The following is a 57671-nucleotide window of genomic DNA, read 5'->3' as shown; positions in this document are numbered from 1 at the left end:
ATGTTGCCTGCAAAGTCTCTCAATCTGTTCGCGCCTCGGATTGCTTCCGCCGACAACCACATCCACAGCCACAGACGAAAGCTGGAGCTGAACAAGCGCACGAATCGCTTTTTCCGTTTCCTGCGTTCGATCACTGCCGCCATAGAACACAAGGATGCGGCGCAAACTTCCATCCCGCGGCACAAGTCTTGCCTTCACTTCATAGAATTCCTGCCGCAAAAGCGCGTAGCGTGGACCAAGCAAAAGTTTACATTTCTCGGGGACAAGATCGTCGTAGCGATGCTGCAAGTCGCGATAGAAATTCTGATCGAGCAAGAAATCGCAATCGTGCCTGCGGTTTGCCAAATCGTCAATCACGAAGATCTCACTTGCCAAAGGGCGCATCTTCTGCTCCCATGAAGCATCCAAAGCATAGCTGTCCACCACAAGACGCGACACGGGCCGGATGGCACGGAGGACTTCCGCCGTTTCTTCGGCATCCAGTTCCGGCACCACCGTAAGCCATGCCTCATATCCCATAAGGCTTCGTTCAGGTGTATGGTGAGGCAGGATATGTAATGCAAAGCCCCTCTCCTCAACAAGATGATTGAGATTTCCTGCCAGATCGCGACAAATAAAATGAACATCCGCTCCATCAAAGCACATTCTCTCCGCCAGAGTCAGACAACGCATCAAGTGACCGCTCCCGATCAGCTCCGACGAATCCACTCGAACAGCGACTGTGCAGCCCATTCCTTCCTCACCTGCCAATATACACGTCGAAAAATTATCCTAAAACGATCTTCAGGGGCTGCCCTTCCATATACCTCTCCGGATGACCGCTCTTCAATGCCTCACGATAGACCTTCATCGCATCTTCAAAGACATTCAGAGTGAAATCCAGATCTTCCTGCGTATGTGAGTAGCACGGGAAGATATGCCACCCCAGAAGCACGCCGCGCTTCACGCTTTCCTGCATGAAGATCGAATTGTATAGCCAATCCTTCCTGCCTTCATAATCCGTGTACTCAAGATTCAATCGGCAAGGATAGCCTGAAAGATCAATGGGGACGTCAAGCTCCTTTGCAAGACGTCGGAAGTTATCTTGGAGATACTTCCCCTTCTCCCAAATTGCCTTCGTCACTTCTCCTGATTCCAAAGCCTTCATTACGGCAATACCCGCCGCAAGGGAGAGGCACTCTCCGCCAAACGTCGTCGAGATAAAAATGCTCTTATCCACTTCTTCCATGATGTCTTTGCGTCCTGCAACGATGGAGAGCGGCATACCGTTTGCCGCCGCCTTGCCAAACGTCGAAAGATCCGGCGTTACCCCGAAGTACGCTTGCGCTCCACCAATAGAGAAACGGAAACCATTGACCACCTCATCGAAAATAAGGAGTGCGCCGTTTCTATGGCACAATTCCTTCAGTCGCTTAAGGAACCCTTCTTTCGGAGGCTCTATCTCAACGGCTTCCGTGATGACCGCTGCAATCTCCCCCTTATACGTTTCAAAATATTCTTCCACTTTCGCTAAATCGTTATAGTCGAATTTATGAACGAACTGACGAACCTCCGGCAAGATTCCGCCCTGGCGAACACTTTCTGCCGCCGTCGTCCATTCATGCCAGCCGTGATATTCGCCGCGAACGATATGTTTTCTCCCCGTATAACAGCGTGCAATCCGCACAGCAGCCTCAGTCGCAGAAGATCCAGTCTTGAGGAAGCGTACCTTCCCCGCGCTCGGGATATGTTTCACGCAAAGTTTTGCATATTCGACTTCCTCCGGCGCGACAAGCGAATACCCCATGCCTCTCTGAAGCTGAGCGCGCACCGCATCATCGACAGCTTTATACTGATATCCGAGAATGATTGGCCCCAAGCCCATATCGTAATCAATATACTCATTGCCATCCAGATCCCAGACATGCGCCCCCTTGCCATGATCGATATAGATAGGGGACACTCCTTTGATGTGCGTTTCCGGCCCTTTACTGTAAAGCTGGCATCCGGAAAGAATTGTATCCTGTGCGGTCTGCCACAGTTCTTCCGACTTTTCCAAGCTTCTCTTGTTGATTTCCATCGAAATATTCCTCCCCACACTCCAAACCACTCATCACATTATATCATATACACAATTATTCCGATTGCGCGGCTTCCTCCGCCAATGATTTTTGCAGTCCTTCATTGCGAGTAATGCCGCGATTTATCTCAAGAAGATCTTTATGCTCCTTCAAGAGGGATATCATATCTTCCATGGTAAAATCATTTTTCAGCGGAAAAAGATGTTCATAGACAGCTTCAATAAATGTAAAGTCACGCATTTCATCCACTGTCCAGCGCAAATCCCCATAATCCGCTTGAGAATCCACTGTGCCTATACGGAAAATCTCCAGGTGCTTTCTGAAGTAAAGCGTCACGTGCTCACGCTCCGACAAAAGCGTCGCCTCGCGCTGTGCCCGTTCTAATGCGGCAAAAGTCATCACCTCGGTATCCAAACCATCGGGAAAGCGCTCTGTCATATGGGTATAATCGTTTTGTTCCGCAATATGGCGTGCGATCACGGTATCCACAAGCCGCCAATCAATCACGGGGCAATCCCCCGTAATCCGCACGACATGATCCGCACCGTATTTTCTCGCGCAACGATAATAGCGATCCAACACATCAGTCAAATCGCCGCGATAAACTTCCACGCCTCCCGTCGTGACGACCGTGCAAAGCTCGTCGTCACTTGCATCCGTACTCGTCGCAAGAACGATCTTATCAATCTTTTGGCTACGGGAAAGACGCTGTATTTCCTGCACGATCATCGGCTTCCCCGCAAGCGGCAAAAGCACCTTCCCCGGCAAACGAGTGGATGATGTACGCGCTTGAATGATAGAAAGAATCATCTATTTATCCTTTCTTGCTGTGACAGACACAAAAAGCAACACGCTTATACAAAGAAAATAACTCATTCATTCACGAAGTTCATACTATATGCAAACAATATTATAGGAATCCTTCTGCAATATATCAGATTGCAAGTCCCCCTCACCATAAGCTTGGAACTACGACTTCGCGCGGAACATTCTCAAAACTTCTTCTAAACTGCTTGCGGCAGCTTGAAAACTCTTCTCCCCGTTTCAATATTTTCACATTTTCCCGCAGCTGCTCGACTGTATCTACGCCAAAAATGACACCGTCGATCTGCGGATGCGAAAGCACATAGAGCATCGCCGCTTCCGTATTCATATAGCCTTCTTTTCGTGCAATATCTTGAAACTTTGAAACAAAAACGCCGCTCCCGCTCACAGAAGCCTCCGCCTCTTGCGGAGACATGAGCAGGAGACCTTGCAAGAACGCACTGCGTGCATAAACGCGCTTGCCGTTCTTTGCCGCCTGCAAAAAAAATCCACAAGCGTCCAATCGCTGATCCAATACATTATAGGGAATTTGAATCACATCGACCAAAGGATGCAGCGCTGCCTCCATCGCCTCTTCCGGTTCATAGATACTCACGCCGATGGTTTTCGTCAATCCCAGCGCTTTTGCCTTGCTCAAACCGGCCATAATACCGCTCTTTTGAAGATCGCCCGCACGATGCAGCATATAGCAGAATATTTTTTTCGCACGCAGCGATTGCAAGGATTCATGCAGCTCCGAAAGAACCGCCTCCTCACGATTAGCCGTATTGGGATGGAGTTTGGAAACAATGTGCGCACCTTTTTCAGCCAATCCGAAGCGCCCCAGCAGCTCCTCTGCCGTACCGTAAGCTCGTGCCGTATCGAAAGCCGTAATTCCCGCCGCAAGCGCCGCATCCAAGACGGAAAAGGCCTCCTCATCCGTCGGTTGGCGGCCAAGCTCATTTTTTACACCATATTTCATCCCAAGCTGCACTGTACCAAGACAGAGTTTTGCCGTCAAATCCTGCATCAAGAATCGCCTTTCCTCTCAGAGCTTATGGATTATCGCAAAATTTCCTGCAGGCAGTTGACAATATGCTCCTGCTCGGCATCCGTCAAGCTGCAATAGAGCGGGAGTGTGAACGCTTCCTCATAGTACTTTTCACTGTGAGGAAAATCGCCTTGTCGAAACCCCAATTTTTCATAATAAGGCTGCCTATGCACGGGAATGTAGTGGAGATTCAATGCGATTCCCCGCTCTTTCATCTCAACAAATATTTGCTGTTTTAATTTTTTTATCTGCCTGCAATTCATGCGAACAATGTAAATATGCCATGAGGGATTCGTCCCGTCCATGACATACGGCGTCACGAACGGCAATCCCTTCAGCAACGCATCATATTGTTGAGCCAGCGTCCGCCGGCGCTCAACAAAATCATCCAAACGCTCCATCTGGCTGCACCCGAGAGCCGCTTGGATATCCGTCATGCGATAATTATAGCCGAGAAAGATTTGCTGATAATACCATGCCCCATCCGCTGCATGCGTCATCTTATCCGGATCACGCGTAATGCCGTGGCTTCGATAAAGCACGAGTTTCTCATAAAGCTCTTTGTTATTTGTCAGCACCATACCGCCTTCACCGGTCGTAATGATCTTTACAGGATGGAAACTGAACACCGTCATATCCGAAAATCTGCAACTGCCGACCTTCGCATCAAGATAATCCGCTCCCACGGCATGAGAAGCATCTTCCAACAGAATAAAGCCATATTCCTCAGCCAGTTGCCGCATGGCTCGCATATCACAAGACTGTCCTGCCAAATGCACCGGAACGACAATCTTCGGCAGTCGCCCTTTTTGCTTTGCCTGCTGCAGTTTTTCCTCCAGCGCTGGAACACTCATATTGTAAGTCTTTTCATCAATATCGACAAAGTCTACATCCGCACCGCAATAGCGCGCGCAATTTGCTGACGCAACAAAGGTGATCGGACTTGTCCACAGAAGGTCGCCCTCACCAAGACCTGCAGCAAGGCATGCGATATGAAGTGCCGACGTTGCATTCGTCACAGCTACGGCATATTTTGCCCCGCAATATGCCGCCACTTGATTTTCAAAACGCTCAATGGCAGGTCCCTGTGTCAAGAAATCTGAACGCAGAACATCTTCTACTGCCTGTATGTCTGATTCGTTCACATCTTGTTTTCCATAATATATCATGGGTTCATCTCCCGAAGTTCCTGTACGGTCAGGAAATGCGGATTATTGCCGGAATTATAGTCAAAACCATCCGGTACCAGACGACCAGTTTCTCCCAGTGCATTCGTCGTATAATCCACGGTTTGCTCCTGCGTTGACGGCATGATGACAAAATGATCCGCAAACTCCAACGTTTCATAATACAAATCAGATGGGCACATAACTTCATGAAGCTTCTCTCCCGGCCGGATCCCAATTACCTTCGTCGGAAGCCCCGGCGCAATCGCCTCGGCAAGATCCGTGATTCGCATCGACGGGATCTTCGGAATAAAGATTTCGCCGCCCTTCATGCGGGCAAAACTTTTGAGAACAAACTCTACGCCATCCTCCAAGCAAAGCCAGAAACGGGTCATCCTCGGATCAGTAATCGGCAGCTCCTTTGCCCCTTCATGCACAAGACGCTTGAAAAACGGCACGACGGAGCCTCGACTGCCAACAACGTTGCCATAACGAACCACAGAAAAGCGCGTTTCTTTTGCCCCAACAAAGTTATTTGCAGCCGTGAAGAGCTTGTCCGAGCAGAGTTTCGTTGCACCGTAGAGGTTGATCGGATTCGCCGCTTTATCCGTTGAGAGCGCAATGACCTTCTTGACCCCTGCATGGAGTGCCGCATCAATGACGTTCTGTGCGCCGTTCACATTCGTCTTGATGCACTCCATAGGATTGTATTCCGCCGCCGGCACCTGCTTCAATGCAGCCGCATGTACGACGAAATGAACACCTTCCATCGCATATTTCAATCGCTCTCCATCGCGTACATCACCGATGAAGTAACGCATGCAGGACGCATTAAAACTTTGCTGCATCTCAAACTGTTTGAGCTCATCGCGAGAGTACACAATAATTTTATTCGGTTGATATTGGGCAAGCAATATCTTAATAAATGTCTTCCCAAATGAGCCTGTACCGCCTGTAACAAGTATATTTTTCCCGTTGAACAAGCCAACTTCCTCCTTTGATTTCCCCATCCCTCTTTCCCAAGAGAAACATCATACTAGACACTTATGAATAGAATATCACAAGCACATTAAATCTACAACTCTTCTCCACATTTTCATGTAAGGATTACATACAACTCTTCGTAAGGCAAGCATTTTTCCGTATGGTTTATTACGAAATTTATGAAAGCTGGCCCATATCTTTCCAACAAATCGGACACATTCGCAGTTCTCGGTTCATTGTCACAATCGTATCAGCAGGAATAACGCAGTCGACAATACACCCTGCACCAACCACACTATTATCCCCTATATCCGCTCCTCCTAGCAAAGTAACATTATTGCCAATCCAACAATTTCTCCCAATCTTAATCGGACGATTTTTAAAACCTTGATCTCTTTTCAATATATTCGGATTGGATATACGATGATTATGGTCATATAATTTTACATTTTCCCCCATCATCGTATATGCTCCAATAAATATATATTCCCTTGCCACGATGGAACAATCATTATTAAAAAATACATATCTACCAATTTCCACCTTTCCCTGCTCAAGAATGAGCAAAGAAAATCCCCTCCGAAAGTGCACATGACTACCAAACGAAACTTTCCTTCCAAAGAGAATTTTATAGATGAGCCGCTTGCACAAAACTCGTATATGGCTATATATATTAAGAATCAACATGTCGGCCTCTCTTTCAAGTCCTGTAATATTCAGCCTTTATGCAAATCACAGTTACCTTTTCCAATAATGCGCTTTATATAATCAAAAGAAATCTTTTTCCTTTCTTTCAAACACGCTTCGACCGACACGTAATCAATGGGGGCATGAAACACATCCTCCAGCCCGCTCTTTTCTTGATAAATTCTCTTTTCAAGACCAAATTCCGTCAACAAATCTTTAAGTTTGTTCACCCTATACGGTTCAAGAATCGTACAAAACTCCTTTTTATATTTAATGGAAAACATCGTGCCATGAAACATGGTTGTAACAATCATATCGGCACACTTAAAAAAACCAGCCCACTCAAACGGATTCAATGTATTGAAATTCTTCTCACACCACGGCATATGATACCCAACGGCCACAAGAGTTTTATTATGCTGTCTGGCAAACGAAATAATCTCATTTCGCACGGATACGGGAATGGCATTGTCAGTAGTATAAATCAATATATAATTTTTTTCGACAGGCTCTACTTCTTCGCCATTGAAATCGTACAGCAACGTAGGATCCAACACCTTGATGCACTCTTTCTGCGGAAGATTTCTCTGAAGCAATCTCATTGAATTTTCATCGCGAACAGAAATATTCCGGAATGTTTCTAATCCGGATAAAAGTTTTTTTGGGATCTCATCATTTTCATCAACAGAGCCAAAACTCGCAGCATAAGCATACTTCTCCCGTGCAGGAACACCTACGCCAAAATAAATATCATCTCCATGCGCAACACTATAATTCCATATTTCATCACTGCCCACGATAACCTTATCATAATTCGGTAAACACGTTCTATGAAAAGTGAACGATGTTTGCTTCAATAGCTTTTGACACCTTTTAAAGGCAATCAACTTCTTTAGGTTGGCTGCAAGTCTAGCGGGGCGTTTTGTCCATATCAAGCAGCGATATTCCCACCGCCAGTGGAAAAAGCCTTTATAATTCAGAATCTCAGGTTCTGCTCCCAACTTCTGCAACGTGCGATAGAGTGAATATACTTGTAAATATGCGCCATAATTGATGCCATCATGGAAAGTCAATATGCCGATCTTCATCAGTACCCTCCTCCACAATCAAACGCTTGACAACAGCAGCAGGATTACCTACTGCAACGCTATATGCAGGTACATCTGACGTTACTACCGAACCAGCGCCAATGACCGCACCCTCTCCAATGGAAACACCCTTTAATACAATCACATTGAAACCTAGCCAGGCTTTATCGCCAATATGTATGGGCGCAGCACGAACATTCTTCCATGATTTTTTTAAAAGCAATGCCTCCATATTATTCGCATTCCCGTACTCTTTTTTTCTTCAATACGGTCATGCCAATCTATCGAATGGGAATCATGGTCATATACATAGCACCCCCACACAATCGTTACATCACTACCAATATTTATGCCTGCTCGTGAAATCAATTTTGTTCCTGCATTGATAAATGTTCGATCACCTATCGAAATATGCCCTTGGTCGGATTAAAATATAAAACTGCATCCGATCCTGCACCCATTACCAATCTTCACTGCAATATCCTTCCGTGGTAAAGCAAATTGGAAATTTGCGGTTTCCGTAAAAACCGTGTCACTTGCCCCCCCTGCAAATATGTATCTTATCTGGGTTAGCTCTTAAAAAAGCATTGAGCCGATATCGGTGATACCATGAGCGCCAAGCGCTAATCATAACATACCTCCTAGCCAAAGATTCTGTGTAAGACAAAACGTATTTTTCGAATCGTTATACGAAAGATATTCCAATGTGTATATTTTCTTGCAACATACAAGAATCCCTTCCTATGATAATCTCTCCAAAACGCTTCTCTAGCAATGGGACGTTCTGTCGGGGATTGCATACGAGGCTGTTGCCACTCCAAGGAGTTTGATATATCATGACACTCGATTGCTTGAAAAATTTCATCAAAGATTCTTTCTCCCTGCTTTGTATTCACTAGGCAGAGCGATACACCATAGGCATCTTCAAATGTCGGCAGAATCTTCTCCAGTCCCCAACAATCTCCGATTGTGATATCCGAAATACGTATCGGTTTTGTGTAGGGACATGCATAACAGGATGTGCGGATGATATTTCCAGACCAAAAGAGACGATCGAAAATCTCCGTTTTTTCTTTTGATACAGCCTTGTTATTTTCAAGCTCTAAAAATGATTTTCCTGTACGCCAAGACGCTTTCTTATTCCGAAAAGTATACCATCGTATATCGGTCTGATACTCTTTCTGAATAAACTGGATATAGTCTCGAAAAAGCAGCGGGCTAGGCGTTCCATAACACACAATGTCTACTAAGAACAGCTTATGATGTGCTTTCCCTATAAAATTGCGTAAGCCATCAACCTGGCAAGGAGTTCCCGTAAAAAGTACATAACGATTTTCTCTTAAATCGGATTCGATATGTGCAAAAACGTCACCAAGAACACTTTGTACATATTTGGAGCCTCGCATCCGATTTCGTTCAATCGCATTGTCTGCTACAATATGCGAAACCACAAATGCTTCATCGAAAGCAGCACCGTATATTACACCCCCTTGATCCAATATCCAATCTGACAATGCTGTGAACATTCCGCCAGAAGTACTCCGTTCCCGAACAGATTGCATCCTATGTTTAACGGCATAAACAGCCCGAGGCGCATAATAAGTCGGCACATGATTTTGTGGACATACCTGAACACATCGTCCACAATGTACGCACAGGCTTTCATTTACTTTCGGATATAAGAATCCCTCACTGTTCTCTCGCATCGTAATCGCGGAAACAGGACAAATATGCCTGCAAGCCGTACATCCAGTACAGGACTCAAGATCATGACAAATCTTCATAGATAGTCCCTACAGTTTCATCAAACACGATAATATCCTTAAGTATGCGTTCATAATATTCATCTTTGATAGACTTCCCCTCTCTCAATCTTTGATTAATATATGTATACTGATACTCTTCAGAACGCAACTGTGCTATCTCTGATCGAAAGCGATCTGCAGGAATAACCGACGGCGCATAAGGCGGCGTAATTTGCCCCATCAGATAAAGCAAAATTCTGGCACGTTCTTGCACCGTTTCCGGCAAACGTTCATATCTTTTGATATTTTGTAGTCGTTGTTCATATTCAGCCGTCGTAGTTGAATTTATATCTACACCGAATCCATAATAATATCCCTGCCCTGCGGTAAAAACGGGAATTCCAAAAGATGCCGCTTCCAAGCCAATAGTCCCTTTACAAGTCACAACATAGTCAAAATAACGGAAGATGCTATACGTATGAAAATCCTCCGGTAAGGTATAGATCTGTTTCCAACCATATTGCCTGACCAGATGTGAAATGCTGCCTTTTTCACCATACAGCAATGCAGATGGGTGCTCTTTCACAAATACTACGACGCCTTCCACCTTGTCAAGAAGCTTGAGGGTTTCAATCAGCCATTGGTAATAATCCCTGTAAACCATAATATCACCAGAATGTGGGCGATCCGAAAAAGCATGCGCTGCCACGACAACAAATTTACAGTCTGAATCAAAAGACAGTCCGGAAAATTTACAAAGATCCTCTTTAGAATACTCCTTTTTTCCAAAAAAAGCCTGTCGATCATAGTCAGCCTTTGCTTCGCCACGAAAGCGCTCTGTCAAATATTGATCAATTATTCGTCTTGGCACCATCGCCCGACATTCCTCATACATCTGGTGCGTAATCTGACTACTGTACTTTAATGTAAAATCCTTAATTATTTTATGAAAAAGGACTCTCCCTACACTTGTCTGATAAATCTCTGCACCATATTTCGCTGCAAACTTAACAAAAGGAGAGTTGATATAATCTCCGTCCGAAAATATGAACACACCATACCTTTGCGAATGAAATATCCTCTTCGCAATATGTATATTTTTATAAAAAAGATAGGCGTCATATATATGCTTTAATTCGATTTTATCAACCGTGTACTGTTCTCTATTATGTGACAAGATTGCATCATAGAGTTCCTCTCCAATGGGGATGCCATCATACGTCATGGCGAGTATGTCGTTTCCTTCGCGCCACATGCGCCAAGCCAATATGGCTTCATACAGTACTTTAGCCTTTTCAAGCCACCCCATTTCAGCATCAAGAACAGAACGAATATGAAACGACTGATATACACTGCGTACAGGTTTGTATAAGATGTCGCTTCCACCTAAGACATCGAGCGGCATTTCCCTTTCCTTCGATAACCGTTTTGCAAACAACATTGTTTCGACAACAGGGGTAATATAGTCGCCCGCAACATAAACTAAAATACGTTTCTCCACAGTCGATGCAATCTTTTCATCTTGCCAAAACGGCGCATTCAAAGAAGCAAACTCCATTTCTCCCACAGATACGGGCTTACAGAATCGTTTTTTCAAATTCCGTTTTATAAATCGTCCAATACGTTCAATCATGAGAAAACTCCCTCAAAACACATACGTATAATATCCAGCATCAAACAATTACACCATCAACTCTGCCCTGCCTTCAGAAAAATGAACACGCAGGTCGCAAGATTCCAAAGTGCTAGTTCTATGCGCGACGGCGATGATGGTTAAATGCCCCCTTAGATTCAGAATCGTATTTGTAATATTCTGCTCCGTCTCATGATCCAATGCGGAAGTTGCTTCATCCAAGACAAGAATCTGCGGATTCAGATACAAAGCTCGCGCAATGCCAATACGTTGTCTTTGCCCACCCGATAGCTTGACACCCCTTTCGCCCACCTCCGTTTCTACACCATCCGGCAGTTCTTTCACAAACGAGCTGAGTTCCGCCATTCTCAGCACACGCTCAATACGCTCATCATCAATCTGTTCTTCCGAGATACCCAAGGCGATATTTTCTCGTATGCTTCCATCAATCAGATATATGCTCTGCGGAACATAGGCCAATATTCTGCGCCACGCAGAAATATCTTGCCATATGTCTTGTCCATCCACCTCTATTTTTCCTTGCACAGGCTTCAACAAACCAAGCAGAATGTCAATAAAGGTCGTTTTTCCGGCACCTGATGCACCTGTAATACCAACAAAGGCGCCTTTGGGGAAAGATAGCGATACCCCATCTAAGATTTTTCGCTCAGTATCAGGATATTGAAAGCAAACATCCGATATGTGAATGGCATGCTTGAAAGATACGATTCTCTCTGTACTTTTGAAAAGAATGCTTCTTCCTTTGGATTGCCTATATTTTATTTCGATAAGTTCATCATATAATTCTTCAAAAAAAGGCATTTGAAATTTTATGCCATTCGATATCGCCACCATGCGATTCGCACTCGGCATGAGACGAAATGCAGCCAATGCCAAAACTCCTAAGAGCGGAACGATATCCATCGGCGCATTCCCCAAAAATAATTTGACGACGATGAGCAACAATAAACTCGAAATCACAAATGTCTCGATCAATAACTTTGGCGTTTGAACGAATACTTGAAAGATGCGATAGGCATTTCCAAACACATCATACGCCTCAGAAAAGCGTTTTAAAAAATATCCCTCATTTCCCGTCACCTTAGTTTCTTTTATCGCCCCCAAGCCTTGATTCAACCATTTTATATACTCAGAGGCATACGCCATTTGCAGCTCGCCCTGTCGAACAATCTTTCGGCGAAACGCCTTCATAATCATATAGATCATGCCACCCATAAAGCCTGCAACCAGAATGGCGGTAAAGGCATCTACAAACACCAGCATGACCCATATGGCAAAAGCTGTAATAGTTTCAGCCAATAGCGCAAAAGTCGGCATTAAGATATTCGCAAAGACCGCTGTCCCTACAGAATTAACATTTCGTAAAAGTGTCGCCGAATTATGATCCAAATGATATATATACGGCTTGCCTAGATACGTCGCCATGAGCTGATTCGAATAATACACCTGCTGACGCATGGAAAAACGAGCCTGGAGATTGATCTGCCATGTAAGATACATATTCTTCAAAACATAGAGCATCATCAACCCTATTGCAAGAAAAATAATGAGTTCCGTATGTGTATTGATATGAAAAAAGGCTGCAAGCGTCATGACAGCCGGATTAGTCTGGAGAAAATCCGGCTGCCCCATAATGGAAATAAGCGGCAAAATGGCACCAATTCCCACCGCCTCCAGTACAGCACCAAAAACCATACAAGCAATGATAAAGGCACAATATCGAAGTTCTCTGCGAGGAAAAATCGTAAATATCTTAAAAAAAGACTTCAACATTGTTCTAATCTCCAGTCTGTTCGCTTATCTTTCCGTACGAATGGAATGGCTTAAAAAATCCTCATATGCGAGTCGGATTCCTTCTGACAGCTCCGTTTTATATGACCATCCCAACGCAGTAAGTTTTCCTACATCCAAAAGTTTGCGTGGCATACCATCCGGTTTCGATGCATCATATCGGATCTCTCCATGATACCCCACAATCTGCTTCACCAATGCTGCCAACTCAGCAATCGAAAGTTCTTTGCCAGTTCCAATATTGATCGTTTCATTTCCTGTATATTCCTGCATGAGAAAAACGCAGGCATCGGCCAAATCATCTACATAAAGGAATTCACGTTTAGGAGTTCCCGTTCCCCATATCTCAACAATCGGTAGATTTTTCTCTTTTGCTTCATAGAATCTGCGAATAAGCGCCGGCAGCACATGAGAATTTTCCGCATGATAATTATCATTCGGACCGTAAAGATTCGTAGGCATAACAGAAATATAATCCGTTCCGCATTGTCTATTGAGATACTCACAGTACTTCAATCCAGATATCTTAGCCAATGCATAGGCTTCATTTGTCTCCTCCAACGCACCCGTCAAAAGAACGGACTCTTTCATCGGTTGTGTTGCTAATCGAGGGTATATACAGGAACTCCCCAAAAAAAGAAGCTTTTTGACACCATTATGATAAGCTGCATGAATGACATTCATCTCCATCATCATATTATCATACATAAAGTCAGCGGGATAGCGGCTATTTGCCAATATCCCACCTACCTTAGCAGCCGCCAAAAAGACATATTCAGGATTCTCTTCAGCAAAGAATTTCTCTACATCGTCCTGCCGAGTCAAATCCAATTCTTTGGATGAACGCAACAGCAGATTTTCATATCCGTCGGCTTTCAGCTTGCGCATGATTGCCGATCCTACCATACCACGATGCCCTGCGACATATATTTTTGCACTTTTTTCCATGTGCTCACCCCTTGCCGTAAAGCTGCATATCTGCCCGCACCATCATAGATACTAAATCCTTAAAACCAACCTTCCGTCTCCAGCCCAGCTCTTTTTCCGCTTTGGTCGGATCTCCCCAAAGCAAATCTACTTCTGCCGGACGAAAATATTGCGGATTCACATCAACAAGGATTTTCCCTGTTTTCGTGCAAATACCTTTTTCATCTACACCAAATCCCTTCCACTCCAACTTCACGCCAACTTCACCAAATGCCAACTCTACGAACTCACGTACGGTATGCGTCTCATTCGTAGCCAAAACATAATCTGAAGGCTTTTCCTGCTGTAAAATTCGCCACATGCCCTCGACATAATCCCCAGCAAATCCCCAGTCTCTTTTGGCATCAAGATTCCCAAGAGACAGCTTTTCCTGCTTACCTGCCATGATATTCGCAACTGCTACCGTAATTTTTCGTGTAACAAAAGTTTCTCCTCGACGCGGAGATTCATGATTGAACAATATCCCATTACATGCAAACAGCCCATAAGATTCACGATAATTCACCGTAATCCAATACGAATATAGCTTCGCCGCGCCATAAGGACTCTTGGGATAAAAAGGAGTCCTTTCACTCTGCGGAGCTGTATTCGGAAGACCGCCAAAAAGTTCCGAAGTCGAAGCCTGGTAGAACTTGCATTGAATCCCGCTTTGCCGAATCGCCTCCAACAAGCGTATGGTCCCCACACCCGTAGCATCTGCCGTATACTCTGGCACTTCGAAAGATACGGCAACATGCGACTGCGCCCCCAGATTGTATACCTCGTCCGGGCGAATCTGTCCCAGCAAAGATAAAAGATTGCACGAATCCGTAAGATCCCCATAGTGTAAGAAAAATTTTTCATCCATTAGGTCAGATATGCAGATATGATCTATACGTTCTGTGCAGGGCGTACTGTGACGACGAATCATCCCGTGCACTTCATATCCTTTTTCCAACAAGAGTTCTGCCAAGTAGGAGCCATCCTGGCCTGTGATACCAGTAACCAATGCTTTTTTCATCTTTTTACCTCTTTTCGTTACGTTTCTTAAGAATCTGTATATCCGTCTCTACCATGTCACTGATAATCTCTTCAATCCCTTTTTTTGCTCTCCATCCCAAATCTTGATAGATGGCAGATGCATTCCCTACCAACGGGATCGCTCCTTCGGGGCGCAAAAACGCCTCATTGACATGAATGTATTCTTGATAGTCTAGGCCAACCTTGCCAAAGGCAATCTCCAGCAATTCTCTTACACTATGCAAAGCTCCTGTTGCAATGACATAGTCTTTCGGCATGTCTTGCTGCAGCATTTTATGCATTGCTTCCACATATTCGGGCGCATATCCCCAGTCTCGGACGGCATCAAGATTTCCAAGTTCAAGCTTATTTTCTGCACCTAAAATGATACCGGCAACGAATGATGTAATCTTCCGTGTAACAAAATTATACCCTCTTCGTGGAGACTCATGATTATAGGTAAAACCTGTACATGCATATACATTATACCTCTCCCTGTAATTTTTAATCAAGCTATGCCCTGCCATCTTAGATATTCCGTATACAGAACGAGGATTATACGCCGTTTCCTCAGACTGAGGCGCTTCTTTGACATTCCCAAAAATCTCACTAGAGCCAGCAAAATACATACGACAAGACGGACAAGTTTCCACAATACTGGATAAGATATTGTGTGTTGTCGTAAAATTATTCATCATGATAGAAAGATCATCTTCCAATGCATAGCTTACAAAACTGGATGCAGCCAGATGATAGCACTCATCTGGCCGAACTTGGACAAAAAGTTTATATACAGACAACGCATTTTCCAACGCGCATGGAACAACACGGATGCGATTCAAAAACGGCAAGACATTTCGCATCTTCTCCGCATTTTCAATGCTTGAGCGTCGAACAACACCATAAACCTCATAGCCTCTATCCAGAAGATACTCTGCCAGATATGAACCATCTTGTCCATTGATACCAGTAATCAACGCTGTCTTCATTGCACACCCTCTCTTTATCTCAATACGCGATAAAAATCCAATGTTTCTTCCGCACAGCGCTGCCACGAAAACATCTTTTCTCTCGCGCGCCCCCTGGCTCGCAACTCCTGTCGCCGGTCGGAATCTGAAAGCAATCGATCCATAACTTCTCGTATACTTTCTGGTTCATTAGGATTGAAATATTCAGCCGCATCACCTGCGACTTCAGGTATGGAAGATGTTGCTCCAGTCAAAACAAGTGTGCCATGATGCATCGCTTCCAAAAGCGGCAAGCCAAATCCCTCATATATGGACGGATATACAAACGCAGAAGCAAACTGATAAAGATTGCTCAGGACATCATCTCCACCTGAGCAATAAACCGTTCTCTCCCATATACCCATTCGAATCAAAGATTCCCTTTCACTCTTAGTGAATTCTCCACCACCAAAGCAAACAAGCTGAACATCATTTTTGTATTGCGACCCTGCAAATGCTTGGGCAAGCCCCATAAAATTCTTATAGCCTGATCGATTCCCCACATAGAGCAAATACGGCCCTTTCATTACAGGAACATCCTGCACGGATTCAGACAACGAATTTGCCAGATAGATGACACGGATCTTTTCCGCGGAAATATCAAGCAACCGCATCAAGTCTTTTTTGGTACTTTCCGATATGGCGATAATGCCATCGGCATTTCGTAAAATTTTTGCTTTCTCTTCAGCAGTCCTATCACCTAAAAAATCCTGTGGAAAAAGTTCATGAATCATATCGTAAACCGTTACGACCTTCTTCGCTCCATGAACTTCATAATCCGTATAATATGTGGGATGATATATATCAACATTTTCATTCCGTATAAAATATCTAAAATGGAAAGCGTTGATTTTTGAAATAAGCGCTCTTAAACGATAATTCCTCTTAATATGATATCCCCAAAACTTCTTATAAGCACATAGATTTCTCAATCCATACGCATTGATATTAACTCCCTCATGCAGCAAAATCGACTCTTCTTTAATCATATTTCGAATCAATTCGTAGAAGTAGCGTGATATTCCTCCATATCTCTGTTGAAAAAATATCTGTGAATCGTATAATATGTTCACGGTTATATCCCCCATGCCAAATTGTCATATGACTTAAGTTCCTGAAATAACATCAGACTTATAAATCCCTCGATCCAATGTCTTAACATAGGAGAAATCTCGTCCTGTACTCAATCGCAAAATGCGTGTCATAATTGAGATTTGCGAGCAACCCGAAAGAAACCCTCCACATCGAGATAACGTATACATATCACGCAATGCTTCCAATCCGTTCAGAAAGGGGGCATTTTCTCTTGCATTTTTCTCATGTATAATATTAATATTGCCTGATGATCGATATGTATCTTCATAATAAAGGACTTTCTTATCGTATCGCTTCAAGAAGCTTTCCAAACGCCGACTGTCATCCGTTGCTAAAAAGATGTATTCAAACTCACGTTCAAGAAGGACGTCTATCTCAGAAAAATAATCTTCGGGCATAAGCATATTGGGATGATTATTCCAATGCAATGCAAAATCTGTCCCCCGGATATGCACTGCAAGTACACGATCAAGATGAGAGCGAGTTTGAAAAAGTTTACCCATACTTTTTTCGAAATAACGTTCTGTCTCTTCATTAAAGCGGATATACTTATGCATAACATTTGCCATCGTTTTTAAATAATCATCAGTGACCCGATACCCCACAACAAGTTCTGGATTTAAATTTCCAAGGTCACGTTCGATTCGCTCCAAGTGAGCTGGGCGAAATAAAAATACCCGCTGACTTCTTAATACCTCTTCAACTGAAATATCACTCACTTGGCAAAAATAATATCCAAATGCATTCTCCACCTCATGCAAAGACGATGTCATGCTAAGATATTTACTTTTATAATATACAACAGGAGTGAATCCTAGTCGATCGGCTTCATACAAAGCATGTAACGTAGTACGAAGAGTTCCTCCTATTCCCGTTTCTCCACCGAATTCAATATAAAAAATATTTTTATCCGCATTAGCAGAGCCATATTCTCGCAATTCAAGGACATTAGGATCATGATTAATTTTTAATATCGAATCAAGATATGCCTCATCTCTCCCATAACGAATAAAGTGCAACAAACAAGCTATTCTTTTGTGCTCTTGTAAAATAACCTTAACCTTATCCCTGATTCTTTTCTTGCACCAAATCGGATTCACTCGTCCCTCACCACCTTCACTAAGAAAGCATCTTAAAGAGTCTTCTGATAAAATATCAGTAACTCCTCTATATATTTTTCTTCAGAAATCCCTATTTTCTTTACCAACTCATAGCTTTGTTTTCCCATATCACGCACCTTCAAATCATCCGTCATTTTTAATAGATATTTCTTCAAAGAATCTTTGTTCCCACTTTCATATATCCATCCATTCACACCATGCACAATCATCTCTTTCGCTGCACATACATCTGAAACAATTGCAGGAATCCCCCAAGAGGCCATTTCCTGTACGGATAAACCTTGAGTTTCATACCATGACGAAGGAAACACAAGGCATCTTGCCTGCTTAATATACTCATATAGATTCTCTTTTTCAAGCCATCCAGTAAACACAGCCTGCGGGTATGTTTTTTTTACTTTATCAAGATATTCTCCATCACCAACAAACAATGCCGGTAAATCTAAATCTCTAACGCATTCCGCAAACTCTATCGGATTCTTCTCAGCAGACAATCTCCCTAAAAACAGAAAAAACTTATTTTCTTTCACATCAATCAGTGAGTGCCGACATGTTTCATGCGGATTAGGCAAAACTTTGATAAGTGAACCATGCGGCAAAAATGACTGCAATATATTCTGGCTAAATGTAGATACAGAAAGAAACGCATCAACATATCCAGGTAATCCACCCCACTTTTTTTGTATAACCTGGCGCATCAAGCGCCATACTTTATGCAAATATCTACGCGAATCACAATGTGAAAAAATACAATCAGCACTCAACGGTACATAGCGACAAATCTGATTACGCTGATAGTTATAAAAACCTAAATTAGGGCATGCTATACCATAATCATGCAAGTGATAAATTATCTTGAACCCTAATTTCTTCGCCGCATAAATACATGAAGTTGATAAAACCTTTTGACAGCCATGTACATGCACAATCGTATCGCAAGGACTATACTGCTGCAGTATTTCCGACAGACAGCGAGCGGCCTTCCGATTCCATAAGCCTTGACAAATTGCTCTAAAACGACTGGGGTCAGACAAAATATCATATTGCTCTAAACAGATTACCTTTAACCTCTCTTGTTCAACCAACTTAGGAGAAATCGGCCCCATTCCTGTGAACAAACATGTATGGATTCCTTTTCTAGCCAATGACAATGCAGTATTAAGGGCAATCTGTGATGCCCCCCCATTGACATAAGCAAAATCATTCAATATAAACACTCGCATATATCTATTCCCTACAACCATTAGATTCTTCAATTCCTAAAAAGCCTAAATATATCCAATAGCTAGCCCATGTCAAACTATCACCAACAAAACCAATCAACAGCATGCCAATCAAACTAATCAACAAATTCTTTTTATACTGAATTTGTTCCCTGGCCAAATTTCTTAGACTTGCAAATGACTTAAAAATATTCCATCCCCACAAGAACAACCAAAAGACAAGTCCCAGAATACCCATCTCTGCTAATATCCTTACATATAGTCCATGTGCCACAGGCCATGCACCACCAATTGTGTTAGAACTCTGTGCAATAATCTCCCAACTCTCTCCTAAAGAATCAGGATAATATTGCGGAGCATAAAATCCAAATCCACCAAGGCCAACACCTAAAACAGGATGATCAAAGAACATTCGTATCGCTGCAATTTGAGAAGAATAGCGTGCAATATTGGATAGCAAGTGAGGATTATCCACATCATCACTTACAAGTGAATATACCAGAGCGGTAACATCTATTTTCTCAAACAGTTCCATATTTGAGAAATAGATAGAAATAGCACCAAAAGTCAGTATCCCTATTATAGCAAAAAAATAAACCGCTCCATGCATACCAACCGAAAAAATTTCCTTTCTATATAGTATAAAGAAAACTATCAATTGGATGATAAAAACTATATATGCCGTCCTAGAAAAGGTCAAGCCCATTAGAAGAATAAAGTATGAAACGATGATAATATCCCCAAAACTTCTCCTGTTACGAAAAAAACGCGAAAAGATCCAAGGAAAAATCAGCGTGCAATACATAGCAAACATAGACGCTTCATTTGCCAAGGAACGAAGACGTAACCCGTATAATTCTTCATTAGCTCGAAAAAGTGTATCTATATAACCCAAAATCTCTGTTGAAAACGGAACATTTAGGAAAGCGCCTATTTCAAAAAGAGAGTATCCTCCAGCCAAAAAAAAGGATAGGGAAAGTGCCGTTACGAATAGTCGCTCTGCTTCTTTTCCCGCATGATAAAAAGCATTATATATATATATAACGATAAAAACATAAAACAGCAACGCAAAAATTTGAATAAAAAACCGATCTATACCCGAAATCCCTTGATATTTCAAAACATATAAATCAGGAAGATTGAACAATCCAGAAAGAACAGCGGTCAAAAGAAACATCAACAAAAAAAAGAAACCAAGATTTCGAGGATAATACACCTTTCCTCTTTGAAGCACAAGTGTTCCTAACCATACAATCACCCCTAGAAGCAAAGGATATGTACTTGCCGAACGCCCCAAGGCGCCCAATTTATCAGTTCCCAATGAATTAAATACCGGCAGCAAGACTATAGCAATCGCAATTAAATATCGATGTATAAGTTTGAAAGAACCCTTCATTCTGTTTCCTCCGCACTACCAAACTCGACATTAAACATCCCAATATCTTGGAGACATACTCAACTTCATCTTCCACTTATTTTTCAAATACTTCTCATTACGCCCCAAGCGATAACCCAAAAACTTCATACCATCACGCAAAATCATCTCAAAAAAACGGTAAGGGCAACGTTTCAATACATAACGAAACTCTGTCATGATAAAACGTTTTCCTTCTCCCTCCGCCTTACCAAATTTTTGCTGAATCCAAGGCTCACGTGCATGAAATACCCCAATATCGAAATAACGCTTAAACTCTTGAAATATCGTATAATCATGAGAATGATATACAGCAGCATTTGCCACATACGCGATTTTCCACCCCTGCAGCAACATTTTCGCTGCAACACACATATCTTCACTCAAAATAGTATGCTTCGGAAACCCATGAACCTGCTGTATTGCCTCTTTCCGATAAGCAGCAAAAGAATTAGAAATAAATACTGTTTTAATTCCATATCGCCTCTTATCTTCGATGGCATAGATATGACTTTCTAATGGATAATTAAACTTTCTAGCAAACGCCCCAAAAACACCAGAACCCCTATGAGGAACTTGACGGCCATAAGCACAACCAACATAATCATCGGTAAAAGCAGCAACTAGATTCTCTACAGCATATTCATCAAAAAAAACTGCATCCTGTGTAAGAAACACATAGATGTCTGCTCCCGAACACAAATCCATTCCCCATTGACGAGTTCCGCCATGATTAAACTCTTCGATATTAATTTTCCGAACCTTGACATTCATCCCCTTGATTTCCTCTGCATAGGACATTCCCTTACCAGAATCAATCAATAAAACTGGCAAATTTTTCAAAGACTGTATCTTTATCATGCATAAAAGCTGCAAGAATCTAGCATCCGGACGATAAACTGGTATGATGACTTGTATTTCCACCTAATACGCGCCTTTCCTTGTAAGAACAATCTTAACAGTCTTAAACAAATACATCAGGTCAAGCCAAATCGACCAATTTCTCACATACCATACATCCATAGCAACACGTCCCGCAAAGCTTACATCGTTTCTTCCACTCGTCTGCCAATACCCTGTAATCCCAGGAACTGTTGATGTAATCGTCAAAAGATGCTCTCCTATATCTCCCTGTTCTCTCGGCAGGTAAGGACGTGGACCGACCAAGCTCATATCGCCTTTAATAACATTGAGGATTTGCGGCAATTCATCCAAGCTGTATTTGCGCATCCATGCTCCCACTCGCGTTACCCGCGGATCATATTCACGCAGTTTTGCAAAAGTATCCCATTCTGTTCGAGCCTCCGGTCGTGCCGCAAGATACTCCTGCAATATACGATCAGAATCCATATACATCGAACGAAACTTATAACAGGTAAAAACTTTTCCATCTTTTCCAATCCGTTCCGCATTGAAAAAGACTGTTCCCTTGGAGTCGAACCGCACACAAAGCGCCAAGAGAAACAAGATGGGCAATACAGGTATGCACATAAGCCCCCCAAAAACGAGGTCGAATATACGTTTATACCAGCGATTTCTCCGTCTCGCCAGGTTATTGCGTAAAGACAAAAGCATAACTTGCTCATTAAATAAGGTTTGCGCTTCTACATTATACAGCGGCATCCCTACCAAATCCGGTACGAAAGAGATATCTCGAACATAGGGCTGTATACTATCTAATAACTCTTGAAGTTTTTTCTTCTTCATTCCAGGCGCAGCAATAATTATCGTCTTTATCCCAAAGTTCTTCAGAACCATAGCTGCATCTTCTATCTTGCCAAGCAACAAAAACTTTTGTGACAACATCTTTGAAATCGGATTGTCATCAAGAATCCCGACCACTTCATAACGATACCCCAAATCTCTTTCAAAACAGCGCAATATTTGCTCTGCCGTTTTCCCTGCACCAATCAGTAACACTGGTTTCATCAAGGAACGAGTCATCTTGAAAATTTTTAAAAGCACATATCTCTCAATGTAAAGATTAAAGATCGCTAAGCACGCGAATGCAACAACATACAAACGCGAAGCAAGCACACTTGCCTGAATGAAATAGAGGACAATAAGGCACGTAATCAAAGCGTATAGAACGGCATAAAAAATCTGCCGCACAGTTTCTAAAATTGGCTGCATTTTAGTATACGTTTGTGTGATACCCAAAAACGCCAAAAACACCAACGGTATCCAGAGAAACACATACGTTTCCGCTATATGATAGGACTCCCCCACAGACGCGCCATAGAGGTCATGTAGCCCAAAAGCAAGCTGCTCTGCCAGTAGAATCGCCAGATAGTCAAAGACAAGAAAAACCAACGGTGCACACAGTCTGCGAATTTCTACAGGTATTTTCAGCCTTACATCCATAAAAAGCACACTCTCTTCCGTTATCACATAACGGAATCAGCCGCTATGCTTCTCGCCTAGAAAGCAACAACCCATATCCTACAGCAAGGAATACACCTATCACAAAGCCCATTGCTACAATCAAAATCTTTCTCGGCGCAACCGGCTTATCAGGGAGATTAGCTCGATCAACAATCTGGATATCCATGCTCTCCATCGCTTCTTGAATCTTGCTCTGCTCGCTCTGCTTGACGAGGTTCAGATAGACCTCGCTCTTGATTTTCACTTCGCGCTCGAGACGCATGTATTCCAGCACATCATCCGGCAGCTTTCCAATCTCACTTTCCTTTTTCTCGCGCTGCTCCTTGAGCTTCCTTTCCCCCGCCTCGGCAACAGCCAGGTTGACGGCTGCCAAGGCCTGCTTCTTCAAGACTTCCGAATGCGCAGGGTTCAGCGTCGCCGCATTCGAGTCCACGCTTGCCACGACCTCGGCGTCGAGGCTTCCCTGCAGCTGGCGCAGCTCATTCCTCGCCTGCTGTACGCTCGGATGTTTCTCGGTATAGCGCTCTTCAAGACCCACGATTTCCACCTGCTTTGCGACAATCTGATCGCGAATCTTTTGCACGATAGCATTGTCAGAAACACGATACGCCTTGCTCTCCATCTTTTGCTCGACCAGCTTCGCCTCCGCTGTATCCAGCTCGGCTTGAGCAGACTTCTGCGCCACCTCGACTTCGCCGATTGCCTTGTCAAAAACAGCCAGCTGCTCGATCGCTGCCTTCACTTGATCGTCAGGACTGTATATCTTATGCTCTTTGCTGAACTTTGCCAGCCTCTCCTCTGCCTCTTCCGATTCCTGTTTGCTTTCTGCAATGCGCTTTTCGAGGAACTTCACGAGCAGAGACTGCGTCTCCTGATTCATATCCGTCTGCATGAGGAGGAAGTTATCGACAACCGACTGAGATATCCGCTGCGCTTCTTCGGGCGTTTTTCCGCGTGCAGCTACTTCAATCAAATTAGTGCCTTTCGTGTTCCTTACATCCAATCTTTGTTTCGCAAAGGATTTCGCATCCGGTTTCTTATCATCATCAAAATCCATGCTGTCAATAATCGGATCAAGCACCGTGCGTGTCTTCATCAGCTCGATGTAGTTCATCGTCGGTGATGATGTCCCGCCGCCTACACCCAGTATTGCCATTGCTGCGGCAGCTCCTGAAGCATCCACCTTGCCGGCATTACGTGTCTGCACCAAGGTCGTGGATTCATACTGCTTTGGCAGCACAAAGGCGAGGACGAGTGCCGCGAGCGTGCAGATAAGCACGAGCGTGACCATGGCTTTCCAACGCGCACCCATGATTTGAAAAAGTTTCGAGAGGTCGATCATACCCTCGTTCTGTTCCATGGCAATTTCTCTCCTATCCACACAATTACTTCGTCAGCGACCTATACAATGCCCAAGCATTGACATATGGCAGGACGTCCTCCGTAAACTTGATGCCGTTCGATGCAGGCACATAGACGATGTCGCCGTCTTCCAGCACGACGTTCTGCGTGAGGTCGTGCTTCTTCGTATAGTCTTTCATATTAAGCGTACGGTAGTACATCACATTGTCGCGCACACGAATCACCTGGATGCGCGTGCTGCGTGCGCGATCTGTCCAGCCGCCGGCACTCGCGAGAGCGGCATAGGCGTTCATGCGGTCGATGCTCAAGTCATGGATGCCAGGAGAGGCAACGTTGCCCATGACATAGACTTTGCGCGGCCCATAGCTCGTAATAAGGAGAGACATGTCGGGGATGCGCAGATACTCGCCGAGCGATTCCATGAGAACTTCCTTTGCTTCGTCGAGCGTCATGCCTTCCATCTTGACGCTGCCGACGTAGGGAAGCTGAACGTAGCCGTCAATGCCGACCGTGATATTGTTGACGCCGATGCCATCGGGGAAGCCGATGACAAGGACGTTGAACGTATCGCCCTTGAAAAGGCGATAGTTCGGTGTCGTTTCCGCACGGCGCAGGGAGGCGATTTCGAACTCCTCCGGCGCTTCGACGTAGTTTTGCATAGGTGCTTGCTTCTTCGTCGCCTTTTCCTGCGCTCTCGCCGCGTTCTGCGCGTGCGATTGCACCGAAGAGGCTTCCCTGGCGACCGACCCAGCCGAAGCTGCTTCCACTGCAGCGTCTTGCGCCGACGGCGCGGAAAACGCAGCGCTACTGCTGAGCGCGAGCACCACAGCCGCGGCAAGCATACTGCGTTTCTTCATAAGCCTACACTCCTTCATTATGATTACATATATTTCATTTAGGATACCACACCTCAAGTATACTGTCAAAAGCTGTTTCAGGCGAGCTTTAGGATTGCCCTGTCCGGCGACACTAGACTATGAGTCCTTTCCCCTACCCTAACGAGCCCTTTTCCTTAAAACTCCCCAAGAATCTTCCTTTCGCGCCCCCATAGTCGCATAATATCGAAAACTATGCTATAATGGCGCAAGAAAATCACGACAATCATCCCAAAGAAGAATTATCATCTTGCAAGAAAAGAGGCACAACGATGAACGAAGTCATGGAAACGATCAAGAAGCGGCGCAGCGTGCGCGCCTTCCTGCCGACAATGCCGCCCGCCGACATCGTGCGCGACATCGTCGAGGCGGGGCTGTATGCGCCGCGCAGCATGGGCAGCGAATCCATACGCACGATCGTCATCACGGACAAGGTCATGCGCGAAAAGCTCGTCGAACTGAACTGTCAGATCGGTCATTGGAAGAAGGGCTTCGACCCCTTCTACGGTGCGCCTGTCATCCTGCTCGTCATCGCGGACAAGGACGATGTGAACTATCTGTGCAACGGCAGCATCGCCATCGCCACGATGATGCTCGCCGCCGAATCGCTCGACATCCATACATGCTGGATTCACCGCGCCAAGGAAGAGCTGGAGCAGCCTCTCGGCCAGGAGATTCTCTCGCGCGCCGGCATATTCTTCCGCCCCGGCCAATACGTCGGCATCGGCCATCTCGCGCTCGGTTACGCGGCAGGCGACGTGCCCGATCCCAAGCCACGCAACGAGAGTCGCATATCCTACATCAGTTAGGAATCGCAGGCTAGACGGCCATCCCGGCACGATCCCCCATCCTGCCGCAGGGAAAGCATCCAAGACTCGCTGAATGGAGGAAATACGATCATGGTCAAACGTGAGAAGCGGGAGTTCTTGCTCCTGCTCATCTTCGGAGCAATCATCTTGTTGGCGGCAAACGGCAGTCTCGCCATCACCGATCCCGTCGAATCGAACTACGCGCTGACAGCGAAGGAGATGGTCGCCTCCGGCGACTATCTCTCGCCGCGTATTTTCGGCAACTATTGGTACGACAAGCCCGCCTTCTTCTATTGGGAGATGATCGCCTCATGCCTCATCTTCGGCGTCAATGAGTTCGCGCTGCGCTTCCCGAGCGCCTTCATGGGGCTTTTGAGCCTCGCGCTGCTCTACTTTTTCGCGCGCCGCCTCTACGGACATCGAACGGCACTCCTTGCGGGCGGCCTCTTCGCCAGCTCCGTCGGCTTCTGGTACGTCGGCAAGGCGATCATCACGGACATGACGCTCTTCTTCTTCATGAGCGCGACGCTCGTCTCTTTCTACCTCGGCTACGACTCAGGAAAACGTGTGCGCTACTACGCCGCCTTCTTCTTTGCAGGACTCGCCGTCCTCACGAAAGGGCCGATCGGTTTCCTCCTGCCGGGACTCCTGCTTGCCGTCTACCTCGTACTCCGAAAGGATGCGAAGGAGCTTCTTCGCCTTCGCTGGGGCGGCGGCATGATCCTCTTCCTGCTCGTTGGCGGCAGTTGGTACTACGCCATGTACAGCCTGCACGGCGCAGACTTCCTCGGGACGTTCTTCGGCACGCACAATTTCCTGCGCGCGACTGTCTCCGAACATCCCGGACAGAATGTCTGGTACTACTACATCCTTCTTTTCCTCGCGAGTTTCTTCCCATGGTCCTTGCCGCTCGTCTGGTGTATGGCAAAAAAAATCTGGCAAGAGAAGGGAGTTGCCCTTCGCCGCGCCTTCGCGGAAAAGGACACGCTCTTCCTGCTCGTCTGGGCGCTCGGCACGATTCTCGTCTATCAGTGCATGGCGACGAAGTATCCGACCTACACCTTCCCTTCGCTCTTCCCCATCGCCATCTTGGCGGCGCGCCTTCTCGGCAGCTTCGACGGGAAGCGCATGAGCCTCTTCATCGCCGCCTTTGGCATCTTCTATCTGACCCTCTTCGTCCTCGTCGCCGTTCCCATGTGCCGAGAGAGAGGCGGCGCACCCGCCGCCGCTCTCGTGCACGATCTTCCCGCGCACATACCCGTCATGAGCTACCGCGAGCACACGTACAGTGTCGGCTGCACGTTCTACTCGGACAAGGCCATATATCTGCTGACGACGCGCGAAGATGTCGAGCGAAACGCACCAAAGCCCGGCACGTGGACGGCGACGAACATCATGCCCTTTTACGCCATCGAGGATCTTTCGGCACTCAGCGAATTCTACGTCCTATGCCCGAAGGAAACGCCCGTAAAAGCGGATTTCGCTGCCCACACCAATCTCGAAGGACGCAAGTTCACACTGTGCGACAGCAACGAGAAGGACGAGCTTTGGCATATATCGAGCGTGAAATAGCCACGTCTTTATCGTGCATCTTACGAAAAACAGCCCTGCGGCATGCCGCAGGGCTGTTTTCTGCTCCAGTGAAAAGAGACGGCAAGAACTTGACCGCTGACGGATTCCTGTGCCGCCCTTTCTCCTATCCCTCGACGATCTTCACGCCGCTCGACGTGCCGAGGCGCGTCGCTCCGGCGGCGAGCATCGCTTCGGCGTCCGCACGGCTTCGGATGCCCCCCGCTGCCTTGACGCCCATCGCCTCGCCCACGCTCTCGCGCATGAGTCTCACGTCAGCTGCCGTCGCGCCGCCTGCGGCAAATCCCGTCGACGTCTTGACGAAGTCCGCTCCCGCCTCCTTCGCGAGAAGGCACGCGCGGCGCTTCTCTTCGTCGGTCAGTAGGCACGTCTCGATGATGACCTTCGTCAGCGCCTTCCCTCTAGCCGCCCGGACGACGGCCTCGATGTCCGCCTTCACATAGGCGTCGTCGCCATCCTTGAGCCTGCCGATTGCGATGACCATGTCCACCTCGTCCGCGCCGTCCGCGACCGCCTGCTTCGTCTCGAACGCCTTGACTGCGGACGGCATCGCCCCCTGCGGAAAGCCGATGACCGTGCATGTCTTTACACCGCTGCCTCGAAGCGCATCAGACACGTACGATACCCAGATCGGACTCACGCAGACCGAAGCGAAATGATACGCCTTTGCCTCTTCGATGAGCTTTGCCACATCCGCCCTCTGCGCATCCGTCTTGAGCAATGTATGGTCGATATACTTTGCCAATTCCATAAGCTCGCCTCCCTACACAATAGTTCTCCTGTTTAACAGTATACCACAAAGAGAACTATTCACGCCGCATCAACATACAGCATCGGCTGGTATATTCTGTGCTGCCAAATATTGCAGGCTATGACGACCTGTCGGGACAACCCGCCGATGGCATCGTTCTCATCAAGCGCATGTGGACGCACTATGCATAGAAGGACCGGCGAAGCCGTCGCACAGGATTCTCTGCGGCGGCTCTTTTTTGTATGTGCGTCTCATGGTATAATATAAGCTACACGCACAAACGTCCACTTTGTGGACATTGTGCGCCGCCCTTAATGAAAGTTACCCAATCAGTCTGCGCCCTTCGGGCTTGACTTCTTGGACTTTCATAGTAAAAACATGCCGCTCCGGTCAAAGATTGAGCGTCCGGCTGAAACAAGAAGAATATGATTACGCGTCAAGGATTGAACCCACACGATGAAAACACCGCTCCACTATCAGATTTCCGAATACGACTGCGGGCCTACGTCCATGCTCAATGCCATGAGCTTCCTCTTCTCCCGCGAAGAGCTGCCGCCCGAGATTCTGCGCAATACGATGCTCTACTGCCTCGACTGTTACGGCAAGGAGGGGCATCCGGGCAAAAGCGGCACCTCGTGCATGGCGATGATGTTCCTGTCGAACTGGCTCGACGGTCTCGGCAAGGCGGGGCTGCTCCCCGTATCGAGCCGTTATCTTCGCGGCGAGGAAGTATTCATCGGCGAAGGCAGCCGGCTCAACGACACGCTGTGCCGCAAAGGCGTTGCCGTCGTGCGCCTGTGGTTCGAGGTCGAGCACTATGTGCTCATGACGGGCGTCGAGGATGAGGAAATCCTGCTTTTCGATCCCTATTATCAAGAAGAGGCGTTTGAGGGCGCGGAATCTCCTGTTCGCATCGACCTCGCGCACCCCCTATGGTATAACCGCCGTGTCCCTTTCTCCTTCTTCAACCGCGAGACGCAGGAGCTGTACGCGCTCGGGAAGAAAGAGGCACGCGAAGCCGTGCTTCTCTTCAACGATACGACGAAGCTCACGGCAGAGAAATCCATCGAATACTTCATCTGAACGATTGCCCAATCGCGCAGATTCCATCAAAAAAGCCGCTGCATGTCCGAAAGGTTCATGCAGCGGTTTTCTTTACGCTAAGTCCTGAGAAGCCATGTCATAAGGGCGCAGGCTTTCATTTTTTCTCCGCCTTCGTCGGCGGTTTCAGCTGCGCCGCCATCTTCGACGGAGATTTCGCCGAAGCGTCTGTGGAAATCACTTGTTCCTGCGGCGGCCTTGCCGCAGGCTGCGGGCGCACTTTCAGCTCGATGCCGGCGCGCGGATTCATCTCGCTGCGTCCTTTGAAGATGCCGCCGTCCTCGATCTGGAAAGCGTTGACCTTGACATCGCCGATGAGCTGCCCTGCGCTGTGGATCGTCAGTCCCTCTTCCGTCTGAGCGTTGCCGTGCACCGTGCCCGATATGTCAAGCGAGCGCGCCGAGACGTTGCCCGTGACCATGCCCGTCTCCCCGACGATCACGGAGCCGGAGAGTTTCAGCTCGCCCTCGATCTCCCCATCGATGCGCAGATTCCCCGTGCCGCTGATCTCGCCATGAATCTTCGTGTTCTTGCCGATGATTGTTTCTATATCGCCCGAGACGGAACTGTCATCGCGCCTTTTCATCACACCAAACATAGACTCCCCACTTCCTATAGATAGCTTGCCGGATTCACCGTCTCGCCATTGACATGGATCTCATAGTGGACATGCGGCCCCGTAGAAAAGCCCGTGCTGCCCATATAGGCGATGACCTCGCCGCGCTTCACATGCTGCCCTTCGTGCACCACGACTTCGGACGCATGACCGTAGCGCGTGAGGATGCCGTTGCCGTGGTCAATGTCGACCATATTGCCGTAGCCGCCTCCGTTCCAACCGGCCGTCGTCACGACGCCGTCCGCCGTCGCCACGATGGGCGTCCCCATATCGTTGGCGATGTCGATGCCCGGATGGAAGTCCGTACCGTTCCAACGCCAGCCGAAGGGTGACGATATGTCGCCCGATGTCGGCCAGCCTGAAGGGACATTTCCCGGCACGCTCGTCCGTGCCATCTTATCCTTTTCAGCCGCACGCGCCGCTGCTTCTTCCCGTTGCTTCTCATATCTCGCTTCGAGCTTCGCCAGGCTTTCGCGCCGCTCAGGCAGACCGCGTGACACCGCATCGAGTGCACGTCGCACCTGCGAGACTTCCGCCGGCACGGCCGGCCCGCCCTGTCCCGTATGCTTGGCAGACTCGTCCGCCGCCCCCTCGTCGAGCAGGCGGCGCAGCGTCTTCTCGCGCTCTGTGAGCTTTTCCATCTCGCTCTGCAGGTTCTGCGCCTCCTGGGCAAGCTCCTTCAGCTCCGCCTGACGGCCCGTCTCGGCGGGCGTCTCCGCCTTCGCATCCGCCGCGCCGCTCCAAAGGCTGTACGACATATAGCCGAATCCCGCCAGCAAAACCACGGCAAGAGCTGCCAGAGCGCACGCCAGAAGTTTCAGTCTCCGAACCGAGAAGCTGTAGCTTCGTACTGTCTCGCCCTGGTGCGGAATGACCTTCAGCGTATACTCACGCTTGTCCGGCTTCTTTCCCTTCGTATTCAAGCCACGATCCCCCAACGATTTTGAAGAATGATACCACTTTTTCTCATGTAACTATCATTATATCATAGAAGAAAAGAAAATATCAAATACTTTGGGAAATCCGTCCTTATGTCGCATACGCGCTCCTACTTGCGCCACACGATGACGAGCGGCCGGCCGAACTCTTTCTTGAACTGCTTGCAGAAACTCTGCATCTCGAAATCCGTAGCGCGGGTGTCGGCATCGGGCGCGGCAATGACGGAGAGCGCGACGCCCTCGGACGTTGCCGCTGCCTCGAACCCTGTGACAAGACCCTCGTAGGTCACATCGGCGGCCTCGGCGAGCGCGAGCAGCGTCGCGAGCTTGCGGATCTCCTTCCACTCGGGCTGCGTGACCATCATCGCATAGCGATACGAGCGCATGATCTTGTTGCTGATGCCGTGATGGAAGCCCGCGATGAAGGACGCCTTGAGCTGTTCTTTCTGCGTCATGCCGTAGAGCGGCGCGTTGTTGATGATGAAGGCGGAGTTTCGCGCGTGCTCGTAATAATTGACAATCTTGCCCGCATCGTGCAGCCACGCGGCAACGGACAGGAGGTCGCGCGAACGCTTCGGAGCACCGTGCAGGCGCCTCAGCTGGTCGAAGAGGCTCAGGGCGAGATCGTGGACGCGCCCTAGATGCTCCATGCGCCGCTCCACGCGCTTCAGGTAGTTCTCTACGCTCGCCTTGAGCACGTCCTTGACGACGGGCGAGCCTGCACCGTATTTCTTGCCGTAATACTCGTAGAAGACGCCGTCTCGGAGGCCGCAGCCCGAAACGATGAGGTCTTTGCCGCCGCTGAACTCCATGAGGCAGCGCGCGATCGTCGCACCTGCGACGATGATGTCGGCACGCTCTGTGGAAAGCCCGCCGAACTTCCTGCGGTTCGTGCAGCTCGACTTGATGATGGCCTGATAGCAAGGCTCGAAGCGTTCGCGCGGAATGATGTAGTTGTGGATGCGCGCGAGCTGGTAGCTCGTCTTGTACTGATCCATCTTCGCGAGGTTTCGGACGGTGCCGCCGATGCCGATGACGGGCAGGCGTCTGTCCTTCGCCCAGGGAATCATCTCGCGGAACTTTTTTTCCACATGCTTTATGCACTTGTCGAGGACGCCCTGCGTCACGATGTCCTGCATGCCGAACTTGTCCGTCATCGTCACCGCGCCCAAAGGTACCGAAACCGACTCCTTGATCTTGCGGTTCAAAACGAGCGACACCTCGATCGATGCGCCGCCGAGGTCGAACTGGATGAAATCCTTCGCGTCTATCGTGTTCACGACGCCGAGATAACCGAGGTATGCCTCGCGCTCACCCGAGATGATCTCAATCTCGATGCCTGTCTCTTCGCGGATGCGTTCGATGAACTGCGTCCCATCGGATGCGCTCCTTGCCGCCGCTGTCGCGACCGCGATGCAGCGCGTGACCTGCATGACCTCCATCATGTGCTTGTAGACGTGCAGGCACTCAAGCGCACGCTTCACGCCGTCGGGATTGAGCCGACCCGTTTCCGACATGCCCTTGCCGAGCCGAATCGCCTCCTTTTGCTGATATTGCAGGAAATACGAATGGTTGTCGTTGATCTGCATGACGATGAACCGAATGCTGTTCGACCCCATGTCGATGATCGCCAGATTTTCCATCGATGCTCCCCCTCGCTTTGATGCTATTTTAACGTAAGTATAGTATAGCAATTCTGCCGCGATGCTTCAAGATTTGCCTGCGCCCTACGGGCTTGTCGAGGCTAAGAATTCATAGCCACAGCGATGCTGGACAACGACTTCTAGGACGCTCCTACACCCTATCGGATTTGTCGCGTCTAAGAATTCGTAGCCACAGCGGTGCTGGACAATGACTTCTAACCCTCGCCTGCGCCCTGCGGGCTTGTCGAGGCTAAGAATTCATAGTACAATAACATAGTATGGATAGACAGGAAACGGGGGTGTCCCCGTTATCGACAGATCAGGAGGGAAATGTATGGCATTGATGGATACATTGAAGAAGACCGATGAGAAGATCGCTTCGGCGCTGGAGGCGGAGCTTTCGCGCCAGCGTCACAAGCTTGAGCTGATCGCTTCGGAGAACATCGTGAGCCGCGCCGTCATGGAGGCGCAGGGAAGCGTGCTCACGAACAAGTACGCCGAAGGCTACCCGGGCAAGCGCTACTACGGCGGCTGCGAGTGCGTCGACGTCGTCGAGGCGCTTGCCATCGAGCGTGCGAAAGAGCTGTTCGGCGCAGGCTATGTCAACGTGCAGCCGCACTCGGGCGCACAGGCGAACATGGCGGTGTTCTTCTCGCTGCTTTCGCCCGGCGACACCTACATGGGCATGAATCTCACGGACGGCGGACACCTCACGCACGGCAGCGCCGTCAACATGTCGGGCAAGTACTTCCACGTCGTCCCCTATGGCGTGGACAAAGAGACAGAGTGCATCGACTACGATGCGCTGGAAAAGCAGGCGAAGGAAGTCAAGCCGAAGCTCATCGTCGCCGGCGCTTCCGCCTATGCGCGCATCATCGACTTCGAGCGGCTCTCCGCCATCGCCAAGGCGATCGGCGCCTACCTCATGGTCGACATGGCGCACATCGCGGGACTCGTCGCGGGCGGCATGCATCCAAGCCCGCTGCCGTGGGCGGACGTCGTGACGACGACGACGCACAAGACGCTTCGCGGCCCTCGGGGCGGCATGATCCTCACGAAGGACGCGGAATTCGGCGCACAGTTCAACAAGGCGATCTTCCCCGGCATCCAGGGCGGCCCCTTGATGCACGTCATCGCGGCGAAGGCTGTCGCCTTGGAAGAAGCGCTGCAGCCCGCCTTCAAGGAATACGCCGCACAGGTCGTGAAGAATGCCAAGACGCTCGCCGCCTCTTTGCAGGAAAAGGGCTTCCGCATCGTCTCGGGCGGCACGGACAACCACCTGATGCTCGTCGACCTCAGGAGCAAGGGCGTCACGGGCAAGGAGGCGCAGAACCTCCTCGACGGCGTCGGCATCACGGCAAACCGCAACACGATCCCCTTCGAGCCTTTATCCCCCTTCGTCACGAGCGGCATCCGTCTCGGCTCGCCCGCGCTCACGACGCGCGGCTTCAAAGAGGCCGACATGGAAAAGGTCGCCGCCATCATCGCGCTCGTGCTCGATCATGCGACGGACACGGCTGCGCAGGAAGAAGCAAAGAAACGCGTTGACGCCCTTTGCGAAAAATATCCCCTTTACGAGTGAGGAGGCATCCCATGACTCAGGAAAACCAAGCAGATCTCGCCGTGCACATCGTCGATCATCCGCTCGTCCAGCACAAGCTCACGCTCATGCGCCAGAAGGAAACGGGCACGAAGGACTTCCGCGAACTTCTCGAAGAGATCGCCATGCTCATGGCTTACGAGATCACGCGCGACCTGCCGCTTGAAGATGTAGAGATTGAGACGCCCGTCGCTCCCTGCCGCGTGAAGAAGCTCGCGGGCAAGAAGCTCGGCATCGTTCCCATCCTTCGTGCGGGACTCGGCATGGCGGAAGGCGTGCTGCGCCTCATCCCCGCTGCCCGCGTCGGACACATCGGACTCTACCGCGATCCTGATACGCTGCAGCCCGTCGAATACTTCTGCAAACTGCCGGGCGACATCGGTGAGCGCATGTTCATCGTCGTCGATCCCATGCTCGCTACGGGCGGCAGTTCCGCCGCAGCGCTCGACCTTTTGAAAAAAAAGGGCGCGAAGAGCATCGTGCTCCTCTGTCTCGTCGCTGCGCCGGAAGGTGTGCGCACCGTCAATGCAGCGCATCCCGACATCCCCATCTACGTCGCCGCCGTCGATGACTGCCTCAACGAACACGGCTACATCGTCCCCGGCTTGGGCGATGCCGGCGACCGCATCTTCGGCACGCTGTAAGCCCGCACGAGCATTCCCTTTGCAAGTATCGTGCAGCATCGTGCGCAGTGCACCAAGAAACGTGCAGCGCGCCCCTTTACAAGCGGAAAAAGATGTGGTAAACTAGCACAGTACCTTTGAGGAGAGGTGTCCGAGTGGTCGAAGGTGCTTGACTCGAAATCAAGTGTGCAGCAATGTACCGTGGGTTCGAATCCCACCCTCTCCGCCAGTAAATTCAAGGCTTCTAGGCGTTTTGCCCGGAAGCCTTTTTTTGCATTTTATTTTTGACATCATTTTTGACAGCTTCTATATTTTTCCGTACACAAGACGATGTGGTATGAATGCAATGATTACGTCTTGGCAGAACGATGCGGTGATTAAACTTGCAGCCTTCCTGCCCGAGATAAACTCGACAATTTTTTATGCAAACGAAGCGGATTCCGTGTATAATAGAGAAACGAATCAAGGAGAAATAACCTCGCAAAAAGGAGTCAGAAGCGTGAGGATTGTTCGCTATGCGATCTTGTTCTGCGTGCTCGTCGCCCTCTTTACGGGTGCGATGCTCTATTACAGCAGCACGCACCGCGATGAGACGCAGTCGGCGCTCGCCCTCCTCGAAGAGGAGACGCTTTCGCCTGAAGAAAGAGAGCAGGAAGCGGCGCAGCGCGAAGCACGCGAGGCAGAACGTCTTGCCGAAGAGGCGCGAAGAAAAGAGCGTGAGGCTCGCATCGAAAAGCTCAAGGAGGGCATGGAACGCACAGACTCGGGAGCCTATACATGGTACAGCTATCCCGAGGAAAAGAAGCTCGCAGGAGGTCTCTACGTCCAGCCGCTCCTCGGACACAGTCGGGACTCGACGTTTCGCTGCAACATCCTTTACTACTATTCAATGCACGAAAGCAGCATGCGCGGCTGGATCTTCGGCGACCACTTCGCCATCGAGGCAGACGGCGAGCGACGCACTTGGGAGATCGCGGAAAAGAAGCGCCGCGACCATCTCGACAAGGATGTCGAGTTTCTGACGGAACGCTCCCAGATCGCTTTGGGCGAAGAGGGAGCTTTTATCCTTCGCCGCGCGTCAAATGCCCACGCGGCGCGTTTCATCTACTGGTCGACGGCGGAGGGAAAATCCATCAGCCATACGCTGACGAGCGAGGAGAAGCGACGCCTCAGAAACATGATCGCCCTGTACGATTTATGGCAAGAACCTTAATCTTTATGGTATACTATAGACAGATATATATGAGTATCTTTGGAAGACTCCATCCATCCGGTCTTTTTGGGGAGGAATGCAGCATGAAGGACATCCGAAAGGTTCTGACGATCGCAGGCTCAGATCCGAGCGGCGGCGCAGGCATACAGGCGGACATCAAGACCATCACGGCGCACAAGATGTACGCGATGAACATCTCGACGGCGCTCACCGTGCAGAATACGACGGGAATCCGCGATACCTTCGTCATTCCTCCGGACTTCATCGCGGAGCAGCTTGACGCTATCTACGATGACATCCGTCCCGACGCCGTCAAAATCGGCATGGTGGCAAACGACGCGATCGTGCACACGATTGCCGAGAAACTGCGGGAAAAGGACGCGAAAAACATCGTGCTCGATCCCGTCATCGCCTCGACGAGCGGCTGCGATCTGATCACGAGCGACACGCTCTTCGCGATGGTCGACGAGCTTCTGCCGCTCGTCGACATCGTCACGCCGAATTTGCCCGAGGCTGCAGCCATCACGGGCGTCGCCATCACCGACGAAGATTCCATGCTCAAGGCCGCCAAAGTCCTGACCGAGAGGTTTCCGATCGCCGTGCTCATCAAGGGCGGCCACCTCGTAGAGAGCGCCGACGACCTGCTCTATGCGGACGGCAAGGCGCGCTGGTACAAGCAGACGCGCATCGACAACGAGAATACGCATGGCACGGGCTGTGCGCTCTCGACGGCAATCGCCTGCGGCCTTGCAGCGGGAAAGCCGCTGACCATCGCCGTTGAGGACGCCAAGGCATACATCACGGGCGCCATCCGCGCGGGACTCAATATCGGCAAGGGACGCGGTCCTTTGCTTCACATGTGGGAATATATGTAAGGAAGCGCTGAATCTTTTCATTCTTCCGAAAGGAGACATTTATGGCAGAGCCAAGGGTCGGGCACATCCATTTTCTCAATATCCTGCCGCTCACCTGGAGCTTCGCGCACGGAGGAAACCGAGGACTGCATCTCGTGCCGGGCGTGCCGGCGGAGCTGAACCGCGAACTTCTGGCGGGCAGGCTCGATGTGAGCGGCATATCATCCATCATCTACGCACAGGGCGACGAAAGCCTTGTCATCCTGCCCGACATCTGCGTGCGCACGGATAAGGCGGTCACGAGCATCCTCCTCGTGACGAAAAAACCCCTTGAGGAAATCAGGGACGACCGCATCATCCTCACGGCGAAATCGGCGACGAGCCACTGCCTCTTGAAGATCATCCTCAAGGAAGGATACGACGCAAGCCCCAACTACTATGTGCGCCACATCGTGCCGCAGAATCCCGTGCCTGACGACGCGGCAGGCTCGCTCTTCATCGGCGACGACGCGCTCTGGCTCTACCACCACCGCCGCGAGGATCTCCACTACTACGATCTCGGCGCCGAGTGGCACAAGCTCACGGGACTCGGCATGGTCTATTCTCTTTGGACAGCGAACCGCACCTTCGCGAGGGAATCGCCCGAAAAGCTGCAGCTCGTCTACGAGCGTCTTGTCCGAGGCATGGCGGAAGGAGTCGCGAACAAGTACGCGACGATCGAATCCGTGCGTGAAGAAAAGGACTTCACCTTCCAGCAGCTTGAAGAATACCTGCAGGTCATCCACTGGGATTTGAAAGACGAGCATCTCGAAGGTCTGGAGCTGTTCTATCGGAAGGCGCATGAATTGAACCTCATCAACCATGTGCCAAAGCTCTGCTTCGCCGATGTGAAGAGAATTTAGGAAAATCATATAAGAAAAAAGGCTGTGCATAAGTCGATGACTTCGACTTATGCACAGCCTTTTCCTTTTCTGTAGATTACATCACTTCGGCTTGTTGACGATTTCATCGATCTTCCAGACCGATCCATGCCTGGTGAGAACAGCCCTGCCGTTGAAATAGCGAGTGCCGCCGGGGTTGTCGACTGCACGCAGCGTATAGGTCAAAGTGACACGATCCTGCGTGGCGCTTTGCACCTCGACGTTGAGCGGCGTGCTGCTGACCGTCGTATTGAAGCCTGGCGCCCAGCCCTCATAGGTCATTTGCGACTGCATCTCAGAACCCAACGCATTGTAGGCGGCGCGCAGATTGCGGTTCGTGATATTGCGATGAAAGGTCTCGAACGTCCGCACGGCATCCTGCGAACCGGAGGACGCGGGATTCGGAGCGGCCGGAGTCTGTGCCTTCGTCTTAGCGGAAGAAGAATCCGACAGGGCGCCCTTCTTCGCCTTGGACAATGCCTGATCGTTCGCGGAAGAGCCGAGTGCATCCTGCAGTTGATTGATGGAAGACTTGGCGGCCGTTGCAGATATAATGTCCTGCTCCTTCAGCGCAGGCAGATTCGTGACGGAATAGAGAGAAAATCCGCCAATGCCCAGAAGCGCGAGAAGAGCGACGAGTCCCAATCCGAAGATGCTGAATTGAAGAGGCGATCCCTTGCGGCAGAGAAAGCCGCCGATCAAGCCGCCCAAGAAAACAAGGATGAGTACGACGGCAATGCCGATCGTGATATAGATATGCGTCATATTCCAGATGCGAAACGTCGCCTGTATGGACTTGTCGCCGCCATTCATCAAGGCAGAAGCGAGATCCCAGACCAAGGTCGTACCGCCATCCGTTACCTTGTCCGCATTGTGACTCTCAGGTGCATAGGGAAGAGACAGGGAAACGTCGGCACGCACGGAAGAGAGCATCGCCTGCATCATGGCGCGCTCATCCTGATCCATATTTGCCTGCGTGTCCTTCTTTCCTTCAAAGAGCACATCGACCGCATAGGTGTCGTAGAGCCAGCCCTTCTTTTGCTGCACGCCTTTCGCCTTGCCCTCGACGGTCTTGAACATATTGCCGTCGGCCTTCGCCATCTCGTCGATCGTCTTGTAATGCGTCGTTTCCTCGATCCCGGACATATTGCCGTCCTGAACGTCCTTGAGCGAAGCGTTCGGATGATTTTTCTTTGCCGATTCACGCGCTTCTTGGATCTGCTCTGCAAGAAGAGGCACGCCGACCATCGTGTTTTTTATATCCACGCTTCCATCCTTGTGGATGGCGGTATCGCTGCTGATGCGAAAGCAGCCGCTCGCCATGACAGAGATGACGAGGAGAAGAAGAATGAAAAATTTCTTTTTGTGAAACATGACGCGCCTCCTTTATATTGACGAAATATCCTAACTCCTTGTATTCGTCGCAAAAGGAAAAAATCCTATCGTCTCCTGCGCCAAATCGTGTAGAAGATGACGGCGAGGACGAGGACGGCAGGGCACAGGATGCCGTAGAGCGCCGCATAGCCGAAGTGGGCGGCGACGAGTCCCAAGGTCGCGGCAGCAAGGCCGACGCTGATGTCGAGCGCCCAGAAGTAGGTCGCCGTCGCAAGTCCTGCACGCTCGGGCGCGACGCTCGCGACGGCGAGCGTCTGCAAGGCGGGGCTTGCAGAGCCGAAGCCCGCGCCCAGAATCGCGGCGGAAGCGAGAAAGGCCGCAGACGACTCGGCTGCGGCAAAGCACAGGAAACCGAGGAAGAAGAGGAGAAGTCCCGGATAAACCGTATAGTCGGCGCCGCGCTGATCGAAGATGCGGCCGATGAAGGGGCGCGTCACGACGATGATGAGCGCGAATATGGCAAAGAAGGCGCTGACGTCCTCTTCCATGCCGAGCGTGCGCGCATAGAGCGGGATGAAGGTCAGGACGCCGCCGTAAGCGAAGAACATGAGTCCGCCAATGAGAGCTGCAGGAAGCGCCTGCCGCTCGACGAGGGAGAATCCCCGGCCTTTTTTCTCTTTTGGCACAACGATCTCATCGGGGAGCTTCCTGCGGTTTGCGAGCCAGAGCGTGAAAAGGGCGCTCGCCGCAAGGAAGACGAAGAGTGCCATCATGCCGAAGGAGCGTATGATGAGGAGGCCTGTAAGAGGCCCGACGACCATCGCGAGATTCGTCGAGAGCGCGAAGTAGCCGATGCCCGTTCCCTTCTTCGCCGCGGGCAGGACGAGCGCCGCCAAGGTGGCCGCCGCCGTCGTGCCGAGCGCAAATTCGATGCCCTGCAGAAGGCGCAGCGTGTAGATCGCTTCTTCCGTATGCGCGAAGCAGAAGGCGAGCATGATGGCGAAGAAGGCGAGCGTCGCGCCAAGGAGCAGTCTGCCCTTATGCAGGCTGTCGATGAGTCGGCCGGCAAACGGGCGCGAGGAGACGGCGCCGATCTGGAAGAAGGTCATGGCAAGCCCCGCTTCCAGCTCGCCGCCCTTCATCTCGTTCATGATGTAGATGGGCAGTCCGACGATGAGGATATACTGCGCCATGAGGTGAAAAAAGTTCGTGGCGCTCATGCCGATGAATTCCGCCGTCCAGAGTGTTTCCACATTCCTTGCTTTTTCTTCGTTCAATGTCTTGCCTTCTTTATTGTTTCAAGATGTTTAGAAAACACGAATACACCCAGCACCGCCGTCTGCCCAATGCACTTTTTCTTACAAATAGCTCCACGCGAGCACCATGAGCACACCGGGGACGCCGAAGATTCCTGCAGCGAGCGACGTGAAGATGTTGATCGTCACATGAAAGCCCAGAAGTTTGACGATGGAGAGCAGCACCGCGCCGACAACGCTGTTGACGATGAATTTCTTCAAAAGACGCAAGGGCAAGTCTAGGAGCTTCGCCGCGATAGAAAGAAGCAGAATGCCGACGGCGAGCGACGCGATGATTTCGAGCATATTAGATTTCCTTTCTGTTTTCGAGCGCCTTGGCGAGCGTGACTTCGTCAGCGTATTCGAGATCGCCGCCGATGGGCAGGCCGTGCGCGATGCGCGTGACCTTGAGTCCTGCGGGCTTCAAAAGCCGCGCGAGGTACATCGCCGTAGCCTCGCCCTCGACCGTGGGATTCGTCGCCATGATGATCTCCTGCACCTCAGCGCCCGCCTCTCCTTCCAGCCGATGCAGAAGCTCCTTCACGCGAAGGTTCTCAGGGCCTACGCCCGAGAGCGGCGAAAGCGAGCCGTGCAGCACATGGTAAAGACCTTTGTAGTCCTTCATGCGCTCGACGGCGGCGACATCCTGCGGCTGCTCGACGACGCAGATCTTCGAGCGGTCGCGCTTTTCCGATGCGCAGATCGCACAAGGATCCTGGTCTGAGAGGTTGCAGCAGACGCTGCAAAAGCCGATCTTCTCCCGCGCTTCGACGATCGCCTCAGCGAGCGCCCGCGCCTTCGCTGCATCCATGTCGAGGACATGATAAGCAAGACGCACTGCCGTCTTGGAGCCAATGCCCGGCAGTGCGCGAAAGTGTTCAATGAGTTTTGCCAGCGGTGCGATATACTGCATCTCAGAACATGCCCGGAGGAAGGCCGAGGCCGCCCGTGAGCTTGCCCATCTCGCCCGCCATCATGTCGTCGACCTTCTTGACCGACTCGTTGAAGGCGGCCGAGAGGAGATCCTGCAGCATCTCGACATCCTCGGGATCGACGGCGGCGGGATCGATATGAAGCGACTGCACTTCCTTCTCGCCGTTCATGACGATCTTGACGGCGCCGCCGCCCGCCGACACCTCGACGGTCTTCTTCTTCAGCTCCTCCTGCATCTTCTTCATGTCATTTTGAAGCTTCTGTACCTTCTTCATCATGCCCTGCATATTGCCCATGTTTCCCATTCCACCAAACATTGCGTTTCTCCTTTCAAAAGCAGGCGCTTCGCCTGCGCTTTTCCTTCGATTATAGCCGCAAAGCGGCTCTTAGGTCAACTGTTTTCCTCCGGCGGCGGCGCATCGCCATCATCCGGCGGCGGCACGTCATCGGGCACCGGCGCATCATCGGGCAGCGAAATGTCATCAAGCACCGGCGCATCATCGAGCGGCGGCGCGTCCTTTTTTTCTGCCGTCTCGGTCACGGACTTGGTTACTGCCTTGCCGCTCGCGGCGAGAGCGGCGATGCGCTGCTCCTCGGGCAGGTCGACGAGATGTCCGCCGAGGAGCGAAACGGCATTTTTCAAGCGGCTTCGCTCTTCGGGCGAAAGCTCGTTCTCGTCGATCTCCAACGGTTTCGGCGAAAGCCCTCGCGGCTCGATCTCGTCGAGCGCCGCCAACGGCGGCTTTTTCTTTGGCGCAGGAGGCGGCGCGGCAGGCGGCACAGCTTGCGCTTCGCACGAGATTGCAAGCGGTGTGCCTGCGATCTCGGCGAGCAATTCTTCGATGATCTTTCGGTAGTCGTCGCGCATTGTGCGCCGCGCGAGCAGGGGACTTGAAAAATGCAGGCGAAACGTGCCCGTGCCGTTTCCGGCGAAAGAGGCACCCTTGAGGCACGCGAGCACGGAGATGCGCTGCTTCTCCTGCAGGCGGGAGAGAAGTTCGGCGTAGATTTTCTCTCCCTCGGGATTCGGCGCGGCCTGCGCGGCAGGAGCGGAAGAAGCAAGCGGTGCGCTATTGCGTGCCGGCGTGCCGGAAGAAGCCGCTTCGTTCGTGCGACTTGCCGCCCGTTTTCTCGCGGTCGGAAGAGGAGATGCTGCAGGCGCGGCTGCTCTCACAGGCTGCGCCGAAAGCTGCGCCTTGAGGGCGGCAAGCTCCGCCTCAAGGCGGGCGACGCGCGCCGCTTCGGCGGGGGCGGGCGCTGCGGCGGGGGTTGGTGCTGGTGCACCTTCTGCACCATCTTCCACATTCTCACGGCAGAGCGAAAGCAGCGCGACCTCAAGCGTGATGCGCGGCTGCGGCGTCCAGCGAAGCTCCGCCATCGCCTCGTGCAGACGCGCGATCATCGCCATGATCTGCGCCTGCGTGAAAAGCGCCTTCTGCTCTTCGAGCGCAGCTCCAGTGTCATCCGCGAGATTGAGCGCTGCAAGAGCGCCCGCCGCCTCGTAGATCATGAGACTGCGCAGATGAATCGTCAATTCCGCCAAGAGCTGCATCGGATCTTTGCCGAGCGCGAGAAGCTCTGCGATCGTTTCCAAGACCTCGCCCTTCGCGCGCTCGCCGATCGCCTTCGTCAGGCGATAGATCGGCTCATGCCCGATGAGGCCGAGGTTCTCCTCGACGCATGCCGCCGTCAATGTATCGCCGTCCAGGCTCGCGCACTGGTCAAGCAGCGACAGCGCATCCCTCATGCCGCCGTCCGCCTGCCGCGCGATGAGGCGAAGCGCTTCCTTCTCACACGGGATCTTCATCTCCTGTGCCACATAGGCGAGCCTCGCTTCGATCTCCTCGACCGTGATGCGCCGAAAGTCGAAGCGCTGGCAGCGCGACTGGATCGTTGCCGGCACCTTGTGCGGCTCCGTCGTCGCGAGGATGAAGACGACATGTGCCGGCGGCTCTTCGAGCGTCTTCAAAAGCGCATTGAATGCCTCCGTCGTCAGCATGTGCACTTCGTCGATGATGTAGACCTTGTAGCGCCCTTCGGCGGGCGTGAATTTCACCTTCTCGCGCAAGTCCCGCATCTCGTCGATGCCGCGGTTCGACGCCGCGTCGATCTCAAAGACGTCGAGCGCCGTGCCGTCGGCGATCTTCGTGCAATTTTTGCAGACGCCGCAAGGCTCGGGCGTCGGCCCCTTCTCACAATTCAGCGACTTCGCGAGGATCTTCGCCGTGCTCGTCTTGCCCGTGCCGCGCGGGCCGGAAAAGAGATAGGCATGAGCGATGCGTCCTGCGGAAATCGCATGGGAAAGCGTCCTCGATACGGCCGTCTGCCCCACGAGATCCTTGAAACTTCCCGGCCGCCATTGGCGGTAGAGCGCGATGTACGCCATATCGTCCCTCCTTGAACGCATAGAAAACTGCAAACGAATCCATAGAAAAAAGCTGCCGCACCAAGCCGAAACTCCGCACAGCAGCAAATACTCCTTTTCCACTTCGGGGCGCGACCCCCAGGCGCCCTCGCGGCACATGAAGCGGTTCGCTTACCGCTGCTTCCTTCCGGACCTGACGGGGTTCACGAGACTCCATTGCGCAAGACCAAGGCGCCGCGCTCCGAACTGGAAAAGGCTTCTCAAAAGAGCAACATAGAAAACGCCCATTGCGTTCTTTGATTGTAGCATAGACAGGCAGAAGCCGTCAACCGCTGTTCATATCCGATTGGCCCTGCGTCCTTACAAAAACCTAGCCAATCAGCCTGTGCCCTTTGGGCTTGACCTCTTAGGGTTTCACGAGTAGAATATGAAGTATAAAGGTGGCTGGTCAAAATGAATAAAGCGGATTTTGATGAGATGGATCCGGAGACTCAGGAAATCCTCGACAGGCTCTCCCCTGCGCCCGAAAAGCTGCAGGAAGAGGGCTGGAATAGTCGTGCCCAACAACAGATGATGTTGGAAGAAAACGGACACAACGCATGAGTCTGACGGATGAGACGCGGCAAAAACTACAAAAGCAGATCGACGCCCTCAAGAAGCGCATGCTCTACGATGCGAACGATCTCGACTATGAGACGCATCTCTTTCTGGTTCGTACCCTGCAAAAGATGCTCGACCGGAAAAAATGCAAGCCTTGAGGATCTCTTGAAGTCTGTCTTTTGCGGTTTTTGCTTATGCAAGGGATGCGCATTGATATTTCAGCGCTCCCTTAGAAAAGAAGAGAGAATCATGCATTTTATTCCTTCCCGAAAAAAAATCATTGCTGCACTCATGATGGGAGCTTTTGCCGGCGGCATGGCTCCTATCTTTGTTGCGGGCGCAAACACAGCATGTATTTCCACGGTCTCCGTCGCACACGCAGCGTCTTGCCCTACGCCGACGAAGCGCTATCAGGAGGCGGCACGAGACGACAGTGAGGACAAGGCGGCGGACGCGACAGAAAGCGTGAGCGACAATATTTTCAAGGCCGCTTGGAGAATCGCCCTGCTCGTCGCCATCGTTTTCCTTGCACGAATCGGCTGGAAGCATTTCCACAAGAAGAAAAACGCATAGAGAAGGGGTCTAAACATGGCCAAAGAAACGACACTCGCCACGATCGACCATCTGATTGAGCGCTATCCTGTGCTCGCTCCCATGGAAGAACCGCTGAAAGCCGCTGTCGAAACGATTGTCAACTGCTACAGAAAAGGCGGCAAACTGCTCATCTGCGGCAACGGCGGCAGCGCAGCCGACGCCGAACACATCACGGGAGAGCTGATGAAGGGCTTCCTTCTGCCGCGCCGCTTAGGCGAGGACAAGAGGCAGAAGCTCATGGACGCCTGCCCCGAAGATGCAGCGTACCTCATCGAGAACCTGCAGGAAGCCCTGCCCGCTCTTTCCCTCGTCAACCAAATTGCCCTCGGCACGGCGTTTGCCAACGACCAGGCGCCCGACCTCGTCTTCGCCCAGCAGGTATTCGGTCTTGGCAGGGAAGGCGACGTCCTTCTCGCCATCAGCACGTCGGGCAATTCGCAGAATGTTCTCTATGCCGCGCAGGTCGCGCGCGCTTTCGGCATCTCCGTCATCTCTCTGACGGGCATGGGCGGCGGCAAGCTGCGCGCTCTGACCGACATTCTCCTCGCCGTTCCCGACAAGGAAACGTACCGCATACAGGAACTTCATCTGCCGATTTATCATGCTCTTTGCATAGCGGCCGAAGAAGAATTTTTTGGTACGAATGATAAATGACAGAATAAAAAACGCAAATTATTCCAAAAATATGGTATAATATACCCTGAAGAAAATGGAATGCACCATGGGGGGATTGCCATGATTGCGGAAAAACAATGGATAAAATTGCAGAACGGCAGCGACGTGCGCGGCGTTGCCGTATCCGGCGTCGCCGACGAGTCCGTCAATCTGACGGAAGAAGTTGCAGGCCGCATCGCGAACGGCTTCGTAAATTTCCTTGAAGAGAAGATCGGCAGGAAAGCGCAGGAAATGACGATCGCCGTCGGACACGACTCGCGCATTTCCGCTCCCTGCTTGAAGCGTGCCATACTCGCCGCTCTTCTTTCCCGCGGCGTCCGAGCGCTCGACTGCGGCCTTTCTTCCACGCCCGCGATGTTCATGTCCATCCTCTTCGATGAGACAAGGGCCGACGGCTCCATCATGATCACGGCGAGCCATCTGCCCTACAACCGAAACGGCATGAAATTCTTCACGGAGAAAGGCGGACTCGAAGCGAGCGACATCAAGAAGGTTCTTTCCTATGCCTCGAAGAATCCCCTGGTCCAAGGAGACGAAAAAGAAGCCGAGAAGTTTGACCTCATCTCCGTCTATGTCGACCATCTGCAGAAGAAGATTTGCGAGGGGATTTCCGCCGCGCCCGAGGAGAAACCTCTTGCCGGCATGCGCATCGCAGTCGACGCCGGCAACGGCAGCGGCGGCTTCTTTGCCACGAAGGTGCTCGCCCCGCTGGGAGCAGACACTACGGGCAGCCGCTACTTAGAGCCGGACGGCATGTTCCCAAACCATATCCCGAACCCCGAAAACCGCGAAGCGATGGCCGCCATCTGTGAAGCCGTCCTCGAAAATCACGCCGATCTCGGCCTGATCTTTGATACCGATGTCGACCGCATGAGCGCCGTCCTGCCCACGGGCGAGGAAATCAACCGCAATGCGCTCATCGCCATGATGGCGGCCATCCTAGCGCCCGACTATCCAAAGTCAACGATCGTCACGGATTCGATCACTTCCGACGAACTGACCGACTTTCTGGAAAACGAGCTTCACCTCCGTCACCATCGCTGATCCGTATTCACCTCGCCGACGCCCGATCAGATTTATGAAGGAATCAAGGCCGTCGCCACAGATGCGGGAGTCCTCGCGATCGTCAAGAATTATACGGGCGATGTCCTGAACTTCGAAATGGCGATTGACATGGCGAAGGATGAAAGCGTCAACGCCGACTACGTCATCGTCAACGATGATGTCGCCGTCAAGGACAGCCTCTATACGACGGGCAGGCGCGGCGTCGCCGGAACGATCTTTGTCCATAAGATCGCAGGGGCACGTGCCGAAGAGGGCGCCTCCCTCGCCGAGGTCAAAGCGTGCGCCGAAAGCGTCATCAAGAACGTCCGCTCGATGGGCATGGCGATCGCCCCATGCACCGTTCCCGCTGCCGGAAAGCACGGATTCACGCTCGCAGAAGACGAAGTCGAGATCGGCATCGGCATCCATGGCGAGCCGGGCACGAGCCGCGAGAAGATGCTCTCGGCCAACGAAGCGGCGAAGAGACTCCTTGATACTATTCTTGCCGACCTCGACTACTCCGGCAAGGAGGTCGTCGTCCTCGTCAACGGCATGGGTGCAACCCCCTTGATGGAGCTTTACATCATCAACAGCTTCGTGCAGGACTACTTGAAGGAAAAAGGCGTCAAGGTATACGACACGATGGTCGGCAACTATATGACAGCCATCGAGATGGCGGGATTCTCTCTGACGCTCCTGCGTCTTGACGAGGATATGAAGCGCCTTTACGACGCCAAAGCCGATACGCTTGCCTGGAAAAAATAAACGGGAAAAAACTCTTTGAAACGGGACGGAACAAAGAATGAAGGGGCAATGTATGGATACGAAAAAGCTGCTTGAAATCATGAAAGCGATCTCTGAAAAAATCGAAGCGGAAAAGGATGTCCTGACCGAGCTGGACAGCGCCATCGGCGATGGAGATCACGGCATCAATATGGCGCGCGGTGCAAAAACCGTGATGGAAAAGCTTCCTTCGCTCATCGGAAAGGACAGCGGCGCCATATTCAAGGGCATCGGCATGGCCGTCGTATCGAGCGTCGGCGGAGCTTCGGGCCCTCTCTACGGCACGGCTTTCATGAAGGCGGGCGACGCGCTCAAGGGAAAGATGGAGCTTTCCGCCGAAGACTTTCTCGCAGCATTTTCCGCCTCCGTCGCGGGCATAAAGATGCGCGGCAAATCGACCATCGGGGAAAAGACCATGCTCGACGCCCTTTGCCCTGCCGAACGTGCCATGCGTGAAGCCGTAGAAGCGAAGAAGACACTCAAGGAGGCCTTGGAAGCCGCCGCTGTCGCCGCTGAAAAGGGCGCGGAGCGCACGAAGGATCTCGTCGCCACCAAGGGACGCGCGAGTTACCTCGGCGAGCGCAGTCTCGGCCACAGAGATCCGGGCGCCGTATCCTCCTCCTTCATGCTGCGTGCCATGGCAGACGCCATGTAAGGGGGCGGGCATCATGTTCAGCATCGTCGTTGTTTCCCATAGCGAAAAACTTGCGGAAGGCGTCGCCGAAGTCGCCAAAATGATGGCACGCGATGTAACGATCGTCGCCGCCGGGGGCATGGAGGACGGCAGTCTGGGCACAAGCTATGAGAAGATCGCCGCCGCTATCGACAAGGCCTATACGGACGACGGCGTCGCCCTCTTCATGGATATGGGAAGCGCCGTCATGACGGCGGAAATGGTTCTCGAATCCATGTCAGACCGCCGCCTCAAACTCATCGACGCCCCGCTCGTCGAGGGCGTCGTCCTCGCCGCCGTCGAAGCTTCTTCAGGAACCGCGCTCGAAGACTTGGCGGGAAAGATGCAGCAGGCGCGGGATATGCACAAAATCGGGATATAGGGAAGAATCGTCCAGCAAATAGGGCTGTGCCGACGTCGTGGAGATGTCAGCACAGCCCTATTTCATTCCTCTTCCAATAACCAGCGCAGGACATTCCTCTTCTTTATGCCGTCGTAATCCGCCGTCGCATTCACTTCGTCCAAGGTAAGAAGATATTTCGGGTAATTATCCTTGATCGATCGCAAGGATTTCAACTCACGTTCCAGAACCTCCGGCTGCTGGGTCGATTCTGCCACTTGGATGTAGACATGACCTTTTTCATTCTGCACTACGAAGTCGACTTCGCCGCTCGGCAGAGCACCGACGTAGACGCGATAACCACGCCGCAGAAGCTCCAAATAGACGATATTTTCCAGTACATGCCCCGTATCCTGCCCCTTCCTGCCGATGAGGAAAAAGCGCATGGCAACGTCGACCACATAGTATTTTGAATTGATGCGCAGCACTTCCTTGCCGACAAGGTTGAAGCGATCAGCTTGATAGACGAGAAGTCCGTCCTGCAAGCCCTGCAAGTATCGCTCCACCGTCTTGGCGTCGATCTTTCTTCCCGCACTCGTCATAGAATCCGCTATCTTCTTGGGAGAAAGCAGACTTCCTACATGAAGGAAGAGATACTTCGTAACGCTTTCGAGCATCTTGGCGTCAGCAATGCGCAGACGCGCCACGATATCTTTCAAAAGAATCGTGCTGTATATGCCTTGCATGTACTCGTTGATATCCTTCTCTCGTCCGTCAAGCTGCATGGCATAGGGAAAGGAACTTTCTCTCGTATACTTTTCGTACAGCTCCCGCAGACTGAATCTTTCTTGCAGCATCTCGCGGCTGCAGAATTCCCGAAAGGACAAAGGAAGCATACGAAGCTCCACATAGCGGCCGGAAAGCAAGGTGGCCAGATCGCTCGACATGAAATAAGCGTTCGATCCCGTGATATAGATATCCACTTTTTCCTTGATGAAGAGACTGTCCACGGCCTTTTCAAACTGCGGCACATGTTGTATCTCATCGAGAAAGACGTAATTCCACTTTCCCGGCACGAGCCTTTCGCATACATAGCGGTACAGAGCATGATACTCCTGCAGGTCTTCAAATTCCAGATTCTCGAAGTTGATGACGTGAATCTGCTCTTCTGTCACGCCGTCTTGCAGCAAATGATGCTGGTAGAGGGAAAACAACGTGGATTTGCCGCAGCGGCGCACGCCCGATACCACCTTGATGATAGGACGCTCACGATTGCGCTGCAGGAAATCCATATAAGATGCACGCTCGATCAGTTTCATGATATTCTCCTTGTGATAATAAAAAATGGAATCCATTCCTTCTTTATCATTATATCATGATTTCAGAAGAATGGATTCCGTTTTTTTCTATATGTTCTTAAATATCGAGATTTCTCACGTGCTTGGCGTGCTCTTCGATGAACTGGCGGCGCGGCTCCACCTTGTCGCCCATGAGGATCGTGAAAAGCTCGTCAGCTTCTTCAGCGTCCTCCATGCGCACTTGGAGCATCGTCCTGCCTTCGGGATCCATCGTCGTTTCCCAAAGCTGCTCGGGATTCATCTCGCCGAGGCCCTTGTAGCGCTGCACGGTCGCGTTGTCCCTGCCGACTTCGTTGAGTTTCTGCGCCAGCTCGTCGTCGCTGTAGGTGTACCAGTGCTTCTTGCCCTTGCGAATCTGGTAGAGCGGCGGCTGCGCGATGTAGACGTGGCCGCGCTCAATGAGCGGCTTCATGTAGCGGTAGAAGAAGGTCAGGAGGAGCGTGCGGATATGCGATCCGTCGACGTCGGCATCGGTCATGATGATGATCTTGCCGTAGCGACGCTTCGCGATGTCAAAGTCGTCGCTGATGCCCGTGCCGAACGCCGTGATCATCGTGCGGATCTCGGCATTGGCGAAGATCTTGTCAAGACGCGCTTTCTCGACGTTCAGGATCTTGCCGCGCAGGGGCAGGATTGCCTGGAAACGGCGGTCGCGTCCCTGCTTCGCCGAGCCGCCGGCGCTGTCGCCCTCGACGAGGTAGATTTCCGCCTGCTCGGGATCTTTGATCGAGCAGTCCGCGAGCTTTCCGGGCAAGCTCGACACTTCGAGCGCATTCTTGCGCCTTGTCAGCTCACGCGCCTTTCGCGCCGCTTCCCTCGCACGAGATGCCATGATCGCCTTCTCGATGACCTTCTTCGTGATGGCGGGATTTTCCTCGAAATACTCGGTCAGTCCCTCGGTCACTATGGAATCGACAATGCCGCGCACCTCGGAATTTCCGAGCTTCGTCTTCGTCTGACCCTCGAACTGCGGCTCATGAATCTTGAGACTGATGACGCAGGTCAAGCCCTCTCTGACATCCTCGCCCGAGAGATTGCCGTCCTTGTCCTTCAATATGCCCTGCTTTCGCGCGAAGTCGTTCGCCGCCCGCGTCAAGGCGATCTTGAAGCCCGCGAGATGCGTGCCGCCCTCCTCGGTGTTGATATTGTTGACAAAGCTGTAGATATTCTCCATGTAGCTGTCGTTATACTGCATGGCGATTTCCACAACGGTATCATCCTTGATACCATTGAAGTAGATCGGCGTCGGATGAATGACTTCCTTCTTGCGGTTCAGATGCTCGACGAAGGAACGGATGCCGCCCTCATAGAAGTACGACTCCTCGCGCCCCTCGCCGCGCTTGTCCACGAGGCGAATCGTGATGCCCTGATTCAGAAAGGCCAGCTCGCGCAGACGATGTTTCAAGGTGTCGAAGCTGTACTGTGTCACCGTGAAGATCTCAGGGTCGGGGACGAAGTGAACCTTCGTTCCCGTCTTTTCCGTCTCGCCGATGACCGTCAAAGGAGCGGCTGTAACGCCCTGCTCGAAGCGTATGCTGTGGATCTTGCCGTCGCGCTTGACTTCGACGTCCATCGACGTGGAGAGCGCATTGACGACGGAGACGCCGACGCCGTGCAGGCCGCCCGACACCTTGTAGCCTTCGCCGCCGAACTTCCCGCCCGCGTGCAGGACGGTCAGGACGACCTCGACCGCAGGCTTGCCGCTCTCGTGCATGTCGACGGGGATGCCTCGCCCATTGTCGACGACGGTGATGCTGTTGTCCTTTTCGATCGTCACGTCAATATGGTCGCAATAGCCGGCCAGAGCCTCATCGATCGAGTTGTCGACCACCTCGTAGACGAGATGGTGCAGGCCGCGCTCCGACGTGCTGCCAATATACATGCCCGGGCGCTTTCTTACAGCTTCCAAGCCTTCCAGAATCTGAATCTGATTGGCGCCGTAGTCGCCGTCAACCGCCGTGACGTCGGCGCTGTCCATATCCTTGTGAATCTCGACGTTTTCCAAATCAAGGTCATCGTCGCGCACTTCCTCCGCAAACTTCGCCGCTTCCTCTTCGCGCAGCTTCTCCTCGGCCGCATCCTGCTCGGCGCGGTCGAGCGCTTTTTGGAGCGCATCCTTCTTTTTTTCCATCTCTATATTGTCCCTCCATCGTTCCTCAAAACATCTATGACTGCACTGCAAAATCATGCAAGTTCATTCCATAAGCGGGCGATTGTATGCGCCTTTTCAAAGACTGCGCGGAAATCACCGAGAAATAAAGCCCTTCATCCGTAACGATGACGGAACGCGGCTCTTTTCTCAACGCTGCACTCTTTGCAATATCCTTCTTCCCAAGGGCATTTCCGAACTTCTCTCGATATATCTCGATGTCAAGAATCGCCAATATGCTGGAAACGGCAACCAAGCTGTCATCGCCTAGGTGCAGATACATGAAATCCCTCCCCGCTCTTCGCGCCCCGTTTTGCCGTCTTTTTCATGACCTCCGAGCGCTTGGGGAAGGGACGGAACACCGTTCCTTCCGCCATCTCGCGGCGAAGATCGTAAAGCGTGCGGCGCACGACGTCCTCCGTGAGCTGCTCCGGCCGCAGCGAGCGGTAGAGCATGACGAGCGTCTTCGCCTCCAGACTCTCCCAATCGCCGAATTCGATGCGGCGGGCAAGCTCCTGCACAAGACGCGTGCGCTCGGAAGCGACCATGGCGGGCGTGCAACGAAGATGATCTTTGATGTCCGCATAGCGCGCCCACGGAAGATCGAGCAAATGGCGGCGAACCGAGCGGCGTCTTTCGCGCCGCTCCCTGCAGGTGCAGGAAGGGCACACGCCTTCGCCGGAAAACAGCTTGCCGCATTGCGGGCAAGGCTTCTCACCGAGCGAAAGAAGCGCTTTCTCACGCTTCTTTCGCCGCTGAGATATATGCCGAAGTTTCTTCCGCAGACGTTCCTCGCTGACGAGAGAAACGCTTCTTTCGCATGCCTCCTGCTCCTCCTCGGTCAATGTCATCTCCCGCAGAGCCTTTCGGTATGCTTCCTGCTCGTCAGCTTCTTCCTGCACACGCCCCGAAGCCTGAAAGAGAACGATGTCGCCTTTTTTCCAAGAAAAGGCGAGTTCCTTCACCATCTCGAAACCTGCAAAGGTGTTGAAGCGCGCGAGTATCGTCATCTGCATGAGCGTGATCTCGTTTCGCCAGGCGGGCACAGAGGCATGGAGCAGGAGCTTTTCGCCTTCGATGCCAATCGGCTGGACGTGCGAGGCGATGCCTTCGCCGACGATTTCCGGCCAACGCGCGAGGACGAAGCGTTCCTGATAGGTGCGCTCGATCTTCTTGCCCAGAGCATGGATGCTTTTTGGTATCACCTGATTGATTTTTTCCATGCCGGGATTGCGGCGATAGGAGCGTTTCATGGTCTGCCCTTCCCCAAAGTAAGGATTCTTTCTGATACTATATGGAAAAACTTCCATATAGTATCAAGTAAATATTTTCCCTGCTCGCACATGGAAGATATTCCCCATAAATTTTTCCGGCAGATATGCGGCATCCGTCGCCGTGAGCAAGGTCTGTATATGCTCTCTGCCGATGAAGTCCAGGAGTTTCTCCCTGCGCGTGCCGTCCAGCTCGCTCATGACGTCATCGAGCAGAAGTACCGGATATTCTCCCGTCTCCGAGCGAAGAAACTCCAATTCGGAAAGCTTCAGGGCGAGAACGCCCGTGCGCTGCTGCCCCTGCGAACCGAAGGAGCGAAGGTTGACGCCGTTCACTTCAAGACGGATGTCATCCCTCTGCGGGCCGACGCTCGTCGAGCCGCGCAGGACGTCAAGATCCAAGGACTCCTCCAACTTCTTATTATACCATGGAACAAGCTCCTCTGTCACGCAAGGCGGCTCTTCCTCTGCACCGCAAAGCTCATACGAAAGGGAAAGATTTTCTTTCCCTGCAGAAATCCGCCTTTGCATGAGGTTCGCCAGCATGTTGAGCTTTTTGACGGCGAGAAAACGCTTCTCGACGATGTGCGCGGCGCTTTTGGCAAGCTGCTCATCCCAGAGGGAAAGCATTTCCTTTCCCGCACGGCGCTCCCGAATCTTCTTCAACAGGCTGTTCCTTTGCGTGAGAATCCGCGTATACTGCATCAGTTCATGGCCGTAGGAGGGACTTGCCTGTGAGATTTCCCCGTCGAGGAAGCGTCTTCTCTCAGCGGGCGCCCCCTTGATGAGGAAGAGATCCTCGGGGGAGAAGAGGACGGCATTGAATACGCCGAAAAGCTCCTTTGTTTTAATCGGCTCGCCATTCTTGCGGATGGAACGGCGTCTGCCGCGTTGAAATTGAAATTCCAGCGTATTTTCCACGTCAAGACGCTCAAAAAGAAGCCCAATTTTCGCTGCAGGAGCATCCCAAGCGATGAGGTCGGCATCCGCATTCGTTCGATGCGAACGACCGATCGCCGCATAGTAAAGAGCCTCCGCAATATTCGTCTTTCCCTGCGCGTTTTCGCCGAGAAAGACGTTGATATTGGGAGACAGACTGAGGTCAAGCTCTTCATAGTTGCGAAAACATTTCAGACGGAGGCTCTTTGCTTTCATCGCACATCAATTCTGCGTGCGCACAGGCGTGACGATGTAGACGAAAGTGGGATTGTCCTCCTCGCGCACAGCTGCCGCCTGCAGGCTTTGATTCAAGAGAAAACGAAAGTTTTTGCTGTCGATGTTCTTCAAAACGTCAGTGACATATTTCGCATTGAAGGCGATGTTGACGGCAGGGCCATCGATGGAAGCGGCGACGATTTCGTCTGCCTTTCCTATATCGGGGCTGTTCGACGAGATATGAACCTGATTGCCGCCAAATTCCAGGCGAATGATATTGTAGTCGGCGGAGCGCGAGATTAAGGATACGCGGTCGACAGCGGCAAGAAAGTCTTCCGTGTCGAGCGTTACCGTCGTAGCGAAGTTTTTCGGTATGACGCTGTCATAATTGGGGAATTGCCCTTCGATCAGACGGGACATCAATACGACGTTCTCGAACTGGAAGCTCGCTTGGTTCGACGAGCAGCAGACGTCAACCTCGACGGGCATGTCGGAATTCAAGGCGCGCAAAAGCTCATTGAGTATTTTTGCGGGAATGATGATATGAAGATCGCCCGAAAGGTTTGCAATCACTTCTTTTTTTACGGAGAGACGATGCGTGTTCGTCGCCGCCATCTTCAGAGTTTCTCCGTTGATTTCCATCTGGCAGCCGGTAAAGACGGGACGCGCTTCATCTGTCGAGCAGGCGAATACCGTCTTTTTGATGATGTCTCGAAGCACGTTGTCCTGAATTTTGAAACGAATGCCGTCTTCCAGACGCTTTACCGTTGGAAAGTCATTGGCCGGCATGGAAAGAAGCGTGAAGTTGGAAGCGGCCGATTGGATCTTGCTGATGTTTTCGTCGATTTCTTGGGAGATCGTGACGGTTTCTCCGGGAAGGCGGCGAATGACCTCCTGCATGTAGCGTCCCGATAGGACAAGTTTTCCCTCCTGTTCCACTTCGGAAGGGATGATGCTGATGATGCCCATTTCATTGTCTGTGGCATGAAGTTCTACTTGGTTGTTTGTAGCCTCCATGTATATGCCTGAGAGGATCGGTGTCTGAGGCTTGTTGGCAATGGCCTTGGAAACGAGCTGAATCGCTTGGGCAAGTTCATTCTTATGGCAGGTGAATTTCATGGGATTCTCCTTTTTGATGATTCGTTTCGCGTGATGTGCCTTATTGACTTATAGTACAAGAATATAGAAAAGCATAGCCGTAATAGTAGTAGGGGCTGTGGAAATGTGGAAAAGGCTTTTGGGGCTTTTGATACCAATGAAGGAGCCTTGTGGGAAAGATGTTGACAAGACGTACTGGAATATCCACATTTCCACAGGGGAAAGCGAAAATAAAAATTGTGCACATATTGGACACAGGATTTCATGGTGCTTTTCCACAGGGTTATGCACGGACGGGGCAGGGAGTGGTTCAGAGGCTTTCGATGCGCTGCATTAGCTGCTCGATCGTGCGGTCGAGTTTGCTGTCTTCTTTTCGTTCTTTGCCGATCTTGTCGCAGGCATGGATGACCGTCGTGTGGTCGCGTCCGCCGAAGGAATTGCCGATTTGCGGCAGGGAGTTGCCCGTCAGCTCGCGGCACAGGTACATGGCGATCTGGCGCGGCATGGCGAGGTTTCTCGTTCGCTTCTTGCCGTGCAGATCATCGAGGCGCAGCTTGAAGTAGGAAGCGACGACTTCTTGGATGAGCTCCATGGTCACTTCGCGCGTCTTTTCCTCCGGGAAGATATTGGCGAGAGCCTCGTTGACAAGGGACGTCGTGACGGGCTGCTTTGTCAGCGAGGCGTAGGCGACGACCCTCGTCAATGCGCCTTCTAGCTCGCGGATGTTGTTGTCGATGCGGTTGGCGATGGAGAACATCACATCGTTCGGCACGTCGAGGTGCTCAAGCGCGGCTTTCTTTCGGAGAATCGCTATGCGCGTTTCGAGATCGGGCGCCTGGATGTCCGTGATGAGACCCCATTCAAAGCGTGAGCGCAGACGATCTTCAAGCGTCTGAATCTCGCGCGGATGGCGGTCGCTCGACAGGATGATATGCTTGTTGGCGTCGTGCAGCGTGTTGAACGTATGGAAGAATTCTTCCTGCGTGTGCTCTTTCTTCGAGAGGAATTGGATGTCGTCGACGAGCAGGACGTCGATGTTGCGGTATTTCTGGCGGAAGGATTCGGGATTGCCGTCTCGGATGGAGTTGATGAGTTCATTCGTGAATTTTTCGCTCGAAATGTAGAGGACGCGCATCTGGGGAAATTTTTCGAGGATCTTGTGTCCGATGGCGTGCATGAGATGCGTCTTGCCGAGTCCTACGCCGCCGTACATGAAGAAGGGGTTGTATACCCTGCCCGGCGATTCGGCGACGGCGAGCGCCGCCGCATGGGCGAAGCGGTTGGAATTGCCCGTGACGAAGGTGTCGAAGGTGTAGTGAGAGTTCAGGGACGAGGCGTCTCCGGGAGCAATCATGCCCGGCGGTTCATAGGAGCGGCTGCCGTCTTCTTTTTTTGGTGCTGCATTTTGTGACGGAACGGGAATTTTTTTCGCATCCTTGACTTCCTGTACGGAAGGATTTGTGCCCGTTTCCGTCAGAAGCGTTTCCTGAACAGGCGGAGAAGTGGGCGCAGGTTCGATGTTGAGGTTTTTGATTTCGATCTTGAGTTTTTTCTTTGCAATATCGAGCACGGCGTCTTCCAGAAAAGGGATGTAACGTTTTACAATCCATTCCCTGGCGAGCGATGTCGGTGCGCCGAGCACGAGGGTGGTGTCGGAAAGAGAAAGCGGCTTTACGGGGCGCAGCCAGTCGTTGAGAGCAAGTTCCGTCAATGAGCGCTGTTCGAGAACTTTCTGCAGGATTTGCTCCCAAATTGCCTGCAGTTCGGATTGTTCCATGGATCTGTCCTTTCTTGTCAACAAATTTCGTGCACATGTGTATAATTTGCGTGCATCTTATCCACATTTT

General features: G+C 51.1%; 54 protein-coding genes, 1 tRNA gene, 1 other RNA gene and 2 pseudogenes (1 of these 58 running past the window's edge). 17 read left to right on the top strand and 41 right to left on the bottom strand.

Annotated elements, in window-relative coordinates; all coding sequences use genetic code 11:
- From pseG to SELSP_RS00175, 23 genes are all read right to left on the bottom strand, one after another.
- Positions 1 to 708, bottom strand: partial view of a UDP-2,4-diacetamido-2,4,6-trideoxy-beta-L-altropyranose hydrolase gene (pseG, locus tag SELSP_RS00270; protein WP_232362353.1) — the 5' portion only. It extends 321 nt beyond the left edge of the window; the window shows 708 of its 1029 coding nt (coding positions 1–708); it begins with the start codon at positions 706 to 708; the stop codon falls past the left edge of the window.
- A 58-nt stretch (positions 709 to 766) separates the two neighbouring features.
- Positions 767 to 2059 (bottom strand): aspartate aminotransferase family protein, encoded by a 1293-nt coding sequence (locus tag SELSP_RS00265; RefSeq protein ID WP_006192684.1) that lies wholly within the window; start codon positions 2057 to 2059, stop codon positions 767 to 769.
- 55 nt (positions 2060 to 2114) lie between these two features.
- The gene (locus tag SELSP_RS00260) at positions 2115 to 2870 is read right to left on the bottom strand and encodes a cytidylyltransferase domain-containing protein (protein ID WP_006192683.1); all 756 of its coding nucleotides are present in this window, start codon (positions 2868 to 2870) and stop codon (positions 2115 to 2117) included.
- 142 nt (positions 2871 to 3012) lie between these two features.
- On the bottom strand, positions 3013 to 3894 hold the full coding sequence (locus SELSP_RS00255) for an aldo/keto reductase (RefSeq protein WP_006192682.1): 882 nt from the start codon (positions 3892 to 3894) through the stop codon (positions 3013 to 3015).
- Positions 3895 to 3926: 32 nt separating this feature from the next.
- A complete protein-coding gene (gene pseC, locus SELSP_RS00250; protein WP_006192681.1) occupies positions 3927 to 5084 on the bottom strand; it encodes a UDP-4-amino-4,6-dideoxy-N-acetyl-beta-L-altrosamine transaminase in 1158 nt (385 codons plus the stop codon).
- Positions 5081 to 6064: a UDP-N-acetylglucosamine 4,6-dehydratase (inverting) gene (gene pseB, locus SELSP_RS00245; protein WP_013740473.1), complete on the bottom strand. Its 984-nt coding sequence runs from the start codon at positions 6062 to 6064 to the stop codon at positions 5081 to 5083. Before pseB ends, pseC begins: the two co-directional genes overlap by 4 nt.
- 178 nt (positions 6065 to 6242) lie before the next feature.
- The gene (locus SELSP_RS00240) at positions 6243 to 6632 is read right to left on the bottom strand and encodes an acyltransferase (RefSeq protein ID WP_232362352.1); all 390 of its coding nucleotides are present in this window, start codon (positions 6630 to 6632) and stop codon (positions 6243 to 6245) included.
- 149 nt (positions 6633 to 6781) lie between these two features.
- Positions 6782 to 7840: a polysaccharide pyruvyl transferase family protein gene (locus SELSP_RS00235; RefSeq protein WP_006192678.1), complete on the bottom strand. Its 1059-nt coding sequence runs from the start codon at positions 7838 to 7840 to the stop codon at positions 6782 to 6784.
- Positions 7812 to 8072, bottom strand: a complete 261-nt coding sequence (locus tag SELSP_RS11785) for a DapH/DapD/GlmU-related protein (protein ID WP_071585616.1) — start codon at positions 8070 to 8072, stop codon at positions 7812 to 7814. The genes SELSP_RS00235 and SELSP_RS11785 overlap by 29 nt, the downstream gene beginning before the upstream one ends.
- Before the next feature lie 409 nt (positions 8073 to 8481).
- Positions 8482 to 9624: a Coenzyme F420 hydrogenase/dehydrogenase, beta subunit C-terminal domain gene (locus SELSP_RS11780; RefSeq protein ID WP_006192677.1), complete on the bottom strand. Its 1143-nt coding sequence runs from the start codon at positions 9622 to 9624 to the stop codon at positions 8482 to 8484.
- A complete protein-coding gene (locus tag SELSP_RS11705; protein ID WP_013740472.1) occupies positions 9608 to 11218 on the bottom strand; it encodes a capsular polysaccharide export protein, LipB/KpsS family in 1611 nt (536 codons plus the stop codon). The genes SELSP_RS11780 and SELSP_RS11705 overlap by 17 nt, the downstream gene beginning before the upstream one ends.
- Positions 11219 to 11266: 48 nt before the next feature.
- Positions 11267 to 13012, bottom strand: a complete 1746-nt coding sequence (locus tag SELSP_RS00225) for an ABC transporter ATP-binding protein (protein ID WP_006192675.1) — start codon at positions 13010 to 13012, stop codon at positions 11267 to 11269.
- 24 nt (positions 13013 to 13036) lie between these two features.
- On the bottom strand, positions 13037 to 13978 hold the full coding sequence (locus SELSP_RS00220) for a GDP-L-fucose synthase family protein (RefSeq protein WP_006192674.1): 942 nt from the start codon (positions 13976 to 13978) through the stop codon (positions 13037 to 13039).
- 4 nt (positions 13979 to 13982) lie between these two features.
- A complete protein-coding gene (gene gmd / locus SELSP_RS00215) occupies positions 13983 to 15017 on the bottom strand; it encodes a GDP-mannose 4,6-dehydratase (protein ID WP_006192673.1) in 1035 nt (344 codons plus the stop codon).
- Between the two features lie 4 nt (positions 15018 to 15021).
- Positions 15022 to 16005, bottom strand: coding sequence for a GDP-mannose 4,6-dehydratase (locus SELSP_RS00210; RefSeq protein ID WP_013740471.1), 984 nt, complete (start codon positions 16003 to 16005; stop codon positions 15022 to 15024).
- A 14-nt stretch (positions 16006 to 16019) separates the two neighbouring features.
- A complete protein-coding gene (locus SELSP_RS00205) occupies positions 16020 to 17111 on the bottom strand; it encodes a glycosyltransferase family 4 protein (protein WP_006192670.1) in 1092 nt (363 codons plus the stop codon).
- Between the two features lie 18 nt (positions 17112 to 17129).
- The gene (locus SELSP_RS11775; RefSeq protein WP_006192669.1) at positions 17130 to 18218 is read right to left on the bottom strand and encodes an O-fucosyltransferase family protein; all 1089 of its coding nucleotides are present in this window, start codon (positions 18216 to 18218) and stop codon (positions 17130 to 17132) included.
- Between the two features lie 32 nt (positions 18219 to 18250).
- Positions 18251 to 19456 (bottom strand): glycosyltransferase family 4 protein, encoded by a 1206-nt coding sequence (locus SELSP_RS00200; RefSeq protein WP_407635826.1) that lies wholly within the window; start codon positions 19454 to 19456, stop codon positions 18251 to 18253.
- Positions 19457 to 19466: 10 nt separating this feature from the next.
- A complete protein-coding gene (locus tag SELSP_RS00195; protein ID WP_013740468.1) occupies positions 19467 to 20858 on the bottom strand; it encodes an O-antigen ligase family protein in 1392 nt (463 codons plus the stop codon).
- A 30-nt stretch (positions 20859 to 20888) separates the two neighbouring features.
- Entirely contained in the window at positions 20889 to 21800 is a 912-nt protein-coding gene (locus SELSP_RS00190; protein ID WP_006192666.1) for a glycosyltransferase family 2 protein, read from the bottom strand.
- Positions 21801 to 23240 (bottom strand): undecaprenyl-phosphate galactose phosphotransferase WbaP, encoded by a 1440-nt coding sequence (wbaP, locus tag SELSP_RS00185; protein ID WP_006192665.1) that lies wholly within the window; start codon positions 23238 to 23240, stop codon positions 21801 to 21803.
- A 43-nt stretch (positions 23241 to 23283) separates the two neighbouring features.
- Entirely contained in the window at positions 23284 to 24621 is a 1338-nt protein-coding gene (locus SELSP_RS00180; RefSeq protein ID WP_006192664.1) for a GumC family protein, read from the bottom strand.
- Between the two features lie 25 nt (positions 24622 to 24646).
- The gene (locus SELSP_RS00175; protein ID WP_013740467.1) at positions 24647 to 25480 is read right to left on the bottom strand and encodes a polysaccharide biosynthesis/export family protein; all 834 of its coding nucleotides are present in this window, start codon (positions 25478 to 25480) and stop codon (positions 24647 to 24649) included.
- A gap of 290 nt (positions 25481 to 25770) precedes the next feature.
- Between SELSP_RS00175 and SELSP_RS00170 the strand changes: the two genes are divergently transcribed.
- Positions 25771 to 26307: a nitroreductase gene (locus SELSP_RS00170; protein WP_006192662.1), complete on the top strand. Its 537-nt coding sequence runs from the start codon at positions 25771 to 25773 to the stop codon at positions 26305 to 26307.
- Between the two features lie 90 nt (positions 26308 to 26397).
- Positions 26398 to 27879: an ArnT family glycosyltransferase gene (locus SELSP_RS00165; RefSeq protein ID WP_006192661.1), complete on the top strand. Its 1482-nt coding sequence runs from the start codon at positions 26398 to 26400 to the stop codon at positions 27877 to 27879.
- 124 nt (positions 27880 to 28003) lie between these two features.
- Here the strand turns inward: SELSP_RS00165 and deoC are convergent, their stop codons facing one another.
- Complete coding sequence (gene deoC, locus SELSP_RS00160) at positions 28004 to 28648, bottom strand: deoxyribose-phosphate aldolase (protein WP_006192660.1); 645 nt, start codon at positions 28646 to 28648, stop codon at positions 28004 to 28006.
- A 456-nt stretch (positions 28649 to 29104) separates the two neighbouring features.
- On the opposite strand from deoC, the gene SELSP_RS00155 reads away from it, so the two are divergent.
- Positions 29105 to 29731 carry a hypothetical protein gene (locus SELSP_RS00155; RefSeq protein ID WP_006192659.1) on the top strand — a complete coding sequence of 209 codons (627 nt, stop codon included), beginning with the start codon at positions 29105 to 29107 and terminating at the stop codon, positions 29729 to 29731.
- 115 nt (positions 29732 to 29846) lie between these two features.
- On the opposite strand, the gene SELSP_RS00150 is transcribed toward SELSP_RS00155, so the two are convergent.
- The 3 genes from SELSP_RS00150 to SELSP_RS00140 form a co-directional block, all read right to left on the bottom strand.
- Positions 29847 to 30347 carry a bactofilin family protein gene (locus SELSP_RS00150; RefSeq protein WP_006192658.1) on the bottom strand — a complete coding sequence of 167 codons (501 nt, stop codon included), beginning with the start codon at positions 30345 to 30347 and terminating at the stop codon, positions 29847 to 29849.
- Between the two features lie 14 nt (positions 30348 to 30361).
- Positions 30362 to 31288, bottom strand: a complete 927-nt coding sequence (locus SELSP_RS00145) for a M23 family metallopeptidase (protein ID WP_006192657.1) — start codon at positions 31286 to 31288, stop codon at positions 30362 to 30364.
- Between the two features lie 125 nt (positions 31289 to 31413).
- Positions 31414 to 32946 (bottom strand): Ppx/GppA phosphatase family protein, encoded by a 1533-nt coding sequence (locus SELSP_RS00140; protein ID WP_006192656.1) that lies wholly within the window; start codon positions 32944 to 32946, stop codon positions 31414 to 31416.
- Positions 32947 to 33280: 334 nt separating this feature from the next.
- Here SELSP_RS00140 and glyA point away from each other — a divergent pair, with 334 nt between their 5' ends.
- The 6 genes from glyA to SELSP_RS00110 all read left to right on the top strand — a co-directional run bounded on the left by glyA (position 33281) and on the right by SELSP_RS00110 (position 38138).
- Complete coding sequence (gene glyA, locus SELSP_RS00135; RefSeq protein ID WP_006192655.1) at positions 33281 to 34528, top strand: serine hydroxymethyltransferase; 1248 nt, start codon at positions 33281 to 33283, stop codon at positions 34526 to 34528.
- 11 nt (positions 34529 to 34539) lie between these two features.
- A complete protein-coding gene (gene upp / locus SELSP_RS00130; protein ID WP_006192654.1) occupies positions 34540 to 35190 on the top strand; it encodes a uracil phosphoribosyltransferase in 651 nt (216 codons plus the stop codon).
- Between the two features lie 120 nt (positions 35191 to 35310).
- Positions 35311 to 35398, top strand: a tRNA-Ser gene (locus SELSP_RS00125).
- A gap of 270 nt (positions 35399 to 35668) precedes the next feature.
- Complete coding sequence (locus tag SELSP_RS00120) at positions 35669 to 36382, top strand: hypothetical protein (protein WP_013740466.1); 714 nt, start codon at positions 35669 to 35671, stop codon at positions 36380 to 36382.
- Positions 36383 to 36465: 83 nt separating this feature from the next.
- Complete coding sequence (thiD, locus tag SELSP_RS00115; RefSeq protein WP_013740465.1) at positions 36466 to 37257, top strand: bifunctional hydroxymethylpyrimidine kinase/phosphomethylpyrimidine kinase; 792 nt, start codon at positions 36466 to 36468, stop codon at positions 37255 to 37257.
- Between the two features lie 41 nt (positions 37258 to 37298).
- On the top strand, positions 37299 to 38138 hold the full coding sequence (locus tag SELSP_RS00110) for a menaquinone biosynthesis protein (RefSeq protein WP_006192651.1): 840 nt from the start codon (positions 37299 to 37301) through the stop codon (positions 38136 to 38138).
- An 81-nt stretch (positions 38139 to 38219) separates the two neighbouring features.
- On the opposite strand, the gene SELSP_RS00105 is transcribed toward SELSP_RS00110, so the two are convergent.
- The 7 genes from SELSP_RS00105 to ffs all read right to left on the bottom strand — a co-directional run bounded on the left by SELSP_RS00105 (position 38220) and on the right by ffs (position 44317).
- On the bottom strand, positions 38220 to 39530 hold the full coding sequence (locus SELSP_RS00105) for a hypothetical protein (protein WP_006192650.1): 1311 nt from the start codon (positions 39528 to 39530) through the stop codon (positions 38220 to 38222).
- Positions 39531 to 39595: 65 nt separating this feature from the next.
- Entirely contained in the window at positions 39596 to 40768 is a 1173-nt protein-coding gene (locus SELSP_RS00100) for an MFS transporter (RefSeq protein WP_006192649.1), read from the bottom strand.
- A gap of 81 nt (positions 40769 to 40849) precedes the next feature.
- Positions 40850 to 41092 (bottom strand): pro-sigmaK processing inhibitor BofA family protein, encoded by a 243-nt coding sequence (locus SELSP_RS00095; RefSeq protein WP_006192648.1) that lies wholly within the window; start codon positions 41090 to 41092, stop codon positions 40850 to 40852.
- A 1-nt stretch (position 41093) separates the two neighbouring features.
- On the bottom strand, positions 41094 to 41699 hold the full coding sequence (gene recR, locus SELSP_RS00090; protein ID WP_006192647.1) for a recombination mediator RecR: 606 nt from the start codon (positions 41697 to 41699) through the stop codon (positions 41094 to 41096).
- 1 nt (position 41700) lies between these two features.
- Positions 41701 to 42036 (bottom strand): YbaB/EbfC family nucleoid-associated protein, encoded by a 336-nt coding sequence (locus SELSP_RS00085; RefSeq protein ID WP_006192646.1) that lies wholly within the window; start codon positions 42034 to 42036, stop codon positions 41701 to 41703.
- Positions 42037 to 42110: 74 nt separating this feature from the next.
- The gene (dnaX, locus tag SELSP_RS00080; protein WP_013740464.1) at positions 42111 to 44105 is read right to left on the bottom strand and encodes a DNA polymerase III subunit gamma/tau; all 1995 of its coding nucleotides are present in this window, start codon (positions 44103 to 44105) and stop codon (positions 42111 to 42113) included.
- A 112-nt stretch (positions 44106 to 44217) separates the two neighbouring features.
- An RNA gene (gene ffs, locus SELSP_RS12640) (signal recognition particle sRNA small type) lies at positions 44218 to 44317 on the bottom strand.
- A 220-nt stretch (positions 44318 to 44537) separates the two neighbouring features.
- Here ffs and SELSP_RS12235 point away from each other — a divergent pair.
- The 8 genes and pseudogenes from SELSP_RS12235 to dhaM all read left to right on the top strand — a co-directional run bounded on the left by SELSP_RS12235 (position 44538) and on the right by dhaM (position 48835).
- Positions 44538 to 44687, top strand: a complete 150-nt coding sequence (locus SELSP_RS12235; RefSeq protein WP_006192644.1) for a hypothetical protein — start codon at positions 44538 to 44540, stop codon at positions 44685 to 44687.
- Positions 44684 to 44842 carry a hypothetical protein gene (locus tag SELSP_RS00075; protein ID WP_006192643.1) on the top strand — a complete coding sequence of 53 codons (159 nt, stop codon included), beginning with the start codon at positions 44684 to 44686 and terminating at the stop codon, positions 44840 to 44842. The genes SELSP_RS12235 and SELSP_RS00075 overlap by 4 nt, the downstream gene beginning before the upstream one ends.
- A gap of 133 nt (positions 44843 to 44975) precedes the next feature.
- Positions 44976 to 45257 (top strand): hypothetical protein, encoded by a 282-nt coding sequence (locus SELSP_RS00070; RefSeq protein ID WP_232362350.1) that lies wholly within the window; start codon positions 44976 to 44978, stop codon positions 45255 to 45257.
- Positions 45258 to 45272: 15 nt separating this feature from the next.
- The gene (locus tag SELSP_RS00065; RefSeq protein ID WP_006192641.1) at positions 45273 to 45932 is read left to right on the top strand and encodes a D-sedoheptulose-7-phosphate isomerase; all 660 of its coding nucleotides are present in this window, start codon (positions 45273 to 45275) and stop codon (positions 45930 to 45932) included.
- An 81-nt stretch (positions 45933 to 46013) separates the two neighbouring features.
- Positions 46014 to 46994: pseudogene (locus tag SELSP_RS12530) on the top strand (phosphomannomutase/phosphoglucomutase); the annotation flags it as partial.
- 3 nt (positions 46995 to 46997) lie between these two features.
- Positions 46998 to 47762 (top strand): annotated as a pseudogene (locus tag SELSP_RS12525) (dihydroxyacetone kinase subunit DhaK); the annotation flags it as partial.
- Positions 47763 to 47814: 52 nt separating this feature from the next.
- Positions 47815 to 48435, top strand: coding sequence for a dihydroxyacetone kinase subunit DhaL (gene dhaL / locus SELSP_RS00050; RefSeq protein WP_013740462.1), 621 nt, complete (start codon positions 47815 to 47817; stop codon positions 48433 to 48435).
- 13 nt (positions 48436 to 48448) lie between these two features.
- Positions 48449 to 48835, top strand: coding sequence for a dihydroxyacetone kinase phosphoryl donor subunit DhaM (dhaM, locus tag SELSP_RS00045; protein WP_006192637.1), 387 nt, complete (start codon positions 48449 to 48451; stop codon positions 48833 to 48835).
- A 62-nt stretch (positions 48836 to 48897) separates the two neighbouring features.
- Here the strand turns inward: dhaM and SELSP_RS00040 are convergent, their stop codons facing one another.
- The 7 genes from SELSP_RS00040 to dnaA all read right to left on the bottom strand — a co-directional run bounded on the left by SELSP_RS00040 (position 48898) and on the right by dnaA (position 57601).
- On the bottom strand, positions 48898 to 50112 hold the full coding sequence (locus SELSP_RS00040) for an ATP-binding protein (RefSeq protein WP_013740461.1): 1215 nt from the start codon (positions 50110 to 50112) through the stop codon (positions 48898 to 48900).
- Between the two features lie 97 nt (positions 50113 to 50209).
- Positions 50210 to 52129 (bottom strand): DNA topoisomerase (ATP-hydrolyzing) subunit B, encoded by a 1920-nt coding sequence (gene gyrB, locus SELSP_RS00035; protein WP_211204962.1) that lies wholly within the window; start codon positions 52127 to 52129, stop codon positions 50210 to 50212.
- A 187-nt stretch (positions 52130 to 52316) separates the two neighbouring features.
- A complete protein-coding gene (gene remB / locus SELSP_RS00030; RefSeq protein ID WP_013740460.1) occupies positions 52317 to 52583 on the bottom strand; it encodes an extracellular matrix regulator RemB in 267 nt (88 codons plus the stop codon).
- On the bottom strand, positions 52561 to 53553 hold the full coding sequence (locus SELSP_RS00025) for a DUF721 domain-containing protein (protein WP_013740459.1): 993 nt from the start codon (positions 53551 to 53553) through the stop codon (positions 52561 to 52563). Before SELSP_RS00025 ends, remB begins: the two co-directional genes overlap by 23 nt.
- A 63-nt stretch (positions 53554 to 53616) precedes the next feature.
- Entirely contained in the window at positions 53617 to 54726 is a 1110-nt protein-coding gene (gene recF / locus SELSP_RS00020; RefSeq protein ID WP_006192632.1) for a DNA replication/repair protein RecF, read from the bottom strand.
- 6 nt (positions 54727 to 54732) lie between these two features.
- Positions 54733 to 55845 carry a DNA polymerase III subunit beta gene (dnaN, locus tag SELSP_RS00015; protein WP_006192631.1) on the bottom strand — a complete coding sequence of 371 codons (1113 nt, stop codon included), beginning with the start codon at positions 55843 to 55845 and terminating at the stop codon, positions 54733 to 54735.
- Positions 55846 to 56134: 289 nt separating this feature from the next.
- On the bottom strand, positions 56135 to 57601 hold the full coding sequence (gene dnaA, locus SELSP_RS00010; protein WP_006192629.1) for a chromosomal replication initiator protein DnaA: 1467 nt from the start codon (positions 57599 to 57601) through the stop codon (positions 56135 to 56137).
- Positions 57602 to 57671: the final 70 nt, after the last annotated feature.

This window comes from Selenomonas sputigena ATCC 35185 (genome assembly GCF_000208405.1).
Classification (GTDB): Bacteria; Bacillota; Negativicutes; order Selenomonadales; family Selenomonadaceae; genus Selenomonas; species Selenomonas sputigena.
Note: the sequence above shows the minus strand (reverse complement) of the source record. Positions and strands in the feature narration are given on the sequence as shown.

Excerpts from the sequence above, each read along its gene's own strand:
- SELSP_RS00265 (WP_006192684.1), bottom strand. The coding sequence starts at position 2,059 with ATGGAAATCAACAAGAGAAGCTTGGAAAAGTCGGAAGAACTGTGGCAG.
- SELSP_RS00260 (WP_006192683.1), bottom strand. The coding sequence starts at position 2,870 with ATGATTCTTTCTATCATTCAAGCGCGTACATCATCCACTCGTTTGCCG.
- SELSP_RS00255 (WP_006192682.1), bottom strand. The coding sequence starts at position 3,894 with ATGCAGGATTTGACGGCAAAACTCTGTCTTGGTACAGTGCAGCTTGGG.
- pseC (WP_006192681.1), bottom strand. The coding sequence starts at position 5,084 with ATGATATATTATGGAAAACAAGATGTGAACGAATCAGACATACAGGCA.
- SELSP_RS00235 (WP_006192678.1), bottom strand. The coding sequence starts at position 7,840 with ATGAAGATCGGCATATTGACTTTCCATGATGGCATCAATTATGGCGCA.
- SELSP_RS11785 (WP_071585616.1), bottom strand. The coding sequence starts at position 8,072 with ATGGAGGCATTGCTTTTAAAAAAATCATGGAAGAATGTTCGTGCTGCG.
- SELSP_RS11780 (WP_006192677.1), bottom strand. The coding sequence starts at position 9,624 with ATGAAGATTTGTCATGATCTTGAGTCCTGTACTGGATGTACGGCTTGC.
- SELSP_RS11705 (WP_013740472.1), bottom strand. The coding sequence starts at position 11,218 with ATGATTGAACGTATTGGACGATTTATAAAACGGAATTTGAAAAAACGA.
- SELSP_RS00225 (WP_006192675.1), bottom strand. The coding sequence starts at position 13,012 with ATGTTGAAGTCTTTTTTTAAGATATTTACGATTTTTCCTCGCAGAGAA.
- SELSP_RS00220 (WP_006192674.1), bottom strand. The coding sequence starts at position 13,978 with ATGGAAAAAAGTGCAAAAATATATGTCGCAGGGCATCGTGGTATGGTA.
- gmd (WP_006192673.1), bottom strand. The coding sequence starts at position 15,017 with ATGAAAAAAGCATTGGTTACTGGTATCACAGGCCAGGATGGCTCCTAC.
- SELSP_RS00210 (WP_013740471.1), bottom strand. The coding sequence starts at position 16,005 with ATGAAGACAGCGTTGATTACTGGTATCAATGGACAAGATGGTTCATAT.
- SELSP_RS00205 (WP_006192670.1), bottom strand. The coding sequence starts at position 17,111 with ATGGGGGATATAACCGTGAACATATTATACGATTCACAGATATTTTTT.
- SELSP_RS00195 (WP_013740468.1), bottom strand. The coding sequence starts at position 20,858 with ATGAAGGGTTCTTTCAAACTTATACATCGATATTTAATTGCGATTGCT.
- wbaP (WP_006192665.1), bottom strand. The coding sequence starts at position 23,240 with ATGGATGTAAGGCTGAAAATACCTGTAGAAATTCGCAGACTGTGTGCA.
- SELSP_RS00180 (WP_006192664.1), bottom strand. The coding sequence starts at position 24,621 with ATGGAACAGAACGAGGGTATGATCGACCTCTCGAAACTTTTTCAAATC.
- SELSP_RS00175 (WP_013740467.1), bottom strand. The coding sequence starts at position 25,480 with ATGAAGAAACGCAGTATGCTTGCCGCGGCTGTGGTGCTCGCGCTCAGC.
- SELSP_RS00170 (WP_006192662.1), top strand. The coding sequence starts at position 25,771 with ATGAACGAAGTCATGGAAACGATCAAGAAGCGGCGCAGCGTGCGCGCC.
- SELSP_RS00165 (WP_006192661.1), top strand. The coding sequence starts at position 26,398 with ATGGTCAAACGTGAGAAGCGGGAGTTCTTGCTCCTGCTCATCTTCGGA.
- deoC (WP_006192660.1), bottom strand. The coding sequence starts at position 28,648 with ATGGAATTGGCAAAGTATATCGACCATACATTGCTCAAGACGGATGCG.
- SELSP_RS00155 (WP_006192659.1), top strand. The coding sequence starts at position 29,105 with ATGAAAACACCGCTCCACTATCAGATTTCCGAATACGACTGCGGGCCT.
- SELSP_RS00150 (WP_006192658.1), bottom strand. The coding sequence starts at position 30,347 with ATGTTTGGTGTGATGAAAAGGCGCGATGACAGTTCCGTCTCGGGCGAT.
- SELSP_RS00140 (WP_006192656.1), bottom strand. The coding sequence starts at position 32,946 with ATGGAAAATCTGGCGATCATCGACATGGGGTCGAACAGCATTCGGTTC.
- glyA (WP_006192655.1), top strand. The coding sequence starts at position 33,281 with ATGGCATTGATGGATACATTGAAGAAGACCGATGAGAAGATCGCTTCG.
- upp (WP_006192654.1), top strand. The coding sequence starts at position 34,540 with ATGACTCAGGAAAACCAAGCAGATCTCGCCGTGCACATCGTCGATCAT.
- thiD (WP_013740465.1), top strand. The coding sequence starts at position 36,466 with ATGAAGGACATCCGAAAGGTTCTGACGATCGCAGGCTCAGATCCGAGC.
- SELSP_RS00110 (WP_006192651.1), top strand. The coding sequence starts at position 37,299 with ATGGCAGAGCCAAGGGTCGGGCACATCCATTTTCTCAATATCCTGCCG.
- SELSP_RS00105 (WP_006192650.1), bottom strand. The coding sequence starts at position 39,530 with ATGTTTCACAAAAAGAAATTTTTCATTCTTCTTCTCCTCGTCATCTCT.
- SELSP_RS00095 (WP_006192648.1), bottom strand. The coding sequence starts at position 41,092 with ATGCTCGAAATCATCGCGTCGCTCGCCGTCGGCATTCTGCTTCTTTCT.
- recR (WP_006192647.1), bottom strand. The coding sequence starts at position 41,699 with ATGCAGTATATCGCACCGCTGGCAAAACTCATTGAACACTTTCGCGCA.
- SELSP_RS00085 (WP_006192646.1), bottom strand. The coding sequence starts at position 42,036 with ATGTTTGGTGGAATGGGAAACATGGGCAATATGCAGGGCATGATGAAG.
- dnaX (WP_013740464.1), bottom strand. The coding sequence starts at position 44,105 with ATGGCGTACATCGCGCTCTACCGCCAATGGCGGCCGGGAAGTTTCAAG.
- SELSP_RS12235 (WP_006192644.1), top strand. The coding sequence starts at position 44,538 with ATGAATAAAGCGGATTTTGATGAGATGGATCCGGAGACTCAGGAAATC.
- SELSP_RS00075 (WP_006192643.1), top strand. The coding sequence starts at position 44,684 with ATGAGTCTGACGGATGAGACGCGGCAAAAACTACAAAAGCAGATCGAC.
- SELSP_RS00070 (WP_232362350.1), top strand. The coding sequence starts at position 44,976 with ATGATGGGAGCTTTTGCCGGCGGCATGGCTCCTATCTTTGTTGCGGGC.
- SELSP_RS00065 (WP_006192641.1), top strand. The coding sequence starts at position 45,273 with ATGGCCAAAGAAACGACACTCGCCACGATCGACCATCTGATTGAGCGC.
- dhaL (WP_013740462.1), top strand. The coding sequence starts at position 47,815 with ATGGATACGAAAAAGCTGCTTGAAATCATGAAAGCGATCTCTGAAAAA.
- dhaM (WP_006192637.1), top strand. The coding sequence starts at position 48,449 with ATGTTCAGCATCGTCGTTGTTTCCCATAGCGAAAAACTTGCGGAAGGC.
- SELSP_RS00040 (WP_013740461.1), bottom strand. The coding sequence starts at position 50,112 with ATGAAACTGATCGAGCGTGCATCTTATATGGATTTCCTGCAGCGCAAT.
- gyrB (WP_211204962.1), bottom strand. The coding sequence starts at position 52,129 with ATGGACAGCGCCGACGTCACGGCGGTTGACGGCGACTACGGCGCCAAT.
- remB (WP_013740460.1), bottom strand. The coding sequence starts at position 52,583 with ATGTATCTGCACCTAGGCGATGACAGCTTGGTTGCCGTTTCCAGCATA.
- SELSP_RS00025 (WP_013740459.1), bottom strand. The coding sequence starts at position 53,553 with ATGAAACGCTCCTATCGCCGCAATCCCGGCATGGAAAAAATCAATCAG.
- recF (WP_006192632.1), bottom strand. The coding sequence starts at position 54,726 with ATGAAAGCAAAGAGCCTCCGTCTGAAATGTTTTCGCAACTATGAAGAG.
- dnaN (WP_006192631.1), bottom strand. The coding sequence starts at position 55,845 with ATGAAATTCACCTGCCATAAGAATGAACTTGCCCAAGCGATTCAGCTC.
- dnaA (WP_006192629.1), bottom strand. The coding sequence starts at position 57,601 with ATGGAACAATCCGAACTGCAGGCAATTTGGGAGCAAATCCTGCAGAAA.